Below are 57,195 nucleotides of genomic sequence, written 5' to 3'. Positions count from 1 at the left end.
CGTTGATGGGAGTGATCGGTTTCGTCATGGGGCTGATAGCCGTCATCAAATACAAGGACAGAGCCCTGCTGACGTTGCTTTCAATTCCGGTAGGGATAATCATCATCGCATGGACGCTCGCAGAAATTGCCTTTCCGCACTGATGTATCGTTATCCGAAAATCATATTGAGCAAGACGTCCTTGGTCAGGACGTCTCTTTTTTGGCTCTTTATAATGTTCTTGCGGGGAAGGGATGTAAAAGATTCCCTAGTGGGCGGTATGGTATAATGAGACCGAAAAATGGCGGTTACACAAATTGGGTGGATACCGCTCCAAGCCATATCGCATAAAATAATTCGGATGACACGAATACCAAGCTGGACCTACAGGTGCTCATATAAAGCCATATTTTCGCAAGGGAGGAAAAAGGAAATGCCAAGTCCATTAGATTTCAAAAAGGAAGATAAAAATCTATATCAGCCCAAGACGGTCCCTGTGATCGTCGATGTGCCGAAGATGAAGTTCATCATGGTTGACGGCAAGGGAGACCCCAATGAGGAATCGGGGGAATACGCGAAAGCGATCGAAATACTTTACGGACTGTCCTATACCATCAAAATGAGCAATAAAAGTGGCAATGCCCCGGCGGATTTCTTTGAATACGTTGTTCCGCCATTGGAGGGTCTATGGTGGACGGAGCTTGATCGTCCCTTTGACACGAGCCAGAAGGAAAAGTTGATCTGGACAGCGATGATCCGGCAACCGGCATTTGTCACCGAAGAAGTATTCCGATGGGCCGTTGAGGGGCTGAAGAAAAAGAAACCGGAGCTTGACCTCACTAGGGCAAGGTTGGCGGAGTTCACGGAAGGGCTTTGCGTACAGATGCTGCATATGGGTCCCTATGATACCGAAGCAGTGACGGTTAAGGCCATCGACGACTTTGCTGCAGCCACTGGATACGTCAATGCCATTTCGGAAGTAAGTCCGGACGGCACAACCCGAAGGCACCATGAAATTTACCTGAACGATCCGCGCAGAGTCGCTCCGGAAAAAATGAAGACGGTCGTCCGCCATCCGATCAGGAAAAAGATATAAAATAGATAATCGTTCAGTTTGCTCTAGCCTGTTACCGCAGTCCTAGAGCTTTTTTCATATCATAATGAGCACCACATGGAAAAACGTCGTCGTTGTCAATAACAGATAGATTTCCCTAGACACATAAAGCATCCTTAACCAAGGAGGAAATATATTGGAAAAGCTATTTCGAAAATATTATTTGCGCACCTTTTATGTTATTACATTCCTATTCAGCATTCTTTTGTTAACCTTACATTATGTATTCCGATCTGCAGGGGACTATTCTGTTTCCTTTACCCAATTGTCACCCGTCTTTGCGGTGGCTGGGCTGGCATTGCTGTTAAAGGACAAAACGATCATCAAGGACATAAGGAACCATTTTCGTGTGGATAAGTCCGTTGTGAAATGGCTGATAACTGCCATTGTTATCCCGGCCGTGTGCATCATCGTCAGCAGTTTCATCATGACTTATTATGAAGTTGACTTTGTCGCTTGGGAAGGTGATGCATTGTTCTATTTGTTGAATTTTGTTGCGATACTGATCGGGTGCGCTGCGGAAGAAATAGGCTGGCGCGGGTTTCTGCTGCCGAACTTGCAAAAAAAGTATACACCGTTTACCAGCGGTGTCATTGTGGGCATCCTTTGGGGTGTCTGGCATTTGAACTTTACCGGTGGTCTTTTGGGATTCGTCTTGTATACGGTCACCATCATAGAAATGTCCATTTTAATGACTTGGCTGTACAACAAATCAGCTGGGAATCTTGTGCTCATGACTGTTTGGCACTTTACCTTCAATGTTACCTCGCATATGTTCTTATGGGGCAGATTCACCCTGCAGTTATTTGCAGTCGAGAGCACAGTGTTCGGTATTCTGTGTCTATTCCTGTTCGTTACCGAGAGGAATTCATCTTTCTTTAAAAGCAGTGCTGGGAGCATCGAAGTATGAAAAATATACATTTCAAAAGGAAAACAGTCAAAATAGCGCTGATAAGCATGATGCTATTTATCGGCGTTATTTCAATAGGCTCGATGGGTTACGTCAAAACGAACTACGATGAAAGTTTTTCCAGGGTCGACAAACCGGATCCGAAATATTCAGGCTACCTTAGATACAGCGATGTTGCCGATGCTTATGAACGCACGGAAATCACATTCGAATCAGGCGGAAATGCGTTGAAAGGCTACGTCTATGGCAGCGAAAACGATAAAGGCTTAGTCGTCATTTCTGCTGGGTTGGGATTCGGTGCAGAGAACTACTTGGCAGAAACGATGTATTTCGTTGATAACGGATGGCGCGTTTTGACTTTCGACAATACCGGGACACACGAAAGCGAAGGGGAAAGCACGATGGGCCCTTCGCAATCCTTATTGGATTTGGATGCTGCCTTGACCTTCATTCAAGGCGATCAACGATTAAACAATTTTCCTGTCATGCTCTATGGACACAGCTGGGGAGGCTATGCGGTCACCGCAATTTTGGATTCCGGCTTTGACATCGCTGCAGTCGCCAGCATCGGTGGATTCAATTCGCCCATGGAACTGTTAAATGAGCAGGTGGACAGCCTGTTAGGGGCTTTTTCCCCGATAGCCTATCCTTTCCTGTGGACATATCAGAACATCCTTTTCGGTAACACTGCCTGGGTCACAGCTACCAACGGCATAAATAGTACGGATACTCCTGTCATGATTATACATGGCGTCAAAGATGAAGCGATAGCATACGATGGCGCGAGCATCATTGCCCATCGGGACGAAATCATCAATCCCAACATTGTTTACAAAACTAGCAGTGCAGAAAATCATGACGGACACAACAATCTATTCGAATCCGACGCCGCAAGCGAATATGCAAAAACTAAGAATATGGAATATAAGGAAATATACGATCGGTATGACGGGGAAATCCCAGATGAGATCAAGGAAGAATACTATGAGGGTGTCGACAGATTCCGGACGAGTGAGGTGGATACGGACTTCATGGATGAGATCAATTTCTTTTTTGAAGAGGAATTATGATTTCTGAATTATTTTGCTATAAGGAAAATAAAACGCTTCCCTTGAAGTGCACTCCAAGGTGTATACTTCTGTTTGTAATGCGAGCGGTGCCATTTTTATTCTTTAAAGGGCGCAAGGATCAAAATAAACAGCTTCGGAAAGGAAGTAAACAATATGACAACATGGTTGATTACAGGCTGCTCCAGCGGCATCGGCAGAGGAATCGCAAAGGCAGTTCTGAAGAACGGGGATAACGCGGTCGTGACGGCACGGGATATTTCCACGGTGGCGGATATCATCGCAGATTACCCCGATACCGCCATTTCAGTAGCTTTGGATATCACAGACAAAGAGAGCATCACCAATGCCGTGAAAGCGGCAGCGGACAAGTTCGGCGGGGTGGACATCCTCGTGAACAACGCAGGCTATGGCTATCGTTCTTCAGTTGAAGAAGGCGAAGAAGAAAGCGTGAATCTGCTGTTCGACACGAACTTCTTCGGACCGATTGCATTGATCAAGCAGGTTTTGCCGTACATGCGGGCGCAGAAAAACGGCGCCATCCTAAATGTTTCTTCGATCGCTGCCGCCCGCTCCGGTGTCGGCTCCGGTTATTATGCCGCATCCAAGGCCGCTTTGGAGTTGATGACGGACGGCTTGATGAAGGAACTCGCACCTTTAGGGATCAAAGTGATGACCGTGGAACCAGGCGCTTTCCGGACCAAATTCTACGACACTTCCCTTAAAGGGACTCAGAAGCAGATCGAAGATTATGCCGATACTGCTTGGAAAACCAGAAAAGAGAACATCGTCGACAACCAGGACCAGCCCGGCGATCCGGATAAGGCGGGAGAGGTCATCTACGAAACTATGAAGAAAGAAAACCTTCCGAAACGGTTGTTGCTGGGTTCGGATGCAGTCAAAATCGTGTCCGTAGAGATGAAAGAAAGATTGCAGGAAATCGAAGATTGGAGCGCCATCAGTAAACAGACGGACTACTGATCGGGTTTCTGGAAATGTGAAAACATAGAAATGATAAAGACTGCGGAGACGTGTAGGATGCCTTTTGCGCAGTTTTTTCGTGAGTAGATAGCGCTGATAAGGTTTCCCGTAAAAACTCTGGGAGTCCGATTCCTGAATGACAACATTTAAAATCAGGGCTCTTGCAAAAGAGAAGCACTTGTAATAAAATATATGCATGCGCATGAATTGCGAATGAAACGAGCGTTTTGTTTGGGTATTTCCGGCAGGCTCGGTAGAATGAAATAAATCAATCCAAGAGGAGAGAAAAATATGTCAACAATGAACAGCAAGTTCACTTTCAAACGCGGTCTTGAATTGAAGAACCGCATCATGATGGCGCCGATGACGACGAAGATGAGTTTCTATGACGGCGTCGTGACATCCGACGAAATCAATTACTATGCGCTTCGTTCCGGCGAAATCGGCGCAGTCATCACAGGCGCAGCGAATGTGCAGAACGACGGAAAAGGTTGGGAAGGCGAATTGAGCGTTGCTTCCGATGTGTTCATTCCGGGTTTGAGCAAATTGGCTGCCGCCATCAAGAAGAATGGCACTAAAGCCATCCTGCAAATTTTCCACGGTGGCCGTATGACGGATTCAAGCGTCTTGCGGGGCGTTCAGCCAGTGGCTCCGAGTGCGGTTGCTGCCGAAAGACCGAATGCCGAAACGCCGAGAGCTTTAGCCGGCGATGAAATACTGGATCTGATCGAAAACTTCAAAGCTTCGACTCGTCGCGCAATCGAAGCCGGTTTTGACGGTGTGGAACTGCATGGCGCGAATACTTATTTGTTGCAACAATTCTTCTCGCCGCACTCCAACCGCAGAGACGACGAATGGGGTGGTACCCTGGAAAAACGGTTCAGTTTCATCGACAAATTGGTTGATGAAGTGACGGCAACCGTGGATGAATCGGGCGCCGAGAACTTTATCGTCGGTTACCGTTTTTCCCCAGAGGAATATGAAAATCCTGGCATCCGCTTTACAGATACACTGTTCCTTGTGGACCAATTGGCCGATAAAGGCTTGGATTATCTGCATATTTCCTTGAGGGACCGTCAACTCGTTTCGGTTTCTGAGGACCATAAAGAGAAAAGCATGATGGCGTACATACATGAACAAATTAACGGACGTGTGCCGCTGGTCGGTGTCGGCGATGTCCGCACAAGTGAAGATGCAGAAAACGTATTGGAAAATTCGGAGCTTGTTGCCGTTGGACGTGCGTTGCTGATCGATCCGCATTGGGGCGCGAAAGCCCTCGACAAAAAGGATGATCTGATCCGCCAAGCAATATCCAACTACGACCGCGAAGAACTGTTCCTTGCGAACGGCGTCTGGGGCTTCATGGAATTCATGATGCCGGACCGTTTAGGGAAATAAACAATTAGTTAGACCATACAGACATCCTTGGAAAGGGACTTCTGTATGGTCTTTTTTCAGTGCATCAGATGCAGCCGCACGCGATTCCGGGGCTGAGTATATGTTATAATGAGGTCGAAAAAGAGTGGTTACAAAAACGTTGTAAGTCGATTGTCTTCCTTAATCCATAGGCTTTTGTCAGTTCAAGGAGGAGCTTCAGATGATCAAAAATAACAAACGCCAATGCTTCTTTTGTTTCATTATGACCATGTTGTTATTAATCTTTTCGGGCTGCGGTTCATCCAGCGACGAAGCAGCCTCATCTTCGGATCCGGAAGCGATCAGGGAGAGCCAAATCAGGGAACTGGAAAGCAGCGATCTGATCGGAAATGTGGATGCGTACGCGGCTATCCAAGGTGTGCTTGCGGAAGGGCCCGCACCGACTCCGGCCAAAGTGTTCATCATCGAAAACGATGAATCAGTAGAGGAAGGCGTTGAAGAAAAGTACGTCTATTCGCCGCACTATATTGATTTGCCGGAGGAACTGCAGGCCAAGTCTGATGCCGAAATGAATGTTTTGGTGAAGCTACGCAGCTATTACATGGAAACCGGAACCTACTCAAATGAAGGGATTGCCTACACACGCTATGTCCAAATAACTATCCTGGACAGGTCTGCTGGCACCATCATCCATCAGGAAACACTTATCGGATCAGCGCCTTTCAGCATCAGTGAAGATCAATCCGCGGGGTATGGTTATGTCCCAGATTACCAAGTGCTGGAGAAAATTCTGGCGTATTTTGGTTATTCGGAAGAATGAAGCTGACGATTTTAGAAAGTTGAGACAGAATAGTCGAAGAACCAAAGGCTTACAGAAGGGACGTTTGCATGATGGAAAACCGGAACCGATTGACTGTGCTGTCAATTGTTGAATTGGCGCTGATGGCTTATGCGGTACTCTTCGATATCCTCTTGCCGACTGTTGTTGTATCAGCAATCGGCTTCGTTTTCCTGCTGCTGCAAAAGGAGAAATTCTCAGCGATTGGGTTCAAGAAGCCAAAACGCTTTTTGAAAATGGCGTTGGGTGTCTTTGCATTGGCAATCGGTTGGACAATCGTGAATTTTGGACTCATTCTGCCAATATTGAACCGACTGTCCGGAACGACCCGCGATGTCAGTACATTTGCCGATCTGCAGGGGAATGTCGGCGAATTGCTGTTTTTGCTGGCGGTAAGTTGGACCTTGGCTGCAGTCGGAGAAGAGCTGGCCTATCGGGGGTTTATGCAAAACAGAATCATCAGTTTGTTTTCGGAGAGAAAAACAGGGATTGCTTTTGCCATCGTTGCTTCTTCCTTGCTGTTCGGGTTTGCGCATACGGAACAAGGCGTCGTTGGCGTTGTCACCACATGCCTCGATGCCCTTTTCTACAGCTTTGTCAGGTATAAATACGATAATCTATGGGCTGCTGTCTTAGCGCATGGCTTCATGAACACAATCGGAATCGTAACTTTCTTCTTCACCGGTCCGTTATACGGACTCTGGTGACGTTGGGAATACCTGAAGTTTGATTGGAGGGATGGCAATGTTTACAGGCAGCACTTTCTCTTTCGTTGCGTTATTTGCCCTAAGTGCCATGGTCGTGAACAGCATCGGGATTTGGGTCATCTACAAAAATAAGCAGTGGGTCGACCAGAACATCGAGTATTTCATGTGCTTTGCGGCAGGCGTCCTGATCACCTCCCCGTTGATCAGGGCCTTTCCGGAGGAACACGACAAGGAGCACGCTTACTTGGCTTTCCTTTGCGGTGTCGCGCTAGCGCTGTTCATTATGTTTAGTGAAAGCTAGTTCAGTGTTGACAGCAAGTCAACACTAATTACAGCCAGTAACTCATCGTTTGGAGGTGAAGAGATGAAACGAAATGTCTGGCTATATCTGCTGGTATCCTTCGGCTGGACATGGGCTTGTTGGATCGGAGGAGCCTTACTCATCCAGCTGAACGGTTATGCTTTGGACACAGATGTCACGCTATTTGAAGTGGTCGGAGCACTCGGAAAAGAGCAATCCGCTTTTCCGCAGTTGTTGTTTGCTCTGGGTGTGTTTGGGCCGATTTTGGGAAGTTTGATTGCGGGGAAACCGTTTAAAGACTTTTTTTCTTTGAAGGCGCGGTCTTTCGCCACCTATGCATTTCTGATTCCGCTAGTGATTGTGATTCCGACATTGATCATGAGCTTTTTGTTCAGCAAGGTGGCGGAAGGAAAGATGGCTTTTGACAGCGCGGCAAGCGCAATCGGGCTGTATTTTCTGTCGAACCTGTTGACGAGTGGGACGGAGGAATTTGGCTGGCGCGGCTTTCTTTATCCCTATTTGCGGAAACGGGAAAAAAGCTTCTGGGAGGCTACCTGGAAGGGTGGAATCATCTGGGCGGTTTGGCATTATCCACTCTTAATTTTGATGTATGCAGGCCAAGGTATGGTCGTGCTGCTGCCGTCTTTGGCTGGATTCACTGCTGGTATCGTTGCGATGAACTATCTGACCAATTTTGTGTTTGAGAAGACCGAGTCAATCCCTACCGTGGTGGCCATGCATGCGCTGAATAACACCGCCAGCTATGCGGTGCTGCTGTTCTTTCCGGGGACCCCATTTCTGATTCTGGTGCATCTGACAGCTTGGGCCATGGTCGGGTATGTGGAAAAGAAGCACCACTTGGATTGAATACGGATCCAGTTTGTTCACATTTTGTCCGCAATACTGTTGGATTATGGACAAAATGTAGGCGCTTAAAAGTGATATAATGGACCGGAAGTATATTTCTAGGAGGTCTGTGTTTATGAAAGATGAAAATTGCGCCTATTGCATGGAAGGCGAAATGGTGTTGGCATTCGGTTACCCTTGCTGTGAATTGCCTTACAGCAAAGTCTACGTTTTTAAAGAACAAAGCCACAAAGGTCGTGTGATCGTTGCCTACAAAGACCACGTCAGCGAATTGGTGAACATCACGGATGAAGAGCGCAACGGCTACTTCGCCGACATCGCAACAGTTGCGAACGCGTTGCATAAAGCCTTCAGCCCTGAAAAAGTGAATTACGGTGCTTACGGCGATACCGGTAAACACCTGCACTTCCACTTGGTGCCAAAATACAAAGACGATGCCTTCGAATGGGGCTCGACATTCGACATGAACCCAGGCCGCGTGACCCTGACGGACGATGCGTACGAAGCATTGGCTGAACAAATCCGCGCAAACATGTAGAGAGCGTGATGATTCGCGTTTAGAGAGCGTGATGAATCCCTTTTAAGAGAGCGTGATGATTCTGTACTAAAAAAGCTGACTCCGCCTGGAGTCAGCTTTTTGCTTTAACCAAAAGGAAAGTAACTGGTGCAATACACAAATTATCAACAAATCAGGCCGTCCAATGAGAGGGCCTTTGGATATAAAATGGCAGCAATGTCTTTTCATCACCTTTGGCCGAATTAATTTGCATTTGGGTCAAAAATATACTCGTGGATAAGTTTGCTCCACTTAAATCAGCATCTCGCAAATCAGCCCCGATAAAATCAACCACTCTTAGATCCGCATTCCTCATATCGGCAGCAATCAGATACGCTCCTCTCAAATTGACAGCCTTCAGATCTTGCCCGCTTAAATTTTTGCCGATCCAGTCGGCTCTTTCATGATTGTAATCCTTGGCTTTTTTAGTGTTGGATAGGGTTGAAGTTAGGCTTTCCCGAATATACTTACTGGTTTCCGAAAGCAACTCATTTAAGGGAAACCTGTACATCACTATATCCAAAGACAACAGTTGATCAGCATTGCGTTTTATTAGGTTCTGCAACTCTTTTAACTGCACGTTCAATTTCTCGGACAAAGCCTGGGGTAATTCATAAGACAAGGCTTCTGCCGTGTAGGCAATCATTTCATGGATTTGTTCTATAATCGGAAACGTTTGGAACATTCTGGCTCCAATTTCAGGGTCATCCCGCCAGCTTTGACCTTTAAAAGTAATTTGTGAGACAACTTGTCCAGCTCCCAAACAGTCAAATACTGTACAACCCTTAAAACCTTTCTTCCGTAAGTTAGCGTGAATTTTACACCCATAATCGGATTGCAAATTGACGCAAGGACTGCCTGCCGGTTTGTTGATTGCAAAATCGCTCGACGCTATAAGGTTGAGCGCTGTGCAGCAAAGTCCAAAGCACTGCGAACAATCTGCAGCTAAACTTTTTCTGATATTTTTGGCTGTTTCTTTATCCATTTTTACAACCATTCCTTTCGCATTGATCAAGGTGCAAAAAATATGGAACTAATTTTTCGGGTGGATAGCCATATTTGTATTTTTGAACCGAAGAGAAATTCTAGGTTCCATTATACATGAATTTCAAGCCATCTGTGGGATGCAAATAGAGATAATTATGGTTGCTTCCCGATCCACAAAAATAGGTGGATTGGGTGCGATGTTCTATAATAAGTATGACAACAAACGAAATGATATACGGGGGAAAACGGATGATAATGGAAGAAAGAAACAAGCAACTGAACGATAAGAACGTAGTGATGGAGCGACCATTTGTCGTCTACTGGATGCAGAGTTCGCAGCGGGCGGAGTACAACCATGCCTTGGAATACGCGATTCGTCAGGCCAACCGGCTCGAGAAATCGCTGGTCGTCTACTTCGGGGTCACTGACGGTTTCCCGGAAGCCAATGAGCGTCACTATGCATTTATGCTGGAAGGGCTGAAGGAAACGAAGGCCGCACTGGAGCAGCGCGGCATCCAACTGTTGATCCGGAAAATATCGCCGGAACAAGGCGCTTTGGAGATGTCCGGATTGGCTGCCTTGTTGGTGGTCGACCGCGGTTATCTCCGAATCGATCGTCAATGGCGCACTGCCTTGGCCGAGGGTGCCCGATGCGCCGTCGTCCAGATTGAAAGCAACGTCGTCGTCCCGGTCGAACTGGCTTCTCCCAAAGAGGAGTATTCCGCTGCGACCCTGCGTTCAAAACTGAAAAAAATCCTGCCGCAGTGTTTGGCGCCATTGGAAGAGACAGTCTGCCAGCACCCATCGCTCGCATCGGAGCTTCCGTTCGAAGCGTATGACGTTTCGGATACCGAAAAGGCCTTGGCGGGGTTGGCTATCGACCGAAGTGTCCCGCGCGTTTCCGATTATATCGGCGGAACAAGCGAAGCCAAGCGCTGGCTGGAGGACTTCATCGAAAATAAATTGGCTGGGTACAGCGAACGGAAGAACCGCCCGGGTGAGTTATTTACCTCAAACCTGAGCCCCTATCTCCATTTCGGACAGATTTCGCCGCTTTATGTTTATCGCAGACTGATGGGGATGGACAGCGAAAGTCAGCAGAGTTTCCTGGAAGAACTTGTCGTCAGGAGAGAGTTGGCCATCAATTTCGTTTACTACAATGAACAGTACGATTCCTTTGTAGCCGTGCCGGATTGGGCCAAGAAGACGCTGGCCAAGCACTTGGCCGATGAACGTGAATATCTGTATTCCTTGGAAGAATTGGAAGCTGCCAAGACGCACGACGACTACTGGAACGCCGCACAGCTTGAGATGAATCTGACCGGGAAAATGCATGGGTACATGCGGATGTATTGGGCCAAGAAAATTCTGGAGTGGAGCAGCACACCTGAAGAAGCCTATAGCAAAGCCATATATTTGAACAATAAATATCTGTTGGATGGCCGTGATCCGAATGGGTTCGCAGGGGTGAGCTGGTGTTTCGGCAAACACGACCGGCCGTGGGGGGAACGGGCCATCTTCGGGAATGTCCGTTTTATGAATGACAAAGGTCTGAAGCGCAAGTTTGACATGCAGCTGTATATGGATCAGGTTGCGGAACGGTCACGTAAATAGAAGGAGGCGGAATGGATGGCGGGAAATGGCAAAAAGGCAGAACCCTTGCATATAATCCTTTTGGTACTTTTCGTTGTAGCGTACATTATTTCGGCCATACGTCCATTGGATCGGCTTGCTTGGATGGGTCAGATGACGCCTGCGCTCTTGCTCGTTTTCTTGTTGGTTGTGACTTACCGGAAGTTCCGTTTCAGCACTTTCGTCTATGTGATGGCTTTTCTGCATGCTTTGTTGTTGGTTTACGGCGCGCACTTTACCTATTCCCAGAATCCTTTGTTCAATCAATGGAAAGAACAGTTCGGTTGGGAGCGCAATTACTTTGACCGGGTGGGGCATTTCGCCCAAGGCTTCGTGCCGGCTTTTTTGGCCAAGGAGTTTCTGCTGCGGGGCGGTTATGTCAAGAAAGGCAATATGCTGACGCTTATCGTCATTCTGTCCTGCCTCGGCTTCAGTGCAGCCTATGAGCTGAGCGAATTTGCGCTCGTCAAGATTATGGGTGTGCCCGCTGATGCTGTCATGGGGACGCAGGGTGACGCCTTCGACAGCCTTTGGGATATGATTTGGGCATTGATCGGTGCGAGTCTGGCCGTGTTTGTATTCGGCCCCTTTCACGATCGCCAAATGGAAAAGATGGGGGATCCCGATGGACCGCTCCGTTAGCCAGACTCTAAATGTTGGCCTATAATGAAGATGAAACTGAGGTTGGAGCAGAGTGACAGTCGTTTTTGTTGTATTTGCGAGAAGGAGGAAAATGAAATGGAAATGATGCTGGTAATGGCAGCCGTTGTATTTTTTGGCGTTCTTTTTGTACCTGTGAAAGCAAAAGCACATTGCGATACTATGGATGGACCTACAGCTGTTGACGGAAAGCAAGCACTGGAGACCTGCAACGTTAATTATGCGTTAAAATGGATCCTTCCGGAGCACGAGGAAGAACTGAAGGGAATCTTTGCCTTGAGCAGTAAGGTCAGGGCACTCGGGCCGGATGCAAAGGAATTGGCGGATAGATATTTCCTTGAGAATCTTGTCAGAATTCATCGGGCCGGGGAAGGAGCCTTCTATGAAGGGCTAAAGCCTTCGGGAACCCCCATTGATGAAAAAGTTGCAGCAGCCGATAAATGCATAGAAGTAGGAAACTTATCTCCATTAGAAGGGTTGCTGTCCCATGAAGAAATGCATGAACTGGAAGGGAAATTCGAAAAAGCTTTGTCACTGAAAAAATTTGATGTTGATGACGTGGAAGCTGGGAGAGCTTACATAGAGGCTTATGTCGATTTCTTCAAGACGGTGGAAGGTGAACACCATGCACATAAGCACGATCATGGCCATGTTGCGCACCCGCATTGATCTGGACCAGAGCTTACTGTATATTTCGCTGACTATTGCCGCCATTTTCGCCGCCGGACTCGTCCGAAAACATATTTTTTTCCTTACTGTGGTGCAGTCCGATTCGATGTATCCTACTCTACGGTCAAAGGGTTGGGGAGTCACACTTCGCATCCATGACGCAATGGAAATCAAAAGAGGCGACATCCTCGTTTTTTATTCCGCTGAGCTCAAGGATATGTTGGTAAAAAGGGTCATCGGATTTCCGCATGACCATATTATCTGTGAACGGGATGGCGCCGTTTACGTGAACGGGAAAAGCCTGGAAGAACCCTATCGCGAGCCAACGGAAGGGAAAAGATCGGAATATCGAGTTCCGGCAGGCAAGTATTTTTTGATGGGGGACAACAGGGCACACTCATATGATAGTCGTTCTTTTCTTGATCCGTTCATCTCAGAACAGGCTATCCAAGGAAGAATCATTTTCTCCCTCGTGCCATTCCGAAAAATCTGATCGGAACGATTCTATATGCACATGATAAAGTCTCGGTTAGGACGTTTTGGTAAATGTGGATATTAACTTAGCAAAGGACTGAGGGTATGAAAGAACTACAGCAAATTCCCGGTATCGGGCCTAGGATGGCGGCAACACTAGTCTCGTTGGGAATAAATACGATTGCTGACCTGCGCGACAAGGATCCGCAGGAACTTTACGAGCGTTTGAACCGGATTACTGGGCATCGGCAAGATCCCTGCGTGCTGTACACTTTCCGTTGCGCTGTCTATTACGCGACCGAACCGCATCCAGAGCCGGAAAAGCTGAAGTGGTGGAACTGGAAAGATAAATAGGTCCGCTGAACAATCATTTCATCAATCATTAGAGAAAGGAAGGCACATCATCATGAAAGAAATTACGACAGAAAAACTGCGGCGCTTCAATCTGGTCATGGGCGGACTCCACCTGATCCAAGGCATTGCGATGCTGTTCTTGGCAACGAACGTCATCCAGAAAATCGGCGAGTTCAGTCCTGAAATCAGCCAATTCTATCTGGCTTTCAATCCCGAAACGCGCTCGCTGGAAACGGCCTCGCGTATCCTTTTTGAATTGCCGTTCGGAGTTCTGGTTGCTTCGTTCTTGTTCATTTCCGCTATCGCGCATGCCTTGATTTCCATTCCCAAAAATCTGAATGCAATCTATAATGCCGATTTGGAAAAGGGCATCAATAAATTTCGTTGGTTCGAGTATGCGCTCAGTTCATCAATCATGATTGTCCTGATTGCGACCCTGTTCGGCATCTACGATATCGCTTCGCTTATTCTGATCTTCATTGTCAACGCCACTATGAATCTCTTCGGTCTCGTGATGGAGCAGCTGAATGCGGGCCATTCAAAAGACAACATCCAATGGGGACCGTTCATCTGGGGCTCGATTGCCGGAATTGCACCATGGATCGCCATCTTGCTCTACATGTTCGGGACCGGCAACTTCGGTGAGGTGCCTTGGTTTGTCTGGGCAATCGTCGGTACTTATTTCGTTGCTTTCAACACTTTCCCGATCAACATGATTTTGCAGTACAAGAAAGTCGGGAAATGGGCGGACTACCTCTACGGGGAGCGGGTCTATATCGTGCTCAGTCTGGTTGCGAAATCGATCCTTGCTTGGCTTGTGCTTTTCGGAGCGATGCAGCCATGATTCAGTTAGGCTTAAGGCGCTGTACTTTACAAAAATAATACAGAATGTTTCGATCCAATTTACAAAAACGGTGTATATTGAAGGTGTGGAGGAAAGGGAATTAATTTCTGCTTAACTTCTATTCGAATGATCATGCTACAGCCGGACGGGTTGGGCGTCCACCAGAAAGCTTCTGATGGATGCCCAACCTGTCCGTTTTTTTGCGTCATCAGTCAGAATACCATTATCGGCAATCGCGGGGGCCAAGGATCATCAGGAACACCATGAGCGTTTGAACCGTTGGCACTGGTAAAACCGGTAGGGTAGCCAAATTGTCTTCTTTACTATACATACCTATAGGGGTATAATGATTTTTAACAAATCTGGCGAAGACGTGCAGAGTAAAGGAGACAACAATGGCGCAGGAATTCTACAAGAAAATATACTCAGTGCGGGAATTTTATTCAATTTTGTATGACGGAGTCCGCACAATAAAATACATGATCAAAGCCAAAAAGAAAAAAGAATTGAGTCCGGAATTCATCGAGAGGATCATGTTGGGCGTGACGGAAGTAAATGGCTGCGAAGTTTGTTCCTATGCCCACACGAAGATGGCTCTCGAGCAAGGGATGGGTGCGGATGAAATCCAGCAATTGTTGGCGGGATCCGCTGACGAAATCCCTGTTGAGGAAATGCCGGCGTACCTTTTCGCCCAGCATTATGCCGACAGGAGAGGGTATCCGACCGAAGAATCCTGGGATCGGATCGTCTCTCTTTATGGGGAAGACAAGGCCAAAGGGATTTTGGGTGCCGTCCGGGCCATCATGGTTGGCAATGCGCATGGGATCGCGTTCAGTGCTTTCTTGAGCCGATTGAAAGGTAAAGCAGTCAAAAAGAGCAGTCTGTTGTATGAAATCACAATGATGCTGAGCATCATCGTCTATCTGCCGCTGACTTTTCTACATGCTCTGATCGACGGCCTGTTCAAGAAACCGATCATCAGTTTCTGAGGATGTGCCTGGACTAAATCATTTTGTTTGTGGATAACGAAAAAGAATAAGCTGTGGAAAACCATTATAAATGGCTTTTCCACAGCTTATCTGCGTTTTAATGGGTATAACTTTCTGTCAGATCCGTTCCAGGTTCTTCAGCGACAAATCGAGGATCGCCGAAGAGTGGGTCAGGGCGCCTGATGAAAGGTAATCCACTCCGGTATCGCGCAAGGCGGCGATGTTTTCAGCGGTGAGGTTACCGGAGCACTCCACCAAGGCGCGCCCGTCAATCAAACGGACGGCTTCCTTCATATCAGCCGGGGTCATATTGTCCAGCATGATGATGTCGGCCTTCGCTTCGAGCGCCTCTTTGACCATATCCAAGTTTTCCACTTCCACTTCGATCTTATGCACAAAAGAAGCATATTCCCGCGCGGCAGCGACCGCTTGCTTGATGCCGCCCGCCGCAGCGATGTGGTTATCCTTCAGCATAACGCCGTCGGACAGGTTGAAGCGGTGGTTGTGACCGCCGCCGACTTTCACGGCATACTTCTCGAAAATTCGGTTGTTCGGTGTCGTTTTGCGGGTGTCGAGCAGCGTGATGCCGCTCCCATCAAGCAAGTCGACGATTTTGCGGGTATGCGTGGCGATGCCGCTCATGCGCTGCAGATAATTCAGTGCGGTGCGTTCTCCGGACAGGATGACGCGGATATCGCCGATCACTTCAGCCAACAAATCTCCTGATTTGACAGCATCTCCGTCCTGGAAATGGAAAAGCATTTCGGTCGTATCGTCGAGGAGTGCGAAAGTTCTGACAAAAACGTCAAGCCCCGCAATGATGCCGTCCTGTTTGCACAACAGCTCGGCTTTGCCTTGCGTGTAGCCTGTGATAATGGCGTTGATTGAGATATCCTCAGTGGGGATGTCTTCCCGCAGCGCCGCCAAAATCAGACGATCCATATTACTTTGCATGGGCTTCTGCCTCCATTCCGATTTCTTCCAATAGTTTTCTGCGTGCTTCCGTCAAGCCATCCGTGATGGAACGGGCATCCGGTTCGGGAAAAGGACAAGGAAGCGCGCGCTGGAATGCCGCATCGATGGCTTGGGCGGCGCGCTTGCTGAACACCAAGCTTTCCAACAGCGAGTTGCTTGCCAGGCGGTTCTTCCCGTGAACGCCGTTGCAGCTCGTTTCTCCGGCTGCGTACAAGTTAGTCAGCGAAGTTTTGCTGTTCAGATCGACTTCGATGCCGCCCATGAAGTAATGCTGGGCGGGCACGACCGGGATGTGGTCCTCGGTCAGATCATAACCTTCCTGCAGGCAGTGGGCATGTATTCCCGGGAACCTTTCGGAAATCGATCCCTCAACTCGGCCTTTCAGGAGCATCCGGACATAGGGCAAGCGGTCCTTCTCCATCTGGGCGTAGATCGCTTTCGTCAGCAGGTCGCGCGGCAAGAGTTCATCGGCGAAGCGTTTGCCGTCCTTGCCGACAAGGATGGCGCCTTCCCCACGCAGCGATTCCGACATCAGGAAAGCTCTGCCCGGCCGGCCGGTATACAGCGAAGTGGGGTGAATCTGGACATAATTCATGTCCTTGACGCGGATGCCGTACTTCAGCGCAACGGCGATGGCGTCACCTGTCAAATGCGCAAAGTTGGTCGTTTTGCTGAACAGGCCGCCGATGCCGCCGGTGGCGAGCAGGGTAGACTGTGCATAAACGTTGGATAACTTTCCGGACTGGTCGCGGAGCACCGCGCCGTGGCAACGGTCGCCGGCAACCAAAAGATCGACAAGCGTGCTGTTTTCCAGGATGCTCACATTTTTCAGCTCTTTCACCCGTACAATCAGTTTGCTGTTGATTTCCTTGCCGGTCATATCTTTGCAGTGCAGGATCCGGGCTCTGGAGTGAGCGCCTTCTTTGGTGTAGGAGAAGCCGGCTCCCTTTTTGTCGAAGGCGACGCCCAAACCGATCAGATCGTCGATGATTTCCTGCGAGGAGCGGATCATGGCGGCAATGGCCGCCTCGTTGTTTTCGTAGTGGCCGGCACGCAATGTGTCCTCCAGGAAAGGTTCGAAATCCGTTTCATCGCGTTGGACGCAGATGCCGCCCTGGGCAAGGAAGGAATCGTTCTCCTCCAAAGTCCCCTTGGTGACGATCAGGATTTTTTTGTCGCTGTTGAGGTTGAGGGCCGCAAAAAGTCCGGCTACACCCGTTCCGATGATAAGGACATCATAGTTGCGCATGGGTCTTCACCTCAGCCAATTTCATCATCCGTTCCAGCGGCTGCAGTCCTTTGATGCGCAACGATTCATCCATTTCCACAGCAGGTTTGAACGTTTCCAGAGCATAGATGATTTTCTCCACAGTGTTCAGCTTCATGTCGGGACAGACTTGCCCGACGGAAGGGGCATGGAACCTTTTGCCTGGAGAACGTTTTTCCATTTCATGGATGACGCCGATTTCCGTGCAGATGATGAAATCCTGGGCTGGATTCTTTTCGGTGTAGGCGACGAGGTCCGACGTGCTGCCGACAAAATTAGCCAAATCAAGGATTTCCTCCTTGCATTCCGGATGGGCCAGAATTTCGGCTTGCGGCAGGTCACGCTTCATTTTCAGAACATCAACAACGCGGATGCTGGTATGGATTGGGCAGTACCCGTCATTGAAGAGGAGCGTTTTCTCGGGAAGCTGATGCGAAATGTATCTGCCCAGGTGCTCGTCGGGAATGAAGTAGATGTAGCGGTTGGGAAGAGCGGCGATGACGTTTTTTGCATTGGATGACGTGACGCAGACATCGGCGTGGGCCTTTATTTCGGCGGTGGAATTGATGTAGCAGACCACAGCAACGTCTTCATAAGTTTCACGGATTTTCTGGATGTCGCGTATCTTGACCATGTGGGCCATCGGACAATCCGCTTTCAGGTCGGGCATCAGGACAACTTTCTCCGGATTCAGCATCTTCGCACTTTCGCCCATGAAGGCGACGCCGCAGAAAACGATCACTTTTTCCGTGACCTGTGCTGCAATTTTGCTCAAATAGTACGAATCCCCGATAAAATCTGCGATATCTTGAACGGCTCCAGGAACGTAGTAGTGTGCGAGAATGACGGCATCTTTTTCTGCTTTCAGCTGCAATATTCTTTCCGTAAGTTCATCCATTTGTGCGACCCCTTTTTTATGATAGTTTAATGAAAACGACTATATCACGTAACTTTACAGGTGTCAAGACACCTTGTGAAGAAAAGCACTTTTGTTGCCAATAAACAGCGAACGATGCAAAAAAGCCTTTCCCAAAAATAGGGGAAAGGCTTTTATAGTTGTTGGACTATCAATATTTTTCGAGGCTCTTATTGAACGCATCCAGATGTCCTTCGGAAGCGTTGCGCAAAGCCGTAAAGGTGGCGCGAACGTCATCCGGGATATCCTGTTCGAGGAATTTGTTGTACATCGCGATGTTGTCCACTTCTCCCGTGGCGCAATTCTCTAATGCTTCCTTGATGTCTGCCGCCCGTTGGATGTAATTAGCTGATTCATCAGTTGGAACCGTCAAGTCGTATTTTTCGAACAGAACGGTCATTTCAGAGATGTGTTGGGCTTCAGAAGAAATGATATTGTTGAACGGCGCTTGATCCCCCAATGTTTCAAGTACGTAGGCGTATTCTCCGTGGGCCAATTGCTCATCCTGGATGGCATAGATGAACATCTCTTCCATCGTCAGATCGTCGTCCGCCAAGGCGCCGACCGCACCGTAGATGTAGGGCGCTACAATCGAATCGTCTTCATCCATGTCGCTTTCTTCACTGTCTTCCATTATGGATTCATCTTGTTCGGAACTGCTCTCGACCATTTCCGAGGAGCCGACTGCCGAAGAATCGCTTGTCGCAGCATCGTCAACCGCTGTGCAACCGACCAAGAGCAACAGGCTCAACAATGCGGCCGACCCATAGAGCTTCTGCTTCCTGTTCATTTTTTTTCGTCCTTTCATGTAAAGAGATAGGAGTGATTGGGAGGGGAGATTGGTAAGAGACTAAACTTTTCAGATGTTGGATGGCAAATTTGGACGAAGATTTTGTCACCTTAAAAATACGCTTCATTTAGGGGAATGTCAAAAAATTGGGGCTTACCGGCAGCAAAATTTCTCATCCCCATCGTTATCTCAATATTTGCATAGATGCTTATTTTTGAGTACTATTGACTTAGGAGAATACTTTACTTATTGCGCAATATGCTATATATCTGGTTATCCAAGGCAATTATATTTCTTATCCAGCACTACGAAAGAGGAGGAAATAAGATGGAAACAAAATTGGAAACGAAACAACTCGAAACACCCATCAAAATCGCAGTCGTCGTGACGTATCTGATCATGATCGCCGTCAATGCCATGGCGAATATCCTGCCGATCAACGGCATCGACACTGGCGCGGTATCGGACTCCTATCCGAACCTGTTTGCGCCCGCCGGATTGACCTTTTCGATCTGGGGCGTCATCTACCTTTTGTTGGCGGGTTACACACTTTACCAATTCGGCTTATTCCAAGGGGATAAAGGCAAGGTGAAGACGGAGTTGCTGCGGAAAGTCGGCATCGTTTTTTCGGTCAATTCAGTGGTGAATACCGCTTGGATCTTCAGTTGGCATTACCGCCTAATCGGCTTGTCGGTGATCCTGATGCTGGTGCTTCTGCTGAGCCTGATCTACATCAACCAGACAATCCTAAAGGAAAAACTCGATCAGAAGGAAAAACTGTTCATCCGTCTGCCTTTCAGCGTCTATTTCGGCTGGATCACAGTGGCGACGATCGCGAACATCACAACGCTTCTGGTCGATATCGGTTGGAATGGCTTCGGGATCTCCGAGTCGATCTGGACAATCCTGATCATCATTATCGGGCTTGTGATCGGAGCCGTCACGATGATACGCAACCACGATATCGCATATGGGCTTGTGATCATTTGGGCTTATGCGGGCATCCTGATCAAACACATGTCGCAGGACGGATTTGCCGGGCAATATTCGAGCATCATCACGACCGTCATCGCCTGCATCGTGCTGCTGGGTGTGGCGATCGGCTATGTGCTTTTTGCGAAGAAACAAGCTCCATCTATCCTTAAATGATTACAATTTTGATAATGGTGTAGTTTGATTGACTAGAAACAGGCCTCGGCAACGATTCAACTGAATTGGTGCCGGGACTTGTTTTTGCGCGCTTTCAGCCCCTTTCCGACGGCCATCGTATTGATGGTCGTGCGGATGCGGAAGTGATAAAATAAGCATGAGACAATGGGCTTCAGAAAAGGAGACGTGGAGAAAATGAGCTTTGTTATCGAAATGGTGGAAACGCAGGAACAACCGACTTTGGTTTTGAAAACGGTTACTCCAGTAAGCGAGCTTCCGAAAATATTGGGGAAGGCCTTCATGGACATCGTCACGCACATCATGGAATTGGGTGAACAGCCGGTTGGGCCGGCTTTCGTCGGCTATTTCAATATGGATATGGAAAGGCTCGAATTGGAAATCGGTTTTCCGGTATCCAAAGCGCTACCGGGCAAAGGCGATATCCTTGTGGGGAGCATTCCGGCAGGCAAACAGGTTAGTTGCATGTACAAAGGTCCGTATATGGAGATGCCGCCCGCTTATGAGGAAATCCAGAAATGGATCAAGGATAATGGCTACAAGCCGCTAGGTCCGGTTTATGAACACTATTACAATTCTCCGGAAGAGGTTCCCGAAAGCGAACTGCTGACGAAAATCGTATTCCTGGTGGAGTGAGAATCCGCCAATCCCTATTTCAAAAAATGAGGCGATACCTATGACAGACGTACTGATCAACAAAGAAGTGGAAGCATTTTTTGCCGGGAAACCGGAAACCAAAGCTTTGTTCATGGCTGTGGAAAGGATAATCCGGGCGATTGGACCCGCCATTATCACAGTGACAAAGACCCAGATTTCTTTTGCCACGCGGACACAATTCGCCTGGGTCTGGATGCCCCAGCCGACGGACAGAAAGCGGCCGTTGCACAGCCTGGTGCTGAGCTTCGGCTGTGGGCGCCAGATTGTGCATGATCAGATTGTCGAAGCCATCGAACCGTACCCCGGCAGATGGACGCACCACGTCATCATTGCGGAGGAAGCGGATCTGACGGCGGCTGTCGATGCTTGGATGCGGGAAGCGTACCGGTTCTCGGAAACGCGGGGAAGGCAGTCTGCTTCAAAGATATAAGTAACCGCAAAGCGAGCGCGAGGGGGAAACAGTATGAGTGAGACGCATCTGCACAAAGGACGCCAGACAGTCAAATTGGGTTTGATCAAGGTTGTGCATGACCTCTTTCCGGAGGAGATACTGAAGACATCTTACTCCATTTTGGAAGGGGTCTTCTGCAACCTTTACGGATCGATTCTGTCGACAAGGGAAGTGAAGCAGATCGAACGGAAACTGCGGGAGTGGGTCGAAAAGGACAGCGGTATCGTGTTGCTCCGGAAAGAAGGCGGCTATTACCATTATCAGGTGGGTGATATCATCGTGAAGGCCGTCTATCCGGCTTTTACGGATACCTTCCTCGTGGAACCTTTTACCATTCTGCCGTTTTCCTATGGGTTCATCGTGGATTTCGGGGACATCGACAAAGGCAGCGACAGACCACTGATTCCGCCGGTGCAGCTATCAGCTGCGTTCGAAAAGAATCAACGCTGGATGGATAATATCAACATTGAACAGGTTCAAGACGTGAATGACTATATCCGATCCGGCCGCACGATGAAGTTGGTCAGCATCGCCGAGGCTTTGCATGAAAAGGAAATTTCCATCATTGCGGACGCCATTCTACAGCATCGGCGCGCCTTGCGCCTGCTGTTGGTTTCGGGGCCTTCCTCTTCAGGGAAAACGTCCTTTTCCCAAAGACTGTCGACGCAGCTGGAAGTGAACGGGCTGAAGCCGATCGCACTGTCGTTAGACCATTATTTCGTGAACAGGGAGCATACGCCTCGGGATGCCGACGGAAAGTACGACTTCGACAGCATGGAGGCGTTGGATCTGCCCTTGCTGAAGCAACAAATCGCGCAGCTGATCGCCGGCGAGCGTGTATCCGTTCCTCAATTCGACTTCATCACCGGCCAGCGCCTGGCCGAATATAAACCGATGCAGGTCGGTCCATCAGAGATCCTTATCATTGAAGGCATCCATGCGCTGAATCCGGAATTGGTCACCAGCATCAACCGCAACCTTATCTACAAAATCTATATCAGTGCACTCGGCGGCCTCAACATCGACCTGATGAGCCGGGTTCCGACTTCGGAAATCCGTCTGCTCCGCCGTTTGGTGAGGGACGACAAATACAGGGGCGTCACGCCGGAAAATACGATCCATCAATGGGAAAGCGTGCGCCGCGGCGAGTACCAGAACATCTTCAAGTTCCAGGAAGAGGCTGACGTGATGTTCAATTCCAGCATGATTTATGAGATGAATGCCCTGCGCCCGTATGCGGAAACGGCGCTGCAGAAGATTCCGGCCGACAGCCCCTATTACGACACGCGCGAACGGCTCCTTAATTTGCTGAGTTTCTTCGAACCCTTGGATGTATCAAAGGTGCCGTTCAATTCCATTTTAAGGGAATTCATCGGCGGCAGCATTTATTACGATTGAACCGAAAAAGGAAGGGCCGATGAAAATGGAACGGACAGAAATCATCGCGTGGCTTCTGGAAGGCGATGCAGCGATCCAATATCAGACAAGACGCGATCTGTTGCATGAAGACCCGGCTGCGTTGGCTGACCTGAGGAACAGGATAGTAAAGGAAGGTTGGGGCCGTGCTTTTCTGGAACGACAACAACCGGATGGCCATTGGGGTCGCGCGTTTTACCAGCCGAAATGGGCGAGCAGTCATTACACCTTGGTGGATCTGCGCAACCTTTGTATCCCGGCAACATCGGAAATCAAGAAGGCGCTGGCACTCATCCTCGCCACTTCAATCGGTCCGGACGGCGGCATCAATCCATCAAAAGACATCAACCAGAGCGATGTCTGCATCAACGGGATGTTCCTGAACTATGCCTGCTACTTTGGGATGGAAGAGGAAAAGCTGAGGTCGGTGATCGATTTCATCATTAGCCAGCAGCTAGCCGATGGCGGCTTCAATTGTCGGCTGAACCGTTCCGGAGCCCGGCACAGTTCGATGCATTCCACGATTAGCGTCCTGGAGGGCATCCGTGAGTACATCAAGGCCGATTATGCCTACAGGGCGGAGGAGTTGAAGCGGATTGAAGGAGAGGCACAGGAATTTCTTTTGCGGCACCGGCTGTACAAATCCGACCATACCGGAGCAATCATTCATCAGAGCTTTTTGAAACTGGTCTACCCGCCGCGTTGGCGCTATGATATTTTACGTGCGCTCGATTATTTCCAAAGTGTCGGTTATCCCTATGACGAAAGGCTGCAGGATGCTGTGGAGGTTCTGAAGCAGAAGCGTTTGCCTGATGGACGCTGGAAAACGCAGGCTCATCATCCTGGCGAGGTGCATTTCCTGATGGAACAAGCCGGAAAAGTGAGCCGCTGGAATACGCTCAGATGCCTGCGGGTGTTGGAATACTATAATCAGGACTATTGAGTTTTAAAGGAAAAAAGTCGACGCGGAAGGGGCACTCAGATGACTGCAACCGGATTTCCAAAAGAGTGGCTCAGCTTGCAAGGGCCTCAGGAATGGCATGACTGGCTGGCGCACAACCATGATCAAAAGGATCAGGTTTGGCTGAAGATCAAAAAAGCCCACGCTGAAGGGGCTGGTATCCTGCTTGCGGAAGCGGTCGAAGAGGCGCTCTGTTTCGGCTGGATCGACGGCAAAATGTACAGTCTGGATGAATCCAGCTTCATCATCCGCTTGACTCCTCGCAGGCCGGGAAGTGTCTGGTCACTGGTCAATCGACGGCGTGCTGAAGCTTTGGTTGAGGCAGGAAGGATGACTGAAGCTGGTTTGGCGGTGATCCTGGATGCGAAGGCCAGCGGGAAATGGCAAGCGGCCTATTCTTCGAAGGAAGTTCCGGAGCTGCCCGATGAATTGGAGCAGGCATTCAGGGCTGACCCAGCTGCCCGCGCGTGTTTCGAAGACTGGCCGACCGGAGAAAAGGCCCACTATCTTTTCTGGATCGCCCAAGCTAAACGTGCGGATACCCGCCAAAAAAGGATTACCGAAACATTGGAACGGGCAAAAGCAAAAAGAGACCATCCCCGTGAAGAGGATGACCGATCTTGATGCGGCAGACAGTCTACAGCAACTCCTGCGCCAATAGGGAATAGGTTTTGAGCCGCGCTTGTTGGGAATGCGGCATGCTGATGATCATCGCTTCGTCGAACCCGTACTGGTTCTGCAGATTCAGCAATGTTTCGGCTGCCTCTGTTGCGGTCCCGAGAATATGCGTTTTGCGGATGTCGTTGATGAGTTGCTTCTCGATTTCCGTCAACGGGTAAGCGGCGGCTTGTTCCGGGGTCATCAGATTGTTGCGCATCATGCCGCGGAAGAGCTGCATCTTGAAGATTGCATACGGCAACTCTTCGTAGAGCGCTTCTTCGCGCGTATCCGCGACGATGGCATGGAAAGCGACGCTGATCTGTTTTTCGGGAATGGCTGCGGACGGAACAAAATGCTGCTTGTAGAGATCGAAAATGCTTTTATCAAGCGTCCCGGTGAAGAACTGCGCGAACGAATAGCCGACGCCCATTCTGCCGGCCTGCACGGCACTGTTTCCGCTCGAACCCAATAACCAGGTCTGCGGAACGGTCACATCTACAGGCGCCGCGGGAGTGTCCCGGTAAAGTGGATCCTGAGGTTTCCGGTCTTCCAAAAGATCCAATATCGTCCGCAGTTTTTCGTAATGATTGTCCAATTGGGGCGGGTTGCCTTGCGCCAATGCGTACATGGACTGACGATCGCCTCCGGGGGCACGGCCGACGCCCAAATCGATCCGACCGGGCGCAAAGCCGGACAAAGTTTTGAAGACTTCCGCGATTTTCAAAGGGGAGTAATGCATCATCATGACGCCACCGGTACCGACACGGATCCGATCCGTTGCGGCCGCGATGAAGGCCGCGATGATTTCAGGTGCCGCGCTTGCCATCAGTTGGCTGCCGTGATGCTCGGCGAACCAAATGCGTTCGTACCCGAGGCTGTCCCCTAAACGGGCGAGTTCTTTGGCGTTCTGCAGGGACTGCTCGGCTGTGCCGCCTGCTGTGATGTGGACTTGGTCCAAGATGCTGAGTTTCATAATTTCCTCCGATTTTTCATTCTGAATAAATTTGTGCAGGCATTGTGCGAAATGCTGATAGCTTGACTATAACAAACCGAGTCGCTTGGGACAAAGAATCAGCTTTCAAAATGTAAGCGGAGGAGGCGCGGAATCGAAAACAAAGAAAGAAGTGTCTAAAATGAAAGCAATCATAAAAAATTCCTGTTGACGGCAATTCCGGCCGGGATCCTGACCTACATGGCAGCGATGGTGACGAAGGTGCCGACAATCGTCAGCGCCTACCGCAAGAGCATCATCTGGACGGCTGTGGTGTTGGGGTTGTACGCAATCATCGCCGTAGGGAATGACAATATCGGGCCTATTTTTGGGTCGTACGCCTTCTACCTGTTGCTGCTGGGGGTCTTCCTCGGGCCGGTGCTGTATGCCAAATTCAAGCGATTATCTTAACGGAAAAGGAAGTGGGTAAATGAGTCTCATCCATCATATCGAAATCAATGTCAGCGATCTGGCGGCCAGCAAGCATTTTTGGTCCTGGCTGTTGGAAAAGCTGGGCTTCAGCAAATATCAGGAATGGGATCAAGGCTTCAGCTACAAGGAAGAGGATACTTACATCGTCTTCGTCCAGACAGCCGAACGCTTCCTGGATGAATCCTATCACCGCGGCCGGACAGGATTGAACCATCTCGCTTTCGCGGTCGATACAGAGCATCAGGTGGACGAATTATATATGGAACTGCAAAGTCGCGGCATCCCGCTTTTGTATCCCGAAAGACATCCTTTCGCAGGCGGAAAAGAATACTACGCCGTCTTTTTCGAAGACCCCGATCGGATTAAAGTCGAGGTTGCGGCAAGGTCCCCATTCGGACAAACAAAACACATTCATTAATGGTGAAAATTATATAAAAAGAAAGTGGGAAAGGCTATGGAAATCGGGATCATCATCCACTCATTGACGGGAAATACTTTGTCGGTAGCAGAGCGGCTGCAGGAAAGACTTATAGCTGACGGGCATGACGTGGAAATGGAACAGCTCAAGACTATCGGGGAGGAAAACACGAACGAAACGAACAGCGGGAACATCACACTGAAGTCCTATCCGGATCCGCAAGCACACGATCTCCTGATAATTGCCGGACCGGTAAGAGGAGCTTCGGCTTCCCCAGTCCTGAAGCATTATTTTTCGCGGGTCGGACAATTTGAGAACAAACCCACGCTCCTGTTTGTGACCGAGTTCTTCCCTTTCCCGTGGATGGGCGGAAAAAATGCCTTGAAGCAGATGACAGCACTTTGCGAAGAACATGGCGCCGACGTTATCGGCAGCGGTGTCATCAACTGGAAAAATCCGCGCCGCGAAAGGCAGATCACGGATTTGCTGCAGCAGTTCAGCGATTTGGCAACGCGGATGGACCAAAAAGTCAAATAGTGCATGCGACAAGCTATCCAGAAAGGGGCATCAATCAGATGATAACCATCTTCAATCCCGAGGAACAGAAGTGGCCAATCAAGGTGTGGCTGGAGAATGAGGAACAGATAGGCGAGGATTGTCTGCAGCAAGCGAAGAATTTGGCGAATTTGCCGTTTCTGTATCAATGGGTTGTATTGATGCCGGATACGCATTCCGGCTATGGCATGCCAATCGGGGGCGTCATCGCTGCCGAAAAGGTTATCATTCCGAATGCGGTCGGGGTGGATATCGGCTGCGGGATGAGCTTTGTCCAGACGAACGTTCCGGTAGAACGGCTGATCGAAATCGAGACGCCGAACGGGAAACTGGCCCAGGCGATCGCGGGCGACATCCTGCGGAATATCCCAACTGGCTTCGAGCACCATAAGAAAAAACAGCAATGCGAATCGGTCGCCCGCTTCCTTGATGGCATGACACCCGAGGAAAAGGAAACAATGCCGCAGGAATTGATGAAGGAACTGGACGATGCCGCCTATCAAGTCGGCACGCTCGGCAGCGGCAACCATTTCATCGAACTGCAGACGGACGATCAGGGAAAGCTTGGCATCATGCTGCATTCCGGGTCGCGCAATCTGGGCTTCAAGATCTGCCATTATTTCAACGATCTGGCCAAGGAAGTGAACAGACAGGACCAGTCTCCGGTCCCTCCTGAGTGGGATCTGGCTTATTTTTCCACCGAAAGTGATCTCGGGAAACTGTATCTGCGTTGGATGAAATTGGCGATGGATTTTGCCGAAGAAAACCGCAACCAGATGATGGAGAAGGTGCTCGATATCGTCCGACTCTGGGTGAAAAAGTACGCCGGCATCAACCACGTCAATTTGTCGGATGCCGTCCACTGCCACCACAATTATGCCGCACTGGAAGAACACTTCGGCAAAGAAGTCTGGGTCCACCGCAAAGGAGCCATCCGCGCCGGTACTGGCGAAATGGGCATCATCCCGGGAGCAATGGGAACGTATTCCTATCTTGTGAAAGGCAAAGGCAATCCGGAAAGCTTCCTTTCCTGTTCGCATGGGGCGGGCAGGCGCATGAGCCGTTTGGATGCCAGGGAACAGTTCAGTGTCCAGGACACCATTCTGGATTTGAGGGCATTAGGCGTTTTTCTGGCGAAAGCCAAACGGACAGATGTCGGTACGGAATCGCGTTTCGCCTACAAGGCCATCGACTTTGTGCTCTCACAGGAACTGGATCTCGTCGAACCGGTCCGCCGCCTCAAGACCGTAGCGGTAATCAAAGGCTGAAAAGAAAAGAGGGACAAAAATGGAACTGCAGGAAAGGTACATCGCGGCCGGCCTGAAACATATCCCGCCGACCGAAAAAGATGAAGTGGAAAAAGCCATGCGCCGCATCATCGCGGAGCGGCTGCAAGAACGCGGCGATCCTTCCGAAGAGACAGAACGCGAAGTGTTGAGAGGATTGGGGAGTCCGAGGCTTCTGGCTGAAAAGCAACTGAGGGAACCGCCCCATCTGATCGGTCCGGAGCTGTACGGCACCTACCTCCTGATCGTGAAAATCGTCATGATTGTGGCGGTCATCGGTACGCTGATCGGGAATACCGTCGATTTCATAGTCAATGATGTGGACTTGCTGCGTTATTTCGCCATAAGTTTCGCGACGGCAATCAGTGCGGCAATCGGCGCCTTCGGGTGGGTGACGCTCGTGTTCGCCATCATGGAAAGGACGGCAAAAGTGAAAATCCTGACAGAAATCCAGGAAGACTGGAGTCTGGCTGATCTGCCTGAGAAGGAAGTTCCGCAGAAACCGTTCAGCAGAGTCGGGGTCATCGTCGGCATCATCTTTACGGTGCTGTTCATCATTCTCGTCAACCAATACAGTCATCTAGTGGGATTCTACTATACGTTGGACGGCAGCAGGGAAATGATTCCGATGTTGAATCAGGAAGTGTTCCGAGGTTACCTGCCTTACATCAACGGCATGTTGGTGCTGCAATTGCTGTTCTCAGCCAGCAAACTTGTTTTCAGAAAGTGGACCTATCCGGTTGCGATCGCCAATCTGATTTTGAATGTGCTTTCGTTTGTATTGTTGTGGTTCATCCTTCAAGATGCAGCCATCCTGAATCCGGAGCTTGTCGCAAAAATCGCCGAAGCCACGGATGGACAACGGGTACTTAATACTGCATTCAACTCAATCAAGGCTGTCTTCCTGTTCATCTTTCTGTTGGACTCGTTCGAAGGGTTCCATGATGCCTACAAAAACAGCAAAAAGCCGGGCTGAACCGGCAAACTAGTTCTGCGGGTATGTGAAAAGCGGAGTGGATGGTCTATAATGGGAATGCAAACAAAACAGGTTCCCGCAGAGCGGCGAACCGGTATTTTTGGAGGGAACAACTTAAACATGGAACAGTCAAAAGTGAAAGAATATATCCTTCTTAACGAAGTCACGAACGAATATTTGACGCGCGTCACCTTCATGGGCAGCGCCGTCTACAAGACGACCACGCTCGATTTGGCGATGCGTTTCTCCGAGCAGGACAGGGAAAACCTGGAGGCGGTGGGTGCCGGCAATCCGGATAAGGTACTGAACAACATCGAAGCGACGGCATTTGGAAACGACAGCGATGTGAAGGAAACATACAGACTCTCCAACCTGAGTTTCCTGTCGATCAACGACTTGACGCCGGAAGAACGGGCAGCCTTCGATCAGGAAATCGAAGAAGGCAAAAAGAAAGCCGCCAGAATCCATTGCTGCCGGATCGTCAGCAGATAGATCGCCAATACACGACCAGCAGCAATCAATCGAACCAGTCATTATTCAGGACAGAGCAGTAGGCAAATTTTCAGGTCAGGTTGCACAAGCCAGCCCCGTTAAAAAGATTGCTGTTGACTTCGAATGACACTCCTCACCGAATGGTAGAGGAACGCCACCGAAAAGACAAAAAACGGGCGCTATGCAATCATGTTGCATAGCGCCCGTTTTTTTATTGGATTCAGTTGTTTATTTGCTTGTAGCTACTTCAACGTTTGCTGTTTTTTTGACAGCCGTCACATTGCCCAACGGCAGGACTTCTTCGCCATAGACTTCGTTCAAAACTTGTGCCAAAGCACCGTAGATGGCTGATAATCCGCAGAAAATACCTTCGTAACCAGCGATTCTTGAAATCATTTCATTGCCCGTGAAGTCTCCTAAAGCAAGCAGGAAGAAAAGCAATGTCAAAGAACCGAAGACGATCTGCAGGTTTTTGCTGATGCGCAATGTTCCGACGAACATACCCAAAGTGAACAGTCCCCACATGAACAGGTAAGCAGCCATCGCTTGAGCTGATGCCGCTTCACCCATGCCAAGACCTGGCATAACAATCGTTCCGACAAGGGAAAGCCAGAAGAAGCCGTAAGAAGTGAAGGCAGTTGCGCCGAAAGTGTTGTTTTTCTTGAATTCCATGATGCCGGCAATGACTTGTGCCATGCCGCCGAAGAAAATACCCATAGCCAAAATCATCGTGTTCATCGGGAAGTAACCTGCATTGTGGATGTTCAAGAGGACTGTTGTCATTCCGAAGCCCAATAAGCCAAGTGGTGCTGGATTAGCAGTGAATTCTTTCAAGCTGACGATCGTGTTGTTCTGTGTATTTGATGCGTTTTTCATTAGTAGTCCGTTCTCCTTTGATTTCAAATCTGAAAATAATGTCAGGGTGATTATATCCATATTGCATGCTGTCGTCAATCTGTTTCGTTGAAAGTACACCAAAAGTTCATTTTTGATGCGACGGCAAGTGCTTCTGGATGTAAGCGTTCTTTCTATATAAGAGCTGTGAAGAAGTGATTCTGCAGAGAAAATAATAAAACGATTTTGAGAGATTTCGAAAGGATGGAAGAGAAAATGATAGCAATAAAGAAAATCATTGCGGTCGGTGGGGTCCTGATCGGGACTGCCGGCGTAGTTCATGCCTATCTGCGCACGGCGCCATCGAAGGCTGCTAGGGAATTCACCGATTTAGCGGAGGATTTAGTGAAGGAAACGGAGCCTATCAAGGGACGCTTCACGGAAGCGGATATTGCGACGCTGCCGGGCCCTGTCCGACGCCATCTGCGCCGTTGCGGTCATCTCGGGAAACCGAAGATGGCTTACATGAAGGTAGTTTTCCCGGATGTCGCTTTTTCGCTCGGAAAGGGAAAAAAGACCATCAAGATTGCCTACACGCAATATAACTTTGTGGACGGGCCCGACCGCATCGCCTACATCGACAGTTCGCTCTACGGCATACCTTTTGAAGGTGTGGATGCCTACGTCGACGGCAAGGGCTCGATGAAAGGGATCGTGGCAAAAAATATCACACTGTTCGACATTGATGGAGAAGCGATGGACAAGGCCAGTTTGGTGACGTACCTCTCCGAATGCCTCTTTGTTCCGAATGCCGCTCTTCAGGACTACATTCGTTGGGAGGCGATCGATGCGCACCATGCCAAAGCGGTGATTACAGCGCATGGGACCACTGCGGAAGGAATCTTCACGTTCAATGAAGATGATGAGATGATTGCCTTTTCGACCAATGACCGGGAAGCCACGACGATGGATGGGAGAAGCGAGAAAGTCAGATGGTCAGCCATCTGCGGCGGATACAAGGAAATCAACGGCATCCGTCAACCGACGGAACTGAAGGCGGTCTGGCACTACGACGAAGGGGATTTTACTTACTTTGATGCGAAAGCTGCGATGATGAGCTATGACAAATAATAATGATTGGAATGAATGGAAAGGATTGACGGAAGCGGAAGCGGCTGAACGGAGAGTCCGATACGGAGCGAATGCACTGCCGGTACCGCGGCATCGCCTCCTGGGCCTGATTCTGAGACAATTCCGGGGCATTTTCAATCTTATGCTGCTGATTGCGGCGGGCGTGACCTTCTCGCTGGGAGAGCCAATCGATGGTGCCTTCATCCTACTGTTTGTGTTCCTTGGGACAGCACTCAACGTCTATCAGGAACACAAATCGAATCAAGCAGCCGATAAATTGAAAGCCTATCTGCTGAGTACAATAACGGTGATGAGGGACGGAGTGGAAAAGGAAGTGCCTACCGAGATGTTGGTGCCCGGAGATACCCTGAAGCTCGAGTCAGGCGATATCGTGCCTGCAGATGCCATTGTCCGCGTTGCCCGCGATCTGTTGGTCGATGAAACGACATTTACTGGAGAGTCCATTCCGGTTACGAAACGTGCGTCCGCTTCAAGTACAACCGCTACCGACAAGAATACGGTCGCCGCCGATGAAGAGCGCCTGCTGCAAGGGGTTGTGATTGTGCGGGGGAATGCCTTGGCTGAAGTCACCGCAATTGGTCTGGAAACGAAGTTGGCTCATATCGCTGCAACGGCATCAACCGTCCAGGCGGAGAGCGAACTGGTCAAGAGCGTGGATAAAATCAGCAACTTCATCATGAAAGTGACGCTGCTGACGCTCGGACTCGTTGTGGTGGCGAACATTCTGATCGAAGGCCGGCAAGCGGATGTCACAGGACTGCTGATCTTCGCGATTGCCCTAGCTGTGTCGGCCATCCCGGAAGCTTTGCCGTTGGTGCTGACATTCTCGCTTTCCCGGGGAGCTTTGGAATTCGCCAAGCGTGATGTCATCGTCAAGCGGCTATCCGCGGTCCAGGATTTGGGATCAGTCAATCTGTTGTGCACCGATAAGACCGGCACAATCACGGAAAACCATCTTGTCTTCAGCAATGTCTATCCGATGGCGGGATCGCCTTACGATCCACTGGTCTTGGCGCGCTTGGCCGCCATCAACCTGCATGATCGGATACCGGAACCTTTCGACCATGCAAGCGATGAGGCCCTCACACCCGAGCAACGGCAAATTGTGGACCGCTACAGTCTCGTGCAGGAGGAGGCTTTCGATCCGGCGCTGCGCAGCAACGGTGCGTTCGTGAAACAGGCGGACGGCAAAACACTGCATATCCGCCGCGGAAGCCCTGAATATTTCTTTGGCGAAGGGCAGATTTCCCGGGATGCAGTCGCGGATTGGCTAGAGGCGGAAGAAGAAAAGGGGCACCGGGTACTGGGCGTGAGCTACGATGACGGCAGTGGTGCACATTTCGGCGGATTTGTCTCTTTCGTGGACCGCATCAAGGATTCCACTATTGCGACCGTAGCGGCCGCAAAACAGATGAATGTCGCTATCACGGTAATCACAGGAGATGCTTTGAAGGTTGCCGAGGCCATCGGAAGGGAAGCCGGTCTGGTGACGGAGAGCGCTGAAGTTACGGAGGCGGCTGCGTTTTTGGCATTATCTCTGGCCGAAAGGAAGAAACGCCTATCCTCGATTCGGGTCTTTGCCAGGACGACGCCGGAGCAAAAGTTGGAACTCATCCAACAGCTGAAGGAACAGTTTACGGTCGGTTACTTGGGTGAAGGGATCAATGACGCGCCGGCTCTGAAGGCGGCGCATGTCTCGATGGTCGTGCAATCCGCGGCCGATGTCGCCCGCGAGACCGCTGATATCGTATTGCTCCAGAACGATCTGCGGGTGATCATTGAAGGCATCCGCTTCGGGCGAGAAACGCACGCCAATACAATGAAATACATCCGCGCCACGTTGATCTCGAACTTCGGTAATTTTTATGCGGTCGCCATCGGCTCACTCTTCATAAGCTTTTTGCCGATGCTGCCGAAACAGCTGCTGCTCCTGAATCTGCTTTCCGATTTTCCGATGATGGCCATCGCGTTTGACCGGGTATCGGCCCAGGAAGTGGAACGGCCACAGCGATATGATCTGCATTCCCTCTACATCATTTTTGTCACGATGGGACTCGTGAGCACGGTCTTCGATTTCATCTGTTTCGGGCTGTTCTATCGGATTTCCCCTGCAGTGCTGCAGACCAACTGGTTCATCGCCAGCGTATTGACGGAGATATTGTTGATGTTCTCGATACGTTCCTTGTTGCCAATCACCAAAGCAGGCTGGCCGGCGCCGTCGATTGTGGTCCTATCGGTGATTGCAATGGTACTTGCCGTCAGCTTGCCGATGATTCCCGCTACTGCCGCCTTCTTTGAATTCCAAACGCCGACACTGGCGCATTTGGGGATCATTTTTGGGATCGCCTCCGCTTATCTTGTCGTCACGGAACTCGTCAAACGTCCGTTGTCCGGTTTCGTCAAAAAGAGATAGAACCAGAAAAGGCTGATTCCGCATGGGAGTCAGCCTTTTGGGTATGGATCAGAAGCAATGGCGGATCAATTTTCCTCTGTCCGCAGCATCAACACGCCGCCGATGATGAAGAGTAGGGAAATGCTAGCGAGCCCGTTGCGTGAGTCGCCGGTCAATTGGCTCGTGAGCGCATAAAGGGCCGGACCCATGATTGCGGCAAATTTTCCGAGGATATTGTAGAAACCGAAATATTCATTGGCGTTCTCCTTAGGCACAAGCTTGGCGAAATAGGAACGCGAAAGAGCCTGAATACCGCCTTGCGAAGTTGCGACTAGTGTAGCCAGGATCCAGAATTCAACAGCGGTGGTCATCCGAAAAGCCAGCAGACAGGCAAGCAGATAAATGACAATGCCCACCAAAATCATCTTTTTGCTGCCGAAACGCTTGGCCAGTTTTCCATAAAGAATCGTGAAAGGAAAGGACAGGATCGGGATCACCAGTACGGCGATCATCAGCATGTCGGACACAATACCGATGCTGTCGCCGAAGACGGCTGCCATGTGGATGATCGTATTCAGCCCATCAATATAAAAGAAATAGGCGATCAGGAACAGGAACATTTTTTTATGGCTGCGGATCTGGTGCAGCGTTTTGTAAAGCCGGCCGAAACTATCATGGATGATGTGCTCGCTGGCTGGCACAAAATAGCGCTGTTTCACATTGCGCAGCATCGGAATCGTGAAGGCGATCCACCAAAAAGCCGTGAACAGGAAAGAGGCTTTGATGGCCACCGTCCGGGGAATGCCGATGTTTTCTCCGAACATGATCAGCAGAATTGAAAGCACGAATGGAATCGTACTGCCCCCGATGTAACCCATCGCAAAGCCGTAAGTGGAGACCCGGTCCATCCGTTCCTCCGTCGCGACATCCACCAAAAACGCGTCATAGAAAATGTTGGCGCCTGAAAAGCCGATTGTCGTAAGCATGTAGAAAACGAGCAGCAGGCGCCAATTGTCCGTGAAGCTGAGCGCTGCAGTAGCGACAACGCCGAGCAGAAAGAAGCTTTTGAACAGCCGCATTTTCCATTTCGGATAATCGCCGATTGTCCCGAGGAGCGGGGCGCTGATCGCAATCACCAATGTCGCAGCCGAGGTCGCGTAGCCCCAATAGGAATCCGCCAAGTTCGGGGCGATGCCTTCACCGGTCGTGATCGATTTATAAAAAAGCGGCAGAATGACCGAGGAGATGATAATGGAGTAGGCGGAATTCGCCCAGTCGTACATAATCCAACTTTTTTCCTGCAACGAAAAACTTTTCAGCATGGTTTCCGCCTCCAATCATCAAAGTTGATAACGCTCTCATTTGTCTTTAATATATTTATATCAGTTGTTAGAAGATAGCACAAGCCCCAAACTAGTCAAGCAGCCTATCTTTGTGGGAAAAATGAAAAACATGGTAAAATTCAATCATAAAGAATAGACAGTAGTAACTGCCGATATCCTATCGAATATGCACATTTGCAGAATAGGGAACAGAATGGAGAAGAGAAAGACATGGCCAAATATGAACGCCCGGAATACACGGTACTGTTGTCGGAGGAGCCATTTGAATTGAGGGAATACCGCGATTTCTTTATCGTTGAATACGACAATGCAGCTGATCCGGATGTGGACAGCGGGTTCGGCACCTTGTTCCGTTATATTTCAAAAGATAATCAAGCGGACCGAAAAATCAGCATGACAGTTCCTGTAATCCAAGAACTATCGGACGATCGCACGAAGATGGCGTTCGTTGTCCCGAAGGCGGAATGGGAAGATATTCCGCAGCCCAACAGCCCTTCGTTGACCGTCAAAAAGTTTGACAGCGGTCTTTTTGCGGTCATCCAGTACGGCGGTTATTCGAATGATCGGAAAGAACGAGACATGCTGGAGAAGTTGGCTCAGTGGGTGCAGGAGAAAAAGTACCAGCCTACTTCGAACTATATGCTGGCGTCCTTCAACGCACCGTTCGTGCCGCCGATGTTCCGGCATAACGAAATCATGGTGCGGGTCGGAACGGATCAACAAGATTCCGATTAAATACTGGACAATTTGGCGTTCCTTTTGTATCGTAGCGGGGAATACACTTAACAAAAAGGGGACTAATGCATGAAAAACTTAAAAAGCGGCTTAAAAGGCTTGTTCGCTTTATTGGCGATCATTCTGGCCGTATGGGTCAATGGCGTAGATTCGCTTTTCGAGGATCAGACACCCGATTCTTCGATCAGCATTGCCGTCAGCAGCTCGCAAGCAATTGAAGAAGGTACCCAAGAAGCTATCCCGCAAAATGAGACGCAGGAATCGGCTGAAACGGCAACCGGCAATGGTGTCACGGAAGGGCAGTCCTATTCAACGAAAGACGAAGTGTCAGCCTATATTCATCAGTTCAACGAGCTGCCGCCCAACTACCTGACAAAGGATGAAGCCGAAGCATTGGGCTGGGACAACTCTGAAGGCAACTTGTGGGAAGTGACGGATGGAATGTCCATCGGCGGTGATTTCTTCGGCAATCGCGAAGGCTTGCTTCCGAAGAAATCGGGCAGGACCTATTACGAGGCAGATATCGATTATGATGGTGGCTTCCGTGGGGCGGAGCGCATCGTGTACTCGAATGACGGACTGATTTTTTACACGGATGATCATTACGAATCGTTCGAACAGTTGTACGGGGAGGGGGAGTGATTGAAGATGGAAATCATCCGTTTGGACGGCAGGAAGATGACCGACCGGAAAGCAATGCATGCTTATCTGAAAAGAGAACTGCATCTCCCCGAATATTACGGCAATAATCTCGATGCCTTGTGGGATTGTCTGACGACCGATTTTTCCGGAAAAATGATCATCCTGCGGGATCCGCAAACCGTGCAAAATCAACTTGGCGGTTATGGGGAATCACTGTTGCGCCTCTTCAGGGAAGCGGCTGCGGCTAACTCCGCCATCCGTTTGATCCTAACTTATCCGCTCCCAAGTTGATTCAAATCTACGAGCTTGGCAATGTCTGATTGTCAACCAAAAAATTAAGCTGTAAGCAAAAAAGACGATTCGGACAGAATCGTCTTTTTTGCGGTTTTGTCAATTTCCGAACGAAAAATTCTTTCTTTGATTGTCAACCAAGCGTATAGTTGACTGTATGGGGTAGACAAGTCAGTGGGGTGATCAGATGGGAAAAAGGAAGGTCAAAGTGTATATTGCAGTCAGCCTGGATGGCTACATCGCGCATTCAGACGGAAACATCGATTGGCTTGATAGTGTCGCCAGACCGGATGAAGATTATGGCTATGACACTTTCATTGAAACAATCGACACAGTCATCATGGGGCGTAAGACTTATGAAAAGGTGCTGTCTTTCGGCGGGGATTTCCCGCATGCAAGCCGGGATTGTTACGTTCTGACCCGGACCGAGCGCCGTCCTGATGGTCAGGTCCGTTTTTACAGTGGCTCTCCCGAAAAATTGTTGGATCAGATTCGGAGCAAACCCGGCAAGGACATCTTTATCGATGGCGGATCCGAAGCAATCGACCTTTTCCGAAAAAAGGGCCTGATCGACAGCTATACCGTGTCCATTATTCCGATTCTGCTTGGTGAAGGGATTCCGTTGTTTAAAGAAAGCAATCAGGAGCTGCCTTTGAAACTGGTGGCAGCGAAGACTTTTGATTCCGGTTTGGTTCAGCTCACCTACGAACCAATCAAAAAATAAGAATTTTTCCGATCAGACATATTTGCTGCCTTCGCGGATGCTCAGATTGGACAGATCCTCCCTATGCGCAGAAATGAATGCGTGTACCCAATCGGGATTTGTTTTGCTGAAATCGCGCAGGCTCCAACCGATCGCTTTATTGATGAAAAATTCCTTTTGGTTTAGATTATTTTTGATGATGTCCGCCAGTAACGCGGTGTCCGTCTTGTCTTTGAAGCCGAGTTGATGGTCGATGGCGACACGCCGCAGCCAGATGTCATCCGCCACGCTCCATTCTAAGAGGATAGGTTTGCATTCCGGATAACGTTGGACGATCGATCCGACAACACCATCAAGGCCGTCGACAGTATCCCACCAAGATTTTGTTTGGATATACTGCTTCAGCTTCGCCAAGTCTTCCGGACCAAGACAACCCTGTACAGCCAGAAGATAATCGACGCCCGCATACTGGAATTCACGTTCATCCCGCTCGAAGCACCGATCGACGAAATCGAAGTCCACTTTCTTTTCTTTTTTTGCGGTTGCAAGAAATTTTTTATAAGCCGCTTTCCGCGGACCCGTCGCGATTCCTAGGAACGGGAATTGATTCCGCATATAGGCCGACATCTGGGTAGCGCGTTCTTCATCGCGCAACGCCAGCAAAGATTCAAAAATGCCATCATACCACATGGTGTTAACCTGCCTTTCTGAGGTGGATGCGACTCGTAAGTCACTCATCATGATTACTTTAGAATAGTTTCCAAAAAAGTGCAATCATGATCCAAAGGAGGATAATATGGAAAAAAACGGGAAAGTCAGCTGGATTCGTAAAGTGCTGATCGGCTTGGCTGTACTTATAGTGATTGCTGCTGGTGCGTTCTTTTGGTATGTAAGTGACTACTACCAAGCGGCAACAAGTGCCGTCGAGGCGCTGCAGTCGGATGAATCGATCACCATCACCGAAACCGATGACGCGATCACGTTTGCGCCGAACGGGGAAGATCCGGAGGAAGGCATCATCTTTTATCCAGGCGGAAAGGTTGAAGCGGAAGCTTATGCGCCTTTGCTGCGCAGCTTGGCCGAAGCGAATTTGTTGGTGGTCGTCGCCAAGATGCCTTTCCATTTGGCGGTCTTTGATGCCGATGCGGCAGAAACGATCATGGAACAGGAAGAGAGTGTGCAGGATTGGTATCTTGCCGGGCATTCCCTGGGTGGAGTCATGGCTTCCAGTTTTGCGGCTGACCAATCTGATGAAGTCGCTGGCCTAATTTTCCTAGCATCCTATCTGTCCAGTGATTTGACCGAAGCACCGTTTCCGGTCCTTTCCATCTACGGTTCGGAAGATGAAGTCCTGAACCGCGAAAGCTACGACGAAGCGCAAGGAAAACTTCCGGAAGCTTACACGGAAATCGTGCTGGATGGCGGCAATCATGGCCAGTTCGGTGATTACGGAACGCAATCAGGCGACGGAGCAGCAACTATTTCCACCGCTCAGCAGCAACAGCTGACTGTTGAAGCAATCACAGCATTCATCGAAAAAAACCGCCTGCAATAATGCAGCGGATCAAATAATAAGTAATATTTGCAAGAAGGGAAGAAAAATATGACAGAAATAACGATGGCGAAAATGAGCCAATTATCGGAAACACAAAAAGAGGAAGTCAGAAAAATTTTCGTCACCAGCTACTACAAGGACATGAAGACGCTGCATCGCGATACCGAGCGCCTATTGGGCGGATTCCGCAGAGTCCTGCAGGAGGACCTGATCCGTGTTGCGATGGACGGCGAGCGCCCTGTCGCGATGGTGGGTTGTTCGACCAACCAGCGCCGCTCCATGGAGGTAAACAAAGAGGATTTCCTGGCTAACTTCGGGTTTTTCTGGGGACATGTCGGGTATTTCAGCTTCCATAAAGAATACGGAAATCCCTTACCAATCGATGATGAAACGCTCTATTTTGAGTGCGTGGCGACCAATGAAGCCGACCGTCGCCAGGGTGTTGCCGGCCAGATGCTGCTCAATCTGATCGAAACGGAACCTTACAAAACCTTCGCCTTGGATGTCGTCGACAGCAACGAACGGGCACAAAGTGTTTATGAACGGATCGGCTTCCGCGAAATGCATCGGAAAAAATCCTTGATCGGAAAAATATTCATGGACTACTCTGAAAGCATCTGGATGAGTCGCCCGAAACATTTGTCGAATCCATCGGAATGATGGAGAAGTCAAAAATCAATTAGACAAACAGGGCAGGCTTTGATATAGTATTACAGATAGTAATCACATTCATTGATGAAGAAAGTACTTCGAGCAATGTTCGCAGCGAGCGGGGAAGGTGGAAGCCCGCAACGGAGCGAAGAAGGAAACGCACTTCAGAGAAAATGACTTGAAAACAAGCTTGGTCCTCTGTTCATCGGACAGCCCGGAAGGAACGTTTGTGAGTAGCGTCATTCGGTTTAGCCCCGTTAGCGGTTCAAAAGGATAAACTAATCAGAGCCCATCTGTATTGCTTTATCGAATTAGAGTGGTACCACGGATGTTCGTCTCTATTTTGCCAGGGCAGAATAGGGGCTTTTTTTATCGTTATCGCAAATTTTGCGACACCTAAAGAGAAGATAAGTGATCCATTCATCAAGTGGATAAGCAGAGGCATATAATAAAGGAGCAGAAAAATATGGATTATAAAAAGATTGTTGCTGAAGAGATTCAAAAACTTGTACCGGAGCATTTAAGCTACGACCAAGTGTACCAATTGCTGGAAGTACCTAAATATACAGAGCACGGGGACGTCGCGTTTCCGGCATTCGCACTAGCGAAAGCGTTGCGCAAAGCGCCGCAAGCCATCGCCGGAGATTTGGCGGCACAACTGAATCATCCTTACATTGAAAAGGTGGAAGCGGTGGGCCCATATGTCAATCTGTTCCTTGAAAAAGCAGCGGTAACGAATGCGGTTCTGCATGAAATTGCTGCCGAAAAGCAAGCATTCGGAACAGCCGATATCGGAAAAGGTGGCAATGTGCCGATCGATATGTCCTCGCCGAATATCGCAAAACCGATCTCAATGGGTCATTTGCGCTCTACGGTAATCGGAAATTCTTTGGCCAACATCATGAAGAAAGTCGGCTTCAACCCAATCAAAATCAACCACTTGGGCGACTGGGGAACCCAATTCGGCAAGCTGATCGTCGCCTACAAATTGTGGGGCAACGAAGAAAAAGTCAAAGCTGAACCGATCAATGAATTGTTGACTTTATATGTCCGTTTCCACACGGAAGCAGAATCAGACGATACGATGAACGACGAAGCCCGCGCTTGGTTCAAGAAATTGGAAGATGGCGATGAAGAAGCTTTGCATCTTTGGGAGTGGTTCCGTTCCGAATCGCTGCAGGAATTCATGAAAATCTACGATATGTTGGGAATCACTTTCGATTCTTTCAACGGAGAAGCTTTCTACAACGATAAGATGGATGAAGTCGTTGAACTGCTGGACAAAGCCGGTATCCTGACCCAAGACCGCGGTGCAACCATCGTTGATCTGGAGAAATACAATCTGAATCCCGCCTTGATCAAGAAATCGGATGGCGCAACACTGTACATCACCCGCGATTTGGCTGCGGCGATCTACCGCAAACGCAACTATGATTTTGCGATGTCCCTGTATGCAGTCGGCAATGAACAAAGCAACCACTTCAAACAACTGAAGGCTGTTCTGAAAGAACTTGGCTACGACTGGGCAGAAAACATGCACCATATCCCATTCGGGCTGATCACGCAAGGCGGCAAGAAACTGTCGACACGTCAAGGGAAAGTCATCCTGCTTGAAGAAGTCCTGAACGAAGCGACCGAGCTTTCCTTGAAGCAGATCAACGAGAAGAATCCGACATTGGAAGACAAAGAAGCAGTCGCCAAAGCAGTCGGCGTCGGCGCCGTCGTTTTCCATGATTTGAAAAATGATCGTCTGAACAATTTCGACTTTGATTTGGAGGAAGTCGTGCAATTCGAAGGCGAAACAGGACCTTATGTCCAATATACAAACGCACGCGGTTTGAGCATCCTGCGCAAAGCAGCAGTCGAACTGGACACTACCGAAGCGGCTGATCTTGGCTTGGATGACGCTTACGCATGGGAAGTCGTAAAATTGTTGAACAGTTTCCCTGAGATCATCCAACAAGCCTACGAAAAATTCGAGCCATCCGTGATCGCGAAATACACGATCCACTTGTCCCAAGCATTCAATAAATACTACGGCAACACCAAAGTACTGGTGGAAGACGACAAACGCAACGCCCGTCTGGCACTTGTGCAGTCCGTAGCCACAGTCCTGCAAGAAGGCCTAAGACTCCTAGGAGTCCAATCCCCAGAAAAAATGTAGAGCGAGATGAATCCCGCTCTAGGAATCGAGCACTAACGAAATTTAGGAACAACCAGCCCGGTCTTGGCTGGATGGGCCTAAATAGCGTTAGGCGGAGATTACTGGGATTCAGAACGCGTTTAGGATGAGGTGATTCATCCTTCTAAAAAAACCAAAAAGCCTAAAATTATGCACATAGTTTTGGGCTTTTTGATTTGCTGCCGCACAGAAAGGAATCTTCCATCCGTTGAAAAAAGCCGGAATAAGGCGGTTTTTCGACATGTAAGTCATCAGGACGGTTTTTTTCTGAAAAATATGCTATCCTTATATTGAAGTTTTCAAAGTCGGTGCATCGTAAGCCTTGTTAAGGGGGTTTTGTAAAATGGGAAGAATTTCAGACATCACATTGACCAATCAATCGGACCAGCGCATCATTTCCATCAAAACGGAAACGACGCTAAAAAATATGCAGACGAAGATAGAGGACTGCCGCGAAAAAATCCTGACCTATCTGAATTTGTTGGAAGAGTTGCCAGCAGGTCCCTGTTTCACGATCTATTACTCATTCACGAAGCAAAACGTCGAAATCGAAGTCGGCTATCCAATCGTAAAAATGTTGCCTCCGCAGGATGATATCCGCATGTCCATCATTCCGGCAGGGAAACGGGTATCCTGTCTGAACATCGGCCCTTATAATGAAATTCCCAAGATTTACCAAGAAATGGACCAGTGGTTGACATTCCATGATTTCGAAACGAACGGCATCTCCTATGAAACCTACTACAACGGCGAAGGCTTCACTCCGCAGGAATACTTGACCAAAATCGAATTGCCTATCCAAGAGGCAGATGAATCATAAAAAATTATAGCTACAAAAAGGCGAGCCGTCGAATAGACGGCTCCACTTTTTTGGAAAGGAAAAAATATGCAACAAAACAAACAGCCAGCGATGGCGGAAAATAAGATGGGTGTCATGCCCGTCAATAAATTACTGATTTCCATGTCCGTACCAATGATGATCTCCATGGTGGTGCAGGCTTTATATAATGTCGTGGACAGCATCTTTGTGGCCCAAATCAGTGAAAAAGCCCTGACGGCCGTATCCTTGGCGTTCCCGGTGCAGAACTTGATGATCGCGCTGGCAGTCGGGACTGGTGTCGGGATCAATGCGTTGGTTTCCAGACGCCTAGGGGAAAAGAATTACCCAGCCGCAAACAGCACGGCCGATAACGGCATTTTTCTGAATGCCATGCATTTCCTGTTGTTTTTGGCGTTAGGCCTGTTCTTCATCCCGCTTTATTTCTCTTTCCAAACGAAGGATGCAGAAATCATCGCGTACGGAATCGATTATCTGCAAGTCATCTGCGTCTTCTCGATCGGAGTCTTTATGCAAGTCAGCATGGAGCGCTTGCTGCAGTCCACCGGCAGAACCTTGTTCACAATGACGACCCAAGCGACAGGCGCGATCCTGAACATCATCCTCGATCCGATCTTCATCTTCGGCTGGTTCGGTGTTCCGGCGATGGGGACAAGAGGCGCTGCGATCGCAACCGTGATCGGACAGATAGCCGCGGCTTCCTTGGCGTTCTTTTTCAATGTCCGTTTCAATAAAGAAATCACTTTATCGTTTAAAGGGTTCCGCCCGGATCTGCAAACGATCAAAAAAATCTATTCCATCGGCGGCCCTTCGATTCTGATGCAGGCTGTCGGCTCCTTCCTGAATTTGAGCCTGAACAACATTCTTATCCGTTTCACACCGACTGCGACCGCTGTTTTCGGTGTCTACTTTAAGCTTCAGAGTTTCATATTCATGCCGGTTTTCGGCCTGAATAACGGGATGGTTCCGATCATCGCCTATAACTACGGTGCCGATCAAAAAGAGCGGATTAAGGAGACCATCACGTTGTCGAAAAGATATGCGATGGCGATCATGTTCATCGGCGCTGCTGTTTTCTTGCTGATGCCCGGCACACTTCTGCAATTGTTCAATGCATCCGATGAAATGCTGGAAATCGGGATACCGGCTTTGCGGATCATCAGTCTCTGCTATGTCGCTGCAGGCTACAACATCGTTTCCGGTTCTGTGTTCCAAGCCTTCGGGAAAGGCGGTCTGAGTCTGTGGGTTTCCATGATCCGCCAGGTCGTGGTGCTGCTGCCGGCAGCTTATCTTCTTTCTTTGATGGGCAACGTTGCGTTTGTCTGGTGGGCGTTTCCGATTGCGGAAGTCTTTGCGCTGGTCATGAGCATCTATTTCAACAAGAAAATCGACAGAGAAGTCATCGCGAACATCTACCCGCATACAATTGGGGACGCGATTCCAGAAAAGTAAGAAAAGTGAGAAGCTTTGCAGGCCTGAAAAGGGTTCTGTGGGGCTTTTTTATTTCGGATTCACATTAGGGTGGGTTCCCTATCCGAAAAGTGTCCGGCTTTACTTTTAACCCCAGGAATCCTAAAATGAAAGAGACAGAAGGACGTTTGAGGCCAGAATGGAGGGATTTCAGTGAAGATCGGAATCATCGGAGCGACAGGCAGACAAGGCAGGTTGATTTTGGAGGAAGCGCATGCCCGGGGTCATGAGGTGACCGCCATCATCCGGAATCCCGCCAAGCTCGCCGACAAAGACGTAGCCATCATGGAGCGGGACATTTTTGATGTGCAGGTGGAGGATCTGAAAGGGTTCGATGTGATTGTGGATGCGTTCAATGCGCCGGCGGGGATGGAAGAGGAGCACGTTACCTCGCTTCAGTCCTTGATCGATGAATTGGAGCACCTGCCGGAAACGCGCTTGATCGTTGTAGGTGGAGCCGGCAGCCTTTATGCGGATCCCGGAAAAACGATCCGGGTGATGGAAACGGTAAATTTTCCCGAGGCTTTCAAACCGACTGCAACAAACATGGCCAAGGCTCTCAACATACTGAAGGAAAGCAACGTCAATTGGACTTATCTTTCGCCATCCGCTTATTTTGACCCTAACGGCAACCGTACCGGAAAATACGCCGAAGGGGCAGAAACGCTGCTGCTGAACAGCGAAGGCGAGAGTTACATCAGTTATGCGGATTATGCGATCGCATTTGTGGACGAGATTGAAAGGCAAAGACATCTAAGGCAACGCTATACAGTCGTCGGCGAGCGCCAGTAATCCCTTGCGCTGACAGGCATGACGACGCAGATCAGGAGGGTAAATCATGGAAACATTGGATTTGATCATCGATTTTCACAAAAATAACCCACGCCAAGGTCCCGGCAGCCAACAGAGCACCATCAAAGCGTTGCAATTTCTGCCGCAATTGACCCCGCAAGCGCAACTTCTGGATGTAGGCTGCGGAACCGGAGCGCAGACCATGGTTCTGAGTGAACAGACGCCAGCCCATATCACAGCGGTCGACAGCAGCAAAGAATTTTTGAGCATACTCAAACACAAAGCCCTGCAACAAGGCGTCACGAACCGCTTGACGGTCAAGGAAATGGATATGGAGCAGCTTGCCTTCGCTCCGGAATCATTGGATGTCATCTGGGCGGAAGGTGCCATCTATAACATTGGTTTTTCCAGAGGTATCCGTGAGTGGAGACCGTTGCTGAAAAAAGACGGGTTTTTGGTTGTTTCGGAAATTTCCTGGCTGACGCCGGAACGTCCGCAGATTGTGGACAAATATTGGACCGAAGTTTACCCAGAAATGGGAACGATCGCTGAAAAGACCGCCCAGATCGAGGAGGCCGGATACATTCCGGTAGCGCATTTCGTCCTGCCCGAATCGGACTGGACGAGCCATTACTATCATTACTATGAGACCAATGAAGCGGCATTCCTAGAGCGGCACGGCCACAGTGAGGACGCAAAAGCTTTGGTGGAGGAAAACCACCAGGAAATGAAACATTTCGAAAAATACAGTGCTTACTATAACTATGTTTTCTACATCATGCAGAAACGGGAAACAAAATAGTAAAATCAGAGACGGATTCCTTCGAAAGAGGGAATCTTTTTTTTGGAATGAAACCGTCATCTATATGCAATCTTAACACCGCCGTCCATTTCCTTAGCACTTTCTTAACACGCTTTGGCAGTATGATTGACATAGTAAAGAACTTAAGAATTTAAGAATTGAAAGTTGGGAGTGGGAATAGTGGGTATTGTGTCCATCTTTGCCTGTTTATTGGGATTGAGCTTATTGCTGTATTTGTTTTATGTCTTGTTTAGGGGTGAAGACTTATGAGTTTCATATTTGTGCAATATACTGTTTTCTTCGTGATACTGGTGCTGCTTGCATCGGTTGTCGGAAATGGGATCTATAAAGTGATGGCAGGGGGGAAAACGATGCCGACGCGAATCCTTGCACCGATAGAACAGGCTGTATACCGGCTCATCGGAGTCGATGAAGAAGAACAGATGGATGCGAAGTCCTATGCCCTTGCAGTCGTCCAATTTTCGCTAGCTGGGTTTGTCGGTTTATGGATGCTCTTGATGTTCCAAGGCTTCCTGCCGTTGAATCCGGAAGGGAAAGCCGGGATGTCCTGGGACTTGGCGTTGAACACCGCGGCCAGCTTCATCACCAATACGAACTGGCAAGCCTACGCCGGGGAAGTGAGTTTGTCCTATCTGTCGCAGATGTTGGGCTTGACGGTGCAGAATTTTCTTTCTGCAGCTGTCGGACTTGCCGTTCTTTTTGCAGTGATCCGCGGGTTGGTCTTAAAGGAAAGTAAAGCGATCGGCAATTTCTGGAAGGATTTGACGCGGGCCGTCCTATACGTCCTGCTGCCATTGGCTACCGTCTTGGCTGTTTTACTTGCATCGCAGGGCGTCATCCAGACTTTTCAAGGAGTACAACAAGCAACCGCTTTGGAATCCGGAGAGCTGTTCTCTATTTCTTTAGGACCGGTAGCGAGTCAAGCAGCCATTAAGGTACTGGGGACAAATGGGGGAGGTTTCTTCGGAACGAATGCAGCCTATCCTTTGGAAAATCCGACAGCCTTATCGAATGTACTGCAGATGCTTGCAATCTTGCTGATCCCGGTATCCTTGCTCTTCACTTTCGGAAAAGCCGTGAAGGACAGATTGCATGCGCGGGCCCTTTTCATCACAATGGCGGCATTATTCGTAGGTCTGCTGGCTTTGGTGACCTACAGTGAATGGTCGTTGGGACCGATATTTGAAGGCGTTCGGGCAGGCGGAAATATGGAAGGAAAAGAAGTGATCCATGGAATTGGCGGATCGGCGCTGTGGACAGCAGCAACCACGGCGACTTCCACGGGAGCGACCAATTCCAGCTTGTCCAGCTATACCGCATTGGGAAGCCTAGCGCCCTTGTTCTTGATGCAGTTAGGCGAAATCGTCTTCGGCGGCATCGGCTCAGGCATATATGGGATGTTGGCCTTTGTGTTGCTGACCGTATTCATAGCGGGATTGATGGTAGGACGGACGCCAGAATATCTGGGCAAGAAAGTCGAACCATTCGATATGAAGATGGCGAGTGTTATCATCTTGACGCCGTCGCTGTTGAGTTTGATCGGAACGGCTGTCGCCATTATGCTGCCGATGATCACTGATTGGCTCAATACTTCTGGTGCGCACGGCTTTACAGAAGCGCTCTATAATTACACCTCACTAGCCAACAATAACGGGAGCAGCTTTGCGGGATTTGAGTCGGATACGTTATTCACCAATTTGGTGGGTGCAGGCATGATGGTGATTGCGCGATTCGTGCCGATGATTGCAGCCATCTATTTAGCCGGGAATTTTGCCGTGAAAAAACAGGTCGCTGTAACCGAAGGGACGCTTTCCACAAGCGATGGCCTGTTCACGGCGTTCCTTTTAGGTGTCATCCTCATCATTGGGGCGCTGAGCTACTTGCCGGCATTGACGCTAGGCCCGATTGCAGATTTTTTTGTCACACGATAATGATGAGGGGAAACTAAAAAATGGAAAATAATGCCATATCAAAAGATATATTGCTGGATGCGGTCAAACAGTCCTTCAAGAAGCTGTCACCGAAAATACAAGTGCGCAATCCGGTCATGTTGGTTGTTTACTTAGGTGCCATTTTCACGACCATCCTGTTTTTCCTGTCGTTGACGGGAACAAAGGATGAATCTTCAGGTTACACGTTCATCATCACGCTGATACTGTGGTTCACTGTGCTCTTCGGGAATTTTGCGGAAGCGATAGCCGAAGGACGCGGTCGCGCCCAAGCTGATACATTACGCTGTGCCCGCTCCGATGTCCAAGCGAAAAGGTTATTGACGAAAGAAGACCATGACACATTTGAGTGGGTCATCTCGAGCAGCCTGAAGAAAGGCGATTTGGTCTTCGTGGAAGTCAATGGTCAAATACCTATGGACGGTGATGTCGTTGAAGGGGCTGCATCCGTTGATGAGAGCGCCATTACTGGCGAATCAGCGCCGGTTATCCGTGAATCCGGCGGCGACAGAAGCGCCGTGACAGGCGGGACAACGGTCTTGTCCGACTGGCTAGTCATTACAGTGACTGCGGAGGCCGGAGAAAGTTTCCTGGATAAGATGATTGCAATGGTTGAAGGCTCTTCGCGCAAGAAGACTCCGAACGAGGTTGCTCTGCAGATCATTCTGGTCACGCTGACAATCATCTTCTTGGTCGTTAGCGGCACGCTCTTTCCGTTCACCGCCTTTTCAGCTCAGCAAACTGGTCAAGGGAATGCCATTACCATCACGAACATCATCGCTTTGCTTGTCTGTTTGGCTCCGACGACGATCGGTGCGCTCCTGTCCTCGATCGGTATCGCCGGGATGAGCCGTTTGAATCAAGCAAATGTACTGGCGATGAGCGGTCGCGCCATAGAGGCGGCTGGGGATGTCGATGTCTTGCTGCTGGATAAGACCGGAACCATCACCTTGGGGAACCGCCAAGCCGCTGAATTCTATCCGGTTGCCGGCGTCAGCATCGAGGATTTGGCGGATGCTGCACAACTGTCGTCACTGGCGGATGAAACAGCGGAAGGCAGATCCATCGTCGTTTTGGCGAAAGAAAAGTTCAATATCCGCGGCCGCAATATGGGCGAGCTGCAGGCAGAATTCATCGAATTCAGCGCGAAGACTAGGATGAGCGGAATCGATTACCAAGGAAATGAAATACGCAAGGGAGCAGCCGATACCGTCAAGACCTATGTGCTTGACCACGGCGAATCCTTCCCCGAAGAGTGCGACGCAATCGTCAGGGAAGTCGCCACAAAAGGCGGGACACCGCTTGTGGTAGCGAAGAACTACAAAGTCATGGGCGTCATCTACTTGAAGGACATCGTGAAGAACGGCGTGAAGGAGCAATTTCATAATTTGCGCAGCATGGGCATCAAGACTATCATGATCACCGGTGACAATCCGATGACCGCTGCGGCGATTGCAGCCGAAGCAGGAGTGGATGATTTTTTGGCGGAAGCGACACCTGAAGATAAGATGAACCTGATCCGCGAATATCAGCGGGAAGGCCATCTGGTAGCCATGACGGGCGACGGCACCAATGATGCTCCTGCATTAGCGCAAGCCGATGTGGCCGTGGCGATGAATTCCGGGACGCAGGCAGCCAAAGAAGCCGGGAACATGATCGATCTGGATTCAAGCCCGACCAAGTTAATCGAAATTGTCCGTATCGGGAAGCAATTGCTGATGACACGCGGAGCTTTATTCACGTTCAGCATCGCAAATGACGTTGCGAAATACTTCGCCATCATCCCGGTGCTGTTCCTGAACATCTACCCGGAGTTGGGCGTGCTGAACTTCATGAACATCACAAGCACAAACAGCGCTATCCTGTCGGCGATCATCTACAATGCGCTGATCATCATTTTCTTGATCCCGTTGTCGTTAAAAGGGGTACCTTATAAAGAGATACCTGCCGGGAAACTGCTGAAGCGCAACATCTTGATCTATGGACTAGGCGGCTTGGTGGCGCCGTTCATCGCGATCAAACTGATCGACTTCGTCATAACGTTATTCGGATTAGTATAGGAGGAAATCATGAAGAAATTTAGTACAAGCATCCGAGTGTTGGCTGTCTTCATCGTCATCTGCGGGGTATTGTATCCAACCGCTGTAACGGGGATCTCACAGTTGCTCTTTCAAGACAAAGCAAATGGTAGTATGATAACCATAGAAACACAGGAGGGTTCAGAAGCACTTGTGGGTTCCAGCTTGCTGGGGCAAGTATTTACGGAACCGCAATATCTGATTGGACGTCCTCAGACCGTCAGCAACGCATCCCCTTCAAGCGGGGAGCAGGCGGTAGCAGTCGCGGAAAGGATCGACTTTTGGAAAGAGTTGAATCTTTTGAATGAAGCAGATATCCCGATGGAGCTAGTGACGGCGTCAGCAAGCGGTGTTGATCCGCATATCTCACCGGAGGCAGCCGCTTACCAAGTGGAGCGTATAGCTGTGGAACGTGGAATGGATCCAGAACGGGTACAAACCATAATCGATGAAAAGACGTCCGGACGGGCTTTGTTTGTTTTCGGCGAACCTGCAGTGAATGTGCTGGAAGTGAATTTAGCACTGGATGAAGCATCCGCCGTGGAATAAGAAGCAATAACAAAGGAAAGTGAGGATGGCAATGAGAAGACAGGAGGATGTGCGCCCTGATCCGGAGCAGTTATTGAAAATGATCAAGCAAACTGAAGAACGGGATAGCCAAAATTTCGGCAAACTGAAGATATTTTTTGGCTATGCGGCTGGAGTAGGGAAGACCTACGCGATGCTGGAAGAAGCCCATGATCAATTGGCTGCAGGTGTGGATATCGTCGTCGGATACGTCGAACCGCACACCCGTCCTGAGACGAATCTCCTTTTGCCGGGTTTGCCGGTCCTTGCGCCGCAGCAAATCAACTACAAGAACATCAAGCTTCAGGAGTTTGATTTGGATGCCGCGTTGAAACGGAACCCGGAGTTGATTTTGGTCGACGAATTGGCGCATACGAATGCAATCGGTGTTCGGAACAAAAAAAGATATCAGGATGTCGAGGAACTGCTGAGGGCCGGCATCGATGTCTATACGACAGTAAATGTTCAGCACATCGAGAGCCTGAAAGATGTGGTGGCTCAAATTACCAATGTAATCGTGAATGAAACAATCCCTGACTATATTTTTGAACGAGCAGACAGCATCGAGCTGATCGATATCGATTCTGAAGAACTGATCCAACGGTTGAAGGAAGGCAAAATCTATCGGGAAGACAAGGTGAAGCTGGCCCAACAGAATTTTTTCACGAAAGAAAATCTGCGCCTACTGCGTGAAATCGCCATGCGCAAGTTGGCTGACCGGATCAGCGCTGAGCAGCAGGCGACTGCTGGTTCCTTGGATAAGCAAGTGAACGAAAACATTTTGGCATGCGTCACCGCATCGCCTTTTTCTGCGCAAAATATCCGTTGGGCTGCACGTACGGCGGAGGCTTTTCATTGCAAATGGACAGCCGTCCATGTTGCGACCGGAGACGAGAGCAGGCTGTCTCCGCAACAGCAGGATGACTTAGAGGAAAATATGAAGCTGGCGGACAAGTTGGGTGCCAGAACATTGATCTTGCATGGGAGTGATGTTGCTGAAGCATTGGCGGAATTTGCCAATATGTCGGGGATTACGAACATCGTCATCGGAAAAAGCAAAAAGAAAAAAGGCTTCCGCAGTTTATGGGAACATGATTTTGAGGACAGACTCATCTCCTTGTTGGACAAAAGCGAGATTCATATCCTTTCCAACAACGACCCAGATGGTTCCCAAGGTACGGCCCTCCGCAGCTTTCCATTCAAGCGATGGTTGAGTTGGTGGACAATGTCCAGCACGCAGACGAGCAAGATGTTGGGCATCTTATTTGTGACAACCGTAATTTCTTATCTGTTGAAGTCCTGGGGAGTGGAACAGCATAATTTGGCAATGATTTATCTGCTTGCGGTCATCCTGACTTCGCGGGCGACAGATGGCTATGCTTATGGAATTGTTGCTTCTGTAGTAAGTGTACTTTTGTTCGATATCCTTTTCGTAGATCCGATTTTCCATTTCAAAACCGATGATCCATCATATCTGGTCACTTTTTTGATATTATTGATTATCGCTTTGATCACTTCAAGCCTCATCACGAGTTCGCGGATCCAGGCCAGTCTGATAGTGGAGCGGGAGCAACGTCTGCAGGTCCTGTATGATATCAACAGACAGTTGCTAAGAACGCGGGGTCACGACAGTATCGTAGCCATTGTGAATGACTATATTAGCCGTTCGTTCAATCGCCCGGTTGTTTTTTATGCCATCGACGAAGAGGAAGGCATCCCGAAGACCACAGTCAGCAGCTCAAACAAGGCAGAGGCGGACTACCTGCTTACCCGGGATGAAGAAGCGGTCGCCAATTGGGTGTTTTTGAACAATAAGATTGCCGGATCAGGTACAGATACCCTGAGCGGAGCGGATGGCTTTTACATGCCGATTGCATCCGAAGGGAACGTGCTGGGCGTAGTTGGCATCGGCTCCAAAGAAGGCGTAGTGAACCATGAGAGCCGTTCGACACTCCAGATGATATCTTCGCTGATAGCCTTGGCCATTGAACGACAACAGTTGTCCGATCAACAAAGGGAAACGATTGTGGAAAATGAAAGGGAAAAGATGAGGAGCAATTTGCTTCGTTCCATTTCCCACGATTTGCGGACGCCGTTGACAGGGATTTTTGGGGCAAGCTCCGCCATGCTGGAAAACGAAGAACGTTTCGACAAGGAGACGCAGCATAAGCTGCTGTCTTCGATCCAGAGCGAGGCGCAGTGGCTGATTCGACTTGTAGAAAACCTACTGTCGGTTACGCGCATTCAAGAAGGTTCCGTGTCCGTCAACAAAACGGATGAAATTGCTGAAGAGGTGATTTCCGATGCGCTCAGCCGAATCAAGAAGAGGTTCCCGAACCGCAAGTTCAGAGTCAGCATTCCCGAAAAGGCCTTGTTTGTGCCTATGGATGCCACATTGATCATGCAGGTACTGATCAATCTGATGGAGAACGCCATTACGCATTCCCCGGATGATTCTGTAATCGATCTTTATTTGCATGAAAAGAAAGATGAGGCAGTCTTTGCCGTAGTCGATTACGGAGAAGGGATTTCGGATGAACAATTTCCTTTCCTATTTGAAACGAATACGGGAGCAAACCAAAAAAGTTCGGATTCATCCAGAGGGATGGGAATAGGCCTGTCCATCTGTATGACGATTGTACAGGCGCATGGCGGGAAGATGAAGGGAGTAAACCGTCTTGAAGGTGGTGCTGTCTTCGAATTCACACTGCCGCTGACAGAAGGAGAAGGGCATGAAAAATAAACTTACGATACTTTTGATCGAGGATGAGCAGCACATTACCGACTTTTTGACCGCCATCCTGCTTTCGAATGATTATACCCTCCTGAAAGCGGCGAGCGGCAAGGAAGGGATGGCGCTGATGACCTCCTACAATCCGGACTTGATTCTGTTGGATCTGGGCTTGCCGGATGTGGATGGGATGGAGGTCCTGAAAAAAATCCGTACCTTCTCCGCTGTGCCCGTCATGGTCGTATCCGCTCGCGGGAATGAACGGGAAAAAGTGGAGGCGTTGGATTGCGGGGCGGATGACTATGTCACCAAACCATTCAGCACTTCGGAACTGCTGGCGCGCGTCCGCACTGCCTTGCGGCATAGCCAGCACCAGGTGAACACTTCGGCATTGCCAGAGGGCAGTTTCAGTGTCGGAGAATTGATGATCGATTATGAAAAGAGGAAAGTGACCGTCAAGAAGAGAGAGGTCCATTTGACTCCCAACGAATACAAAATCGTTGTCCTGCTGTCGCAATACGCGGGAAGGGTCCTGACGCATGACTTCATCACGAAGGCGGTCTGGGGACCTTATATGGATGAGAACCGGACGTTGCGGGTCAATATGGCAAATATCCGCCGGAAAATAGAAAAAAACCAAGCGGAACCGGAATATATTCTGACCGAAATCGGGGTCGGTTACCGCATGGTCGAAGAATTGGATGAATAAGAAAAGATACGCCTTTAGCGCATAAGCGCTTGAGGGCGTATCTTTTCTTAGTTTCTTGATGAGGCATCCTTCATTAATAATGTTTTGTAGGTTCGGTCAATGAAGGTGGCTCCGATCGGCGCGGTCAAGATGATCGCCAAAACGGCGACGCTCAAAATGACGCTGCCGGCTTCGACTCCGGCAGCCAAAGGGATCGAACCGATGGCCGCTTGGACAGTGGCTTTCGGCGCGTACGCCATCGCGGAGAAAATGCGTTCTTTCGTATTCAGATTTGTTCCTGAAACGGCCAGGAAGACCGCGACCATCCGGAAAATCAAAGCGCCGAAAATCAAGGCAACGGCCGCAAAACCGGCACCGCCCAAAGCTGTGATGTCGACAGCCGACCCGACCAGCACGAACAGGAAGATTTCGGCTGCGGACCAGATTTTTGAAAATTTATCATTCAGACGTTTGGCCAATTCCGGGCGTCTTTTCAATAAGGTCGCTCCGACAGCCATGACGCCCAACAGGCCGGAGAACGGAATGAACTTGGCCAAGGAATCCTCAGCAGTCACCAACAAGAAACAAGCGCTCAGCACCAGCATGACTTTCATCGTGTCGCGGATGTGGAATGTTCTGAAGAGAAAAACCAGACCCAAGCCGACCAGTAAACCTCCGAGCAGACCCAAGGCAATCGAAACCGGAACGGAAAGAAGTGTGATTGCCTGGAACCCGCTGCCTGTGTACATGCCCATGAACGAGGTGAACAGGACGATGACATAGACGTCATCGACGGATGCGCCAGCCAAAATCATCTGCGGGATCCCTTTGGCTTTGCCGTAGCCGCTCTCGATCAACATGATCATGCGCGGAACAACGACCGCCGGCGAAACAGCCCCAAGAACGGCACCGAGGATGGCAGCCTCCAGTAAAGTGATGCCCAGCAATTTCGGCGCCAATAGGATGACCGCCAGAATCTCAAAGGTCGCTGGTAAAAATGTCATCAGGACAGCGGGACGGCCGATTTTCTTGAGATCGCCCAAGTCCATCGTCAAGCCGGCGCGCACGAGAATGACGATCAAAGCGATTTTTCGGATATCCGCGGAAATGGCCAGCAATTCCGGCGCCATCAGATCCATTGCGTAAGGCCCCAACAGGATACCGGTCAAAATCAAGCCCAACAAGCCTGGAAGTTGGAGCCGGGTGAAGAGCGAACTGAGCAGAAAACCAAGAATAAGAATAAGCGCGATACTGTATATCAAAAGCTGCACCTCCAAATTTTTTCCACTAAAAAAGCTGATGACGGACTGCGCCTATTGCACAGAAGTCATCAGCTTGTATAAGCGGTTTAAGCGATTTGCTAGGGGAGACATTCATTCCCTTGTTATAGATAGAATGATAGCATGTTTTCAGAAGACGGACAAGGGGAATCAGAAATCGCATCAATGTTTTGGCGCTGTTTCCAAAGCATTTTTTCTGATATCGGAGACATTGTCAAAATTGCGATAATTCTCAAAAAATGATATGGTAAAAGCAAATAGATTGCACGATCCAAGGCCGGGAACCAGTGATTATGGGCATATGAAATTTCCCGACCGGCGCTCCGATAAGTTTTTCCATCAGAAAAATACGAGGTGACGTGTGTGAACGAAGTGAACAGAGAGAAGATTGTGAGCGAACTGAAAAGCATTCCCGGATTGAAAGGCATCGTGGGGTACGGTGGTGGAGATAATATCACGGAATCAGCCATCTTGCTGTACCAGGTCGCTGGAGGCCTGTCCGATCAGGATCTGGAACAGGTGGTTTGCCGGATGGATGATATCGGGGTGTCCATACATTACAAACTAAGGGAAATCGATCCCGTTATGCACGCCATTTCTGATTGTCTTGACGGGAAGATTACGATCAAGCATCAGAGCGGCCAGCCTTTCGGCGTCGTGAACAGCAGCTACGCGGCGGAAATCCATTATGGCCGAATTCTCTGGGAAGCACCGGACCAGCTGGTTACGGCGTTGAAGGGAAATGTTTCAGCGCAAGGACCGTATCCGGAAAAGCTGCGCCAAGCGACGATTGCTTATTTCATGGAGGAGGCGACACTGGCGCTCGAAAATGGCCATAGTGCAGCTATGCAGGGGGGCATCCATTACGCCAGCGGAAGCTTCTTCCAAGCTGCCTGTTCCTGGGTTCAGGTCATCCATGCATTGAATCGGCAGTTCCTCTTGAGCGAGAAGGGCGGCTTGAAGCGAGCGAATCAGTTGCCGATCAGCCCGAAACAATTCCGCGTGCGCGTGAACCAAGTATATCGCTATTTTGCTGTGAACAATCCGACGCTTGCTTATTGCGAAATCGAAATGCTTGAGCAGGAGATGGCTGCGTTGGTAAGATCTTATTCGGAAGATTTGGAGGGATGAATTTGAAATTTTACGATGAGGATCAAAAGAAGGTTCGCTACAAATTCGGCTTTTACAGTTTGTTGATCATGACAGCATTGCTTCTTGTGTACATCGCTATGCCAGATGATAGAGTTGGCGGGATTTCTTACCAAAATGCAATTATGATCATCATCATGACCACGTCCTTATTCTTTTTGGTGAACGTTGTCTATCGGCATGCTTTTTTTGACCAATATACGCGCCGACCTTTTTGGAGCAACGTTTTCTTTTTGGCGATGGCTGGGCTACAGGCGCAGCAGGCGTATCAGCTGTATCAGCTAGGCATGGATCTCCCAGAACCGATCAATACGGTGGAATTTGTGATGCTGCACGGTCTGCAGGTAGCCTTGCACCTTTCGATCCCTTTAACGTATGGTGTGCGTAGATTTGTCGATTGGCTCTCGGCAAAGGAACAGAATACTGAAGAAACCGGACAGTCGTCATGAACGACTGTTTTTTCTTTTGGAGTGACAGATGATGGGATTAACGAATAACAGGTGCTCATCCGGTAAATTCCGAGGAAACGATACCGTAACAGTCGAGATAAGCCACATACGTCGACTGTTAGAGAAAAGTGGAATGTGGAACAGTCGAGATAATCTTTTGCCGTCGACTGTTAGAAATAAACAGA

The 57,195-nt window shown here is 49.4% G+C and carries 60 protein-coding genes, 1 riboswitch and 1 other annotated feature (1 of these 62 cut by a window edge); of the genes, 50 read left to right on the top strand and 10 right to left on the bottom strand.

Annotated features, from left to right (window positions below):
* The 11 genes from C7R73_RS04000 to C7R73_RS03950 form a co-directional block, all read left to right on the top strand.
* Positions 1–143, top strand: partial view of a hypothetical protein gene (locus C7R73_RS04000; protein WP_106449240.1) — the 3' portion only. 139 nt of this gene lie to the left of the window's left edge; only the last 143 of its 282 coding nucleotides appear in the window; its start codon lies off the left edge, out of view; the stop codon is at positions 141–143.
* A 269-nt stretch (positions 144–412) separates the two neighbouring features.
* On the top strand, positions 413–1,075 hold the full coding sequence (locus tag C7R73_RS03995; RefSeq protein WP_106449239.1) for a GyrI-like domain-containing protein: 663 nt from the start codon (positions 413–415) through the stop codon (positions 1,073–1,075).
* A gap of 154 nt (positions 1,076–1,229) precedes the next feature.
* Entirely contained in the window at positions 1,230–2,003 is a 774-nt protein-coding gene (locus tag C7R73_RS13815; RefSeq protein WP_106449238.1) for a CPBP family intramembrane glutamic endopeptidase, read from the top strand.
* Entirely contained in the window at positions 2,000–3,073 is a 1,074-nt protein-coding gene (locus C7R73_RS03985) for an alpha/beta hydrolase (RefSeq protein ID WP_106449237.1), read from the top strand. Before C7R73_RS13815 ends, C7R73_RS03985 begins: the two co-directional genes overlap by 4 nt.
* A gap of 153 nt (positions 3,074–3,226) precedes the next feature.
* A complete protein-coding gene (locus C7R73_RS03980) occupies positions 3,227–4,051 on the top strand; it encodes an oxidoreductase (protein ID WP_106449236.1) in 825 nt (274 codons plus the stop codon).
* A 291-nt stretch (positions 4,052–4,342) separates the two neighbouring features.
* Positions 4,343–5,449: an NADH-dependent flavin oxidoreductase gene (locus C7R73_RS03975; RefSeq protein ID WP_106449235.1), complete on the top strand. Its 1,107-nt coding sequence runs from the start codon at positions 4,343–4,345 to the stop codon at positions 5,447–5,449.
* A gap of 199 nt (positions 5,450–5,648) precedes the next feature.
* Positions 5,649–6,248, top strand: a complete 600-nt coding sequence (locus C7R73_RS03970) for a hypothetical protein (RefSeq protein ID WP_106449234.1) — start codon at positions 5,649–5,651, stop codon at positions 6,246–6,248.
* A gap of 68 nt (positions 6,249–6,316) precedes the next feature.
* The gene (locus C7R73_RS03965) at positions 6,317–6,973 is read left to right on the top strand and encodes a CPBP family intramembrane glutamic endopeptidase (protein WP_106449233.1); all 657 of its coding nucleotides are present in this window, start codon (positions 6,317–6,319) and stop codon (positions 6,971–6,973) included.
* Positions 6,974–7,010: 37 nt separating this feature from the next.
* Entirely contained in the window at positions 7,011–7,274 is a 264-nt protein-coding gene (locus C7R73_RS03960) for a ZIP family metal transporter (RefSeq protein WP_106449232.1), read from the top strand.
* A gap of 63 nt (positions 7,275–7,337) precedes the next feature.
* Positions 7,338–8,141 carry a CPBP family intramembrane glutamic endopeptidase gene (locus C7R73_RS03955; protein WP_106449231.1) on the top strand — a complete coding sequence of 268 codons (804 nt, stop codon included), beginning with the start codon at positions 7,338–7,340 and terminating at the stop codon, positions 8,139–8,141.
* Positions 8,142–8,256: 115 nt separating this feature from the next.
* Complete coding sequence (locus C7R73_RS03950; protein WP_106449230.1) at positions 8,257–8,679, top strand: HIT family protein; 423 nt, start codon at positions 8,257–8,259, stop codon at positions 8,677–8,679.
* A 151-nt stretch (positions 8,680–8,830) separates the two neighbouring features.
* Here C7R73_RS03950 and C7R73_RS03945 read toward each other — a convergent pair whose 3' ends face one another.
* Positions 8,831–9,682 carry a pentapeptide repeat-containing protein gene (locus tag C7R73_RS03945; RefSeq protein ID WP_106449229.1) on the bottom strand — a complete coding sequence of 284 codons (852 nt, stop codon included), beginning with the start codon at positions 9,680–9,682 and terminating at the stop codon, positions 8,831–8,833.
* Between the two features lie 251 nt (positions 9,683–9,933).
* Here C7R73_RS03945 and C7R73_RS03940 point away from each other — a divergent pair, with 251 nt between their 5' ends.
* The 7 genes from C7R73_RS03940 (at position 9,934) to C7R73_RS03910 (ending at position 15,306) form a co-directional block, all read left to right on the top strand.
* Positions 9,934–11,298, top strand: a complete 1,365-nt coding sequence (locus tag C7R73_RS03940; RefSeq protein WP_106449228.1) for a deoxyribodipyrimidine photo-lyase — start codon at positions 9,934–9,936, stop codon at positions 11,296–11,298.
* Positions 11,299–11,313: 15 nt separating this feature from the next.
* Complete coding sequence (locus tag C7R73_RS03935) at positions 11,314–11,958, top strand: DUF2238 domain-containing protein (RefSeq protein ID WP_106449227.1); 645 nt, start codon at positions 11,314–11,316, stop codon at positions 11,956–11,958.
* 96 nt (positions 11,959–12,054) lie between these two features.
* Complete coding sequence (locus tag C7R73_RS03930) at positions 12,055–12,645, top strand: DUF6448 family protein (RefSeq protein ID WP_106449226.1); 591 nt, start codon at positions 12,055–12,057, stop codon at positions 12,643–12,645.
* Positions 12,602–13,138, top strand: a complete 537-nt coding sequence (gene lepB / locus C7R73_RS03925; RefSeq protein WP_161525860.1) for a signal peptidase I — start codon at positions 12,602–12,604, stop codon at positions 13,136–13,138. Before C7R73_RS03930 ends, lepB begins: the two co-directional genes overlap by 44 nt.
* A gap of 86 nt (positions 13,139–13,224) precedes the next feature.
* Complete coding sequence (locus C7R73_RS03920) at positions 13,225–13,473, top strand: helix-hairpin-helix domain-containing protein (protein WP_106449224.1); 249 nt, start codon at positions 13,225–13,227, stop codon at positions 13,471–13,473.
* A gap of 52 nt (positions 13,474–13,525) precedes the next feature.
* Complete coding sequence (gene heR, locus C7R73_RS03915; RefSeq protein ID WP_106449223.1) at positions 13,526–14,317, top strand: heliorhodopsin HeR; 792 nt, start codon at positions 13,526–13,528, stop codon at positions 14,315–14,317.
* A gap of 395 nt (positions 14,318–14,712) precedes the next feature.
* The gene (locus C7R73_RS03910) at positions 14,713–15,306 is read left to right on the top strand and encodes a carboxymuconolactone decarboxylase family protein (protein WP_106449222.1); all 594 of its coding nucleotides are present in this window, start codon (positions 14,713–14,715) and stop codon (positions 15,304–15,306) included.
* A 117-nt stretch (positions 15,307–15,423) separates the two neighbouring features.
* Here C7R73_RS03910 and nadC read toward each other — a convergent pair whose 3' ends face one another.
* The 4 genes from nadC to C7R73_RS03890 all read right to left on the bottom strand — a co-directional run bounded on the left by nadC (position 15,424) and on the right by C7R73_RS03890 (position 19,254).
* A complete protein-coding gene (gene nadC / locus C7R73_RS03905; protein ID WP_106449221.1) occupies positions 15,424–16,260 on the bottom strand; it encodes a carboxylating nicotinate-nucleotide diphosphorylase in 837 nt (278 codons plus the stop codon).
* Positions 16,250–17,530, bottom strand: a complete 1,281-nt coding sequence (locus C7R73_RS03900; protein ID WP_106449220.1) for an L-aspartate oxidase — start codon at positions 17,528–17,530, stop codon at positions 16,250–16,252. Before C7R73_RS03900 ends, nadC begins: the two co-directional genes overlap by 11 nt.
* Positions 17,517–18,446: a quinolinate synthase NadA gene (gene nadA / locus C7R73_RS03895; protein ID WP_106449219.1), complete on the bottom strand. Its 930-nt coding sequence runs from the start codon at positions 18,444–18,446 to the stop codon at positions 17,517–17,519. The genes C7R73_RS03900 and nadA overlap by 14 nt, the downstream gene beginning before the upstream one ends.
* 169 nt (positions 18,447–18,615) lie before the next feature.
* Positions 18,616–19,254 (bottom strand): ferritin-like domain-containing protein, encoded by a 639-nt coding sequence (locus tag C7R73_RS03890; RefSeq protein ID WP_161525859.1) that lies wholly within the window; start codon positions 19,252–19,254, stop codon positions 18,616–18,618.
* A gap of 327 nt (positions 19,255–19,581) precedes the next feature.
* Here C7R73_RS03890 and C7R73_RS03885 point away from each other — a divergent pair, with 327 nt between their 5' ends.
* From C7R73_RS03885 to C7R73_RS03860, 6 genes are all read left to right on the top strand, one after another.
* Entirely contained in the window at positions 19,582–20,403 is an 822-nt protein-coding gene (locus C7R73_RS03885) for a lantibiotic ABC transporter permease (RefSeq protein WP_106449217.1), read from the top strand.
* Between the two features lie 195 nt (positions 20,404–20,598).
* Entirely contained in the window at positions 20,599–21,057 is a 459-nt protein-coding gene (locus C7R73_RS03880; protein ID WP_106449216.1) for a GyrI-like domain-containing protein, read from the top strand.
* A gap of 40 nt (positions 21,058–21,097) precedes the next feature.
* Positions 21,098–21,508 (top strand): DUF5655 domain-containing protein, encoded by a 411-nt coding sequence (locus C7R73_RS03875; RefSeq protein ID WP_106449215.1) that lies wholly within the window; start codon positions 21,098–21,100, stop codon positions 21,506–21,508.
* A 33-nt stretch (positions 21,509–21,541) separates the two neighbouring features.
* On the top strand, positions 21,542–22,927 hold the full coding sequence (locus C7R73_RS03870; protein ID WP_106449214.1) for a uridine kinase family protein: 1,386 nt from the start codon (positions 21,542–21,544) through the stop codon (positions 22,925–22,927).
* Positions 22,928–22,952: 25 nt separating this feature from the next.
* On the top strand, positions 22,953–23,888 hold the full coding sequence (locus tag C7R73_RS03865) for a prenyltransferase/squalene oxidase repeat-containing protein (protein ID WP_106449381.1): 936 nt from the start codon (positions 22,953–22,955) through the stop codon (positions 23,886–23,888).
* A gap of 39 nt (positions 23,889–23,927) precedes the next feature.
* On the top strand, positions 23,928–24,530 hold the full coding sequence (locus tag C7R73_RS03860; RefSeq protein WP_106449213.1) for a YdeI/OmpD-associated family protein: 603 nt from the start codon (positions 23,928–23,930) through the stop codon (positions 24,528–24,530).
* A 13-nt stretch (positions 24,531–24,543) separates the two neighbouring features.
* Here the strand turns inward: C7R73_RS03860 and C7R73_RS03855 are convergent, their stop codons facing one another.
* Complete coding sequence (locus tag C7R73_RS03855) at positions 24,544–25,539, bottom strand: MsnO8 family LLM class oxidoreductase (RefSeq protein WP_106449212.1); 996 nt, start codon at positions 25,537–25,539, stop codon at positions 24,544–24,546.
* Between the two features lie 186 nt (positions 25,540–25,725).
* Here C7R73_RS03855 and C7R73_RS03850 point away from each other — a divergent pair, with 186 nt between their 5' ends.
* The 6 genes from C7R73_RS03850 to C7R73_RS03825 are packed head-to-tail and all read left to right on the top strand — an operon-like array spanning position 25,726 to position 29,716.
* Entirely contained in the window at positions 25,726–25,968 is a 243-nt protein-coding gene (locus tag C7R73_RS03850) for a hypothetical protein (protein ID WP_106449211.1), read from the top strand.
* Between the two features lie 19 nt (positions 25,969–25,987).
* A complete protein-coding gene (locus C7R73_RS03845) occupies positions 25,988–26,407 on the top strand; it encodes a VOC family protein (RefSeq protein WP_106449210.1) in 420 nt (139 codons plus the stop codon).
* A 36-nt stretch (positions 26,408–26,443) separates the two neighbouring features.
* Positions 26,444–26,944 (top strand): flavodoxin family protein, encoded by a 501-nt coding sequence (locus tag C7R73_RS03840; protein WP_106449209.1) that lies wholly within the window; start codon positions 26,444–26,446, stop codon positions 26,942–26,944.
* A 38-nt stretch (positions 26,945–26,982) separates the two neighbouring features.
* Entirely contained in the window at positions 26,983–28,230 is a 1,248-nt protein-coding gene (locus C7R73_RS03835; RefSeq protein ID WP_106449380.1) for an RtcB family protein, read from the top strand.
* 19 nt (positions 28,231–28,249) lie between these two features.
* Positions 28,250–29,224 (top strand): hypothetical protein, encoded by a 975-nt coding sequence (locus tag C7R73_RS03830; protein ID WP_106449208.1) that lies wholly within the window; start codon positions 28,250–28,252, stop codon positions 29,222–29,224.
* Between the two features lie 51 nt (positions 29,225–29,275).
* Entirely contained in the window at positions 29,276–29,716 is a 441-nt protein-coding gene (locus C7R73_RS03825; protein WP_153060340.1) for a hypothetical protein, read from the top strand.
* A 228-nt stretch (positions 29,717–29,944) separates the two neighbouring features.
* Here C7R73_RS03825 and C7R73_RS03820 read toward each other — a convergent pair whose 3' ends face one another.
* Positions 29,945–30,592, bottom strand: a complete 648-nt coding sequence (locus tag C7R73_RS03820; protein ID WP_106449206.1) for an acetate uptake transporter — start codon at positions 30,590–30,592, stop codon at positions 29,945–29,947.
* Between the two features lie 234 nt (positions 30,593–30,826).
* On the opposite strand from C7R73_RS03820, the gene C7R73_RS03815 reads away from it, so the two are divergent.
* Positions 30,827–31,681: a DUF6544 family protein gene (locus C7R73_RS03815; protein ID WP_106449205.1), complete on the top strand. Its 855-nt coding sequence runs from the start codon at positions 30,827–30,829 to the stop codon at positions 31,679–31,681.
* On the top strand, positions 31,671–34,115 hold the full coding sequence (locus C7R73_RS03810) for a cation-translocating P-type ATPase (protein WP_106449204.1): 2,445 nt from the start codon (positions 31,671–31,673) through the stop codon (positions 34,113–34,115). Before C7R73_RS03815 ends, C7R73_RS03810 begins: the two co-directional genes overlap by 11 nt.
* A 65-nt stretch (positions 34,116–34,180) precedes the next feature.
* On the opposite strand, the gene C7R73_RS03805 is transcribed toward C7R73_RS03810, so the two are convergent.
* Positions 34,181–35,416, bottom strand: a complete 1,236-nt coding sequence (locus tag C7R73_RS03805) for an MFS transporter (RefSeq protein WP_205076458.1) — start codon at positions 35,414–35,416, stop codon at positions 34,181–34,183.
* 231 nt (positions 35,417–35,647) lie between these two features.
* Between C7R73_RS03805 and C7R73_RS03800 the strand changes: the two genes are divergently transcribed.
* The 4 genes from C7R73_RS03800 to C7R73_RS03785 all read left to right on the top strand — a co-directional run bounded on the left by C7R73_RS03800 (position 35,648) and on the right by C7R73_RS03785 (position 37,829).
* Complete coding sequence (locus C7R73_RS03800; protein WP_106449203.1) at positions 35,648–36,172, top strand: SOUL family heme-binding protein; 525 nt, start codon at positions 35,648–35,650, stop codon at positions 36,170–36,172.
* A 69-nt stretch (positions 36,173–36,241) separates the two neighbouring features.
* The gene (locus C7R73_RS03795; protein ID WP_106449202.1) at positions 36,242–36,814 is read left to right on the top strand and encodes a ribonuclease domain-containing protein; all 573 of its coding nucleotides are present in this window, start codon (positions 36,242–36,244) and stop codon (positions 36,812–36,814) included.
* 6 nt (positions 36,815–36,820) lie between these two features.
* Positions 36,821–37,105 carry a barstar family protein gene (locus tag C7R73_RS03790; RefSeq protein ID WP_106449378.1) on the top strand — a complete coding sequence of 95 codons (285 nt, stop codon included), beginning with the start codon at positions 36,821–36,823 and terminating at the stop codon, positions 37,103–37,105.
* A gap of 187 nt (positions 37,106–37,292) precedes the next feature.
* Complete coding sequence (locus C7R73_RS03785) at positions 37,293–37,829, top strand: dihydrofolate reductase family protein (protein ID WP_106449201.1); 537 nt, start codon at positions 37,293–37,295, stop codon at positions 37,827–37,829.
* A gap of 12 nt (positions 37,830–37,841) precedes the next feature.
* Here C7R73_RS03785 and C7R73_RS03780 read toward each other — a convergent pair whose 3' ends face one another.
* Positions 37,842–38,498: a DNA alkylation repair protein gene (locus C7R73_RS03780; RefSeq protein ID WP_106449200.1), complete on the bottom strand. Its 657-nt coding sequence runs from the start codon at positions 38,496–38,498 to the stop codon at positions 37,842–37,844.
* Between the two features lie 106 nt (positions 38,499–38,604).
* Here C7R73_RS03780 and C7R73_RS03775 point away from each other — a divergent pair, with 106 nt between their 5' ends.
* The 12 genes from C7R73_RS03775 to C7R73_RS03715 all read left to right on the top strand — a co-directional run bounded on the left by C7R73_RS03775 (position 38,605) and on the right by C7R73_RS03715 (position 54,153).
* A complete protein-coding gene (locus C7R73_RS03775; RefSeq protein ID WP_106449199.1) occupies positions 38,605–39,363 on the top strand; it encodes an alpha/beta hydrolase in 759 nt (252 codons plus the stop codon).
* 48 nt (positions 39,364–39,411) lie between these two features.
* Positions 39,412–40,023, top strand: coding sequence for a GNAT family N-acetyltransferase (locus tag C7R73_RS03770; RefSeq protein ID WP_106449198.1), 612 nt, complete (start codon positions 39,412–39,414; stop codon positions 40,021–40,023).
* 63 nt (positions 40,024–40,086) lie between these two features.
* Positions 40,087–40,357: a binding site (T-box leader), on the top strand.
* A gap of 123 nt (positions 40,358–40,480) precedes the next feature.
* The gene (argS, locus tag C7R73_RS03765) at positions 40,481–42,178 is read left to right on the top strand and encodes an arginine--tRNA ligase (protein WP_106449197.1); all 1,698 of its coding nucleotides are present in this window, start codon (positions 40,481–40,483) and stop codon (positions 42,176–42,178) included.
* A 361-nt stretch (positions 42,179–42,539) separates the two neighbouring features.
* Positions 42,540–43,016 carry a GyrI-like domain-containing protein gene (locus C7R73_RS03760; RefSeq protein ID WP_106449196.1) on the top strand — a complete coding sequence of 159 codons (477 nt, stop codon included), beginning with the start codon at positions 42,540–42,542 and terminating at the stop codon, positions 43,014–43,016.
* 66 nt (positions 43,017–43,082) lie between these two features.
* Positions 43,083–44,486, top strand: a complete 1,404-nt coding sequence (locus tag C7R73_RS03755; protein ID WP_106449195.1) for an MATE family efflux transporter — start codon at positions 43,083–43,085, stop codon at positions 44,484–44,486.
* Between the two features lie 171 nt (positions 44,487–44,657).
* Positions 44,658–45,296 (top strand): NAD(P)-dependent oxidoreductase, encoded by a 639-nt coding sequence (locus tag C7R73_RS03750; protein ID WP_106449194.1) that lies wholly within the window; start codon positions 44,658–44,660, stop codon positions 45,294–45,296.
* 46 nt (positions 45,297–45,342) lie between these two features.
* Positions 45,343–46,098 carry a class I SAM-dependent methyltransferase gene (locus C7R73_RS03745; protein ID WP_106449193.1) on the top strand — a complete coding sequence of 252 codons (756 nt, stop codon included), beginning with the start codon at positions 45,343–45,345 and terminating at the stop codon, positions 46,096–46,098.
* A gap of 266 nt (positions 46,099–46,364) precedes the next feature.
* Entirely contained in the window at positions 46,365–48,050 is a 1,686-nt protein-coding gene (gene kdpA, locus C7R73_RS03735) for a potassium-transporting ATPase subunit KdpA (protein ID WP_106449191.1), read from the top strand.
* A gap of 20 nt (positions 48,051–48,070) precedes the next feature.
* Positions 48,071–50,128: a potassium-transporting ATPase subunit KdpB gene (kdpB, locus tag C7R73_RS03730; protein WP_106449190.1), complete on the top strand. Its 2,058-nt coding sequence runs from the start codon at positions 48,071–48,073 to the stop codon at positions 50,126–50,128.
* Positions 50,129–50,137: 9 nt separating this feature from the next.
* On the top strand, positions 50,138–50,695 hold the full coding sequence (gene kdpC, locus C7R73_RS03725) for a K(+)-transporting ATPase subunit C (protein ID WP_106449189.1): 558 nt from the start codon (positions 50,138–50,140) through the stop codon (positions 50,693–50,695).
* Positions 50,696–50,720: 25 nt separating this feature from the next.
* Complete coding sequence (locus C7R73_RS03720) at positions 50,721–53,456, top strand: sensor histidine kinase (RefSeq protein WP_239992563.1); 2,736 nt, start codon at positions 50,721–50,723, stop codon at positions 53,454–53,456.
* Positions 53,446–54,153, top strand: coding sequence for a response regulator transcription factor (locus tag C7R73_RS03715; RefSeq protein WP_106449188.1), 708 nt, complete (start codon positions 53,446–53,448; stop codon positions 54,151–54,153). Before C7R73_RS03720 ends, C7R73_RS03715 begins: the two co-directional genes overlap by 11 nt.
* Positions 54,154–54,200: 47 nt before the next feature.
* Here the strand turns inward: C7R73_RS03715 and C7R73_RS03710 are convergent, their stop codons facing one another.
* A complete protein-coding gene (locus C7R73_RS03710) occupies positions 54,201–55,403 on the bottom strand; it encodes a cation:proton antiporter domain-containing protein (protein WP_239992562.1) in 1,203 nt (400 codons plus the stop codon).
* A 43-nt stretch (positions 55,404–55,446) separates the two neighbouring features.
* A riboswitch (Fluoride riboswitch) is annotated at positions 55,447–55,522 on the bottom strand.
* Between the two features lie 253 nt (positions 55,523–55,775).
* Between C7R73_RS03710 and C7R73_RS03705 the strand changes: the two genes are divergently transcribed.
* Both C7R73_RS03705 and C7R73_RS03700 read left to right on the top strand, forming a co-directional pair.
* Entirely contained in the window at positions 55,776–56,543 is a 768-nt protein-coding gene (locus C7R73_RS03705) for a hypothetical protein (protein WP_106449186.1), read from the top strand.
* A gap of 2 nt (positions 56,544–56,545) precedes the next feature.
* Entirely contained in the window at positions 56,546–57,010 is a 465-nt protein-coding gene (locus C7R73_RS03700) for a hypothetical protein (RefSeq protein WP_106449185.1), read from the top strand.
* The last annotated feature ends 185 nt before the right edge of the window (positions 57,011–57,195 follow it).

Source organism: Trichococcus alkaliphilus (assembly GCF_003008695.1).
In the GTDB taxonomy this organism is placed as follows: Bacteria; Bacillota; Bacilli; order Lactobacillales; family Aerococcaceae; genus Trichococcus; species Trichococcus alkaliphilus.
This window is presented reverse-complemented; position numbering and strand designations above follow the sequence as displayed.

Bases quoted from the DNA above. Each gene is read 5' to 3' on its own strand.
- C7R73_RS03995 (WP_106449239.1), top strand. From the start codon at position 413: ATGCCAAGTCCATTAGATTTCAAAAAGGAAGATAAAAATCTATATCAG.
- C7R73_RS03985 (WP_106449237.1), top strand. From the start codon at position 2,000: ATGAAAAATATACATTTCAAAAGGAAAACAGTCAAAATAGCGCTGATA.
- C7R73_RS03980 (WP_106449236.1), top strand. From the start codon at position 3,227: ATGACAACATGGTTGATTACAGGCTGCTCCAGCGGCATCGGCAGAGGA.
- C7R73_RS03975 (WP_106449235.1), top strand. From the start codon at position 4,343: ATGTCAACAATGAACAGCAAGTTCACTTTCAAACGCGGTCTTGAATTG.
- C7R73_RS03970 (WP_106449234.1), top strand. From the start codon at position 5,649: ATGATCAAAAATAACAAACGCCAATGCTTCTTTTGTTTCATTATGACC.
- C7R73_RS03965 (WP_106449233.1), top strand. From the start codon at position 6,317: ATGATGGAAAACCGGAACCGATTGACTGTGCTGTCAATTGTTGAATTG.
- C7R73_RS03960 (WP_106449232.1), top strand. From the start codon at position 7,011: ATGTTTACAGGCAGCACTTTCTCTTTCGTTGCGTTATTTGCCCTAAGT.
- C7R73_RS03955 (WP_106449231.1), top strand. From the start codon at position 7,338: ATGAAACGAAATGTCTGGCTATATCTGCTGGTATCCTTCGGCTGGACA.
- C7R73_RS03950 (WP_106449230.1), top strand. From the start codon at position 8,257: ATGAAAGATGAAAATTGCGCCTATTGCATGGAAGGCGAAATGGTGTTG.
- C7R73_RS03945 (WP_106449229.1), bottom strand. From the start codon at position 9,682: ATGGATAAAGAAACAGCCAAAAATATCAGAAAAAGTTTAGCTGCAGAT.
- C7R73_RS03940 (WP_106449228.1), top strand. From the start codon at position 9,934: ATGATAATGGAAGAAAGAAACAAGCAACTGAACGATAAGAACGTAGTG.
- C7R73_RS03935 (WP_106449227.1), top strand. From the start codon at position 11,314: ATGGCGGGAAATGGCAAAAAGGCAGAACCCTTGCATATAATCCTTTTG.
- C7R73_RS03930 (WP_106449226.1), top strand. From the start codon at position 12,055: ATGGAAATGATGCTGGTAATGGCAGCCGTTGTATTTTTTGGCGTTCTT.
- lepB (WP_161525860.1), top strand. From the start codon at position 12,602: ATGCACATAAGCACGATCATGGCCATGTTGCGCACCCGCATTGATCTG.
- C7R73_RS03920 (WP_106449224.1), top strand. From the start codon at position 13,225: ATGAAAGAACTACAGCAAATTCCCGGTATCGGGCCTAGGATGGCGGCA.
- heR (WP_106449223.1), top strand. From the start codon at position 13,526: ATGAAAGAAATTACGACAGAAAAACTGCGGCGCTTCAATCTGGTCATG.
- C7R73_RS03910 (WP_106449222.1), top strand. From the start codon at position 14,713: ATGGCGCAGGAATTCTACAAGAAAATATACTCAGTGCGGGAATTTTAT.
- nadC (WP_106449221.1), bottom strand. From the start codon at position 16,260: ATGCAAAGTAATATGGATCGTCTGATTTTGGCGGCGCTGCGGGAAGAC.
- C7R73_RS03900 (WP_106449220.1), bottom strand. From the start codon at position 17,530: ATGCGCAACTATGATGTCCTTATCATCGGAACGGGTGTAGCCGGACTT.
- nadA (WP_106449219.1), bottom strand. From the start codon at position 18,446: ATGGATGAACTTACGGAAAGAATATTGCAGCTGAAAGCAGAAAAAGAT.
- C7R73_RS03890 (WP_161525859.1), bottom strand. From the start codon at position 19,254: ATGAACAGGAAGCAGAAGCTCTATGGGTCGGCCGCATTGTTGAGCCTG.
- C7R73_RS03885 (WP_106449217.1), top strand. From the start codon at position 19,582: ATGGAAACAAAATTGGAAACGAAACAACTCGAAACACCCATCAAAATC.
- C7R73_RS03880 (WP_106449216.1), top strand. From the start codon at position 20,599: ATGAGCTTTGTTATCGAAATGGTGGAAACGCAGGAACAACCGACTTTG.
- C7R73_RS03875 (WP_106449215.1), top strand. From the start codon at position 21,098: ATGACAGACGTACTGATCAACAAAGAAGTGGAAGCATTTTTTGCCGGG.
- C7R73_RS03870 (WP_106449214.1), top strand. From the start codon at position 21,542: ATGAGTGAGACGCATCTGCACAAAGGACGCCAGACAGTCAAATTGGGT.
- C7R73_RS03865 (WP_106449381.1), top strand. From the start codon at position 22,953: ATGGAACGGACAGAAATCATCGCGTGGCTTCTGGAAGGCGATGCAGCG.
- C7R73_RS03860 (WP_106449213.1), top strand. From the start codon at position 23,928: ATGACTGCAACCGGATTTCCAAAAGAGTGGCTCAGCTTGCAAGGGCCT.
- C7R73_RS03855 (WP_106449212.1), bottom strand. From the start codon at position 25,539: ATGAAACTCAGCATCTTGGACCAAGTCCACATCACAGCAGGCGGCACA.
- C7R73_RS03845 (WP_106449210.1), top strand. From the start codon at position 25,988: ATGAGTCTCATCCATCATATCGAAATCAATGTCAGCGATCTGGCGGCC.
- C7R73_RS03840 (WP_106449209.1), top strand. From the start codon at position 26,444: ATGGAAATCGGGATCATCATCCACTCATTGACGGGAAATACTTTGTCG.
- C7R73_RS03835 (WP_106449380.1), top strand. From the start codon at position 26,983: ATGATAACCATCTTCAATCCCGAGGAACAGAAGTGGCCAATCAAGGTG.
- C7R73_RS03830 (WP_106449208.1), top strand. From the start codon at position 28,250: ATGGAACTGCAGGAAAGGTACATCGCGGCCGGCCTGAAACATATCCCG.
- C7R73_RS03825 (WP_153060340.1), top strand. From the start codon at position 29,276: ATGGGAATGCAAACAAAACAGGTTCCCGCAGAGCGGCGAACCGGTATT.
- C7R73_RS03820 (WP_106449206.1), bottom strand. From the start codon at position 30,592: ATGAAAAACGCATCAAATACACAGAACAACACGATCGTCAGCTTGAAA.
- C7R73_RS03815 (WP_106449205.1), top strand. From the start codon at position 30,827: ATGATAGCAATAAAGAAAATCATTGCGGTCGGTGGGGTCCTGATCGGG.
- C7R73_RS03810 (WP_106449204.1), top strand. From the start codon at position 31,671: ATGACAAATAATAATGATTGGAATGAATGGAAAGGATTGACGGAAGCG.
- C7R73_RS03805 (WP_205076458.1), bottom strand. From the start codon at position 35,416: ATGCTGAAAAGTTTTTCGTTGCAGGAAAAAAGTTGGATTATGTACGAC.
- C7R73_RS03800 (WP_106449203.1), top strand. From the start codon at position 35,648: ATGGCCAAATATGAACGCCCGGAATACACGGTACTGTTGTCGGAGGAG.
- C7R73_RS03795 (WP_106449202.1), top strand. From the start codon at position 36,242: ATGAAAAACTTAAAAAGCGGCTTAAAAGGCTTGTTCGCTTTATTGGCG.
- C7R73_RS03790 (WP_106449378.1), top strand. From the start codon at position 36,821: ATGGAAATCATCCGTTTGGACGGCAGGAAGATGACCGACCGGAAAGCA.
- C7R73_RS03785 (WP_106449201.1), top strand. From the start codon at position 37,293: ATGGGAAAAAGGAAGGTCAAAGTGTATATTGCAGTCAGCCTGGATGGC.
- C7R73_RS03780 (WP_106449200.1), bottom strand. From the start codon at position 38,498: ATGTGGTATGATGGCATTTTTGAATCTTTGCTGGCGTTGCGCGATGAA.
- C7R73_RS03775 (WP_106449199.1), top strand. From the start codon at position 38,605: ATGGAAAAAAACGGGAAAGTCAGCTGGATTCGTAAAGTGCTGATCGGC.
- C7R73_RS03770 (WP_106449198.1), top strand. From the start codon at position 39,412: ATGACAGAAATAACGATGGCGAAAATGAGCCAATTATCGGAAACACAA.
- argS (WP_106449197.1), top strand. From the start codon at position 40,481: ATGGATTATAAAAAGATTGTTGCTGAAGAGATTCAAAAACTTGTACCG.
- C7R73_RS03760 (WP_106449196.1), top strand. From the start codon at position 42,540: ATGGGAAGAATTTCAGACATCACATTGACCAATCAATCGGACCAGCGC.
- C7R73_RS03755 (WP_106449195.1), top strand. From the start codon at position 43,083: ATGCAACAAAACAAACAGCCAGCGATGGCGGAAAATAAGATGGGTGTC.
- C7R73_RS03745 (WP_106449193.1), top strand. From the start codon at position 45,343: ATGGAAACATTGGATTTGATCATCGATTTTCACAAAAATAACCCACGC.
- kdpA (WP_106449191.1), top strand. From the start codon at position 46,365: ATGAGTTTCATATTTGTGCAATATACTGTTTTCTTCGTGATACTGGTG.
- kdpB (WP_106449190.1), top strand. From the start codon at position 48,071: ATGGAAAATAATGCCATATCAAAAGATATATTGCTGGATGCGGTCAAA.
- kdpC (WP_106449189.1), top strand. From the start codon at position 50,138: ATGAAGAAATTTAGTACAAGCATCCGAGTGTTGGCTGTCTTCATCGTC.
- C7R73_RS03720 (WP_239992563.1), top strand. From the start codon at position 50,721: ATGGCAATGAGAAGACAGGAGGATGTGCGCCCTGATCCGGAGCAGTTA.
- C7R73_RS03715 (WP_106449188.1), top strand. From the start codon at position 53,446: ATGAAAAATAAACTTACGATACTTTTGATCGAGGATGAGCAGCACATT.